Annotated in this window: 55 protein-coding genes (1 of these 55 only partly in view); 33 read left to right on the top strand and 22 right to left on the bottom strand. The window is 63.1% G+C overall.

From position 1 onward, the window contains the following. Positions 1-449: 449 nt before the first annotated feature. Entirely contained in the window at positions 450-1,205 is a 756-nt protein-coding gene (locus tag L981_RS01815) for a hypothetical protein (protein WP_156133943.1), read from the top strand. Between the two features lie 313 nt (positions 1,206-1,518). Here the strand turns inward: L981_RS01815 and L981_RS01820 are convergent, their stop codons facing one another. After that, positions 1,519-2,112 carry a TetR/AcrR family transcriptional regulator gene (locus L981_RS01820; RefSeq protein WP_052201535.1) on the bottom strand — a complete coding sequence of 198 codons (594 nt, stop codon included), beginning with the start codon at positions 2,110-2,112 and terminating at the stop codon, positions 1,519-1,521. A 97-nt stretch (positions 2,113-2,209) separates the two neighbouring features. On the opposite strand from L981_RS01820, the gene L981_RS01825 reads away from it, so the two are divergent. Together L981_RS01825 and L981_RS01830 are read left to right on the top strand one after the other, a co-directional pair. After that, positions 2,210-2,998, top strand: a complete 789-nt coding sequence (locus L981_RS01825; protein WP_043611212.1) for an SDR family oxidoreductase — start codon at positions 2,210-2,212, stop codon at positions 2,996-2,998. A gap of 242 nt (positions 2,999-3,240) precedes the next feature. Next, on the top strand, positions 3,241-4,170 hold the full coding sequence (locus L981_RS01830) for an aldo/keto reductase family oxidoreductase (RefSeq protein ID WP_043611214.1): 930 nt from the start codon (positions 3,241-3,243) through the stop codon (positions 4,168-4,170). A 78-nt stretch (positions 4,171-4,248) separates the two neighbouring features. On the opposite strand, the gene L981_RS01835 is transcribed toward L981_RS01830, so the two are convergent. Further along, positions 4,249-6,810 (bottom strand): FAD-dependent oxidoreductase, encoded by a 2,562-nt coding sequence (locus tag L981_RS01835; protein WP_043611215.1) that lies wholly within the window; start codon positions 6,808-6,810, stop codon positions 4,249-4,251. A gap of 357 nt (positions 6,811-7,167) precedes the next feature. Between L981_RS01835 and L981_RS01840 the strand changes: the two genes are divergently transcribed. The 7 genes from L981_RS01840 (at position 7,168) to L981_RS01870 (ending at position 14,978) form a co-directional block, all read left to right on the top strand. Next, entirely contained in the window at positions 7,168-8,379 is a 1,212-nt protein-coding gene (locus L981_RS01840) for an ROK family transcriptional regulator (protein WP_043611217.1), read from the top strand. Then, a complete protein-coding gene (locus L981_RS01845) occupies positions 8,379-9,638 on the top strand; it encodes a M20 family metallopeptidase (RefSeq protein ID WP_043611219.1) in 1,260 nt (419 codons plus the stop codon). The genes L981_RS01840 and L981_RS01845 overlap by 1 nt, the downstream gene beginning before the upstream one ends. Positions 9,639-9,664: 26 nt before the next feature. Then, positions 9,665-10,726 (top strand): substrate-binding domain-containing protein, encoded by a 1,062-nt coding sequence (locus L981_RS01850; RefSeq protein ID WP_043611221.1) that lies wholly within the window; start codon positions 9,665-9,667, stop codon positions 10,724-10,726. Between the two features lie 75 nt (positions 10,727-10,801). Beyond that, positions 10,802-11,866, top strand: coding sequence for a substrate-binding domain-containing protein (locus tag L981_RS01855; protein WP_043611223.1), 1,065 nt, complete (start codon positions 10,802-10,804; stop codon positions 11,864-11,866). Between the two features lie 153 nt (positions 11,867-12,019). Continuing rightward, entirely contained in the window at positions 12,020-12,997 is a 978-nt protein-coding gene (locus L981_RS01860) for an ABC transporter permease (protein ID WP_043611225.1), read from the top strand. Between the two features lie 11 nt (positions 12,998-13,008). Then, positions 13,009-14,208, top strand: coding sequence for an alanine racemase (locus L981_RS01865; protein WP_043611227.1), 1,200 nt, complete (start codon positions 13,009-13,011; stop codon positions 14,206-14,208). 11 nt (positions 14,209-14,219) lie between these two features. Continuing rightward, entirely contained in the window at positions 14,220-14,978 is a 759-nt protein-coding gene (locus tag L981_RS01870; protein WP_104668541.1) for an ATP-binding cassette domain-containing protein, read from the top strand. A 40-nt stretch (positions 14,979-15,018) separates the two neighbouring features. Here L981_RS01870 and L981_RS01875 read toward each other — a convergent pair whose 3' ends face one another. From L981_RS01875 to L981_RS01930, 12 genes are all read right to left on the bottom strand, one after another. Next, positions 15,019-15,393 carry a cytochrome C oxidase subunit IV family protein gene (locus L981_RS01875; protein WP_043611230.1) on the bottom strand — a complete coding sequence of 125 codons (375 nt, stop codon included), beginning with the start codon at positions 15,391-15,393 and terminating at the stop codon, positions 15,019-15,021. A gap of 9 nt (positions 15,394-15,402) precedes the next feature. Beyond that, the gene (locus L981_RS01880) at positions 15,403-16,125 is read right to left on the bottom strand and encodes a heme-copper oxidase subunit III family protein (RefSeq protein ID WP_043611232.1); all 723 of its coding nucleotides are present in this window, start codon (positions 16,123-16,125) and stop codon (positions 15,403-15,405) included. Between the two features lie 12 nt (positions 16,126-16,137). Next, complete coding sequence (locus L981_RS01885) at positions 16,138-16,842, bottom strand: cytochrome c oxidase subunit 3 (protein ID WP_043611234.1); 705 nt, start codon at positions 16,840-16,842, stop codon at positions 16,138-16,140. After that, positions 16,839-18,617: a cytochrome c oxidase subunit I gene (gene ctaD / locus L981_RS01890; RefSeq protein ID WP_043611236.1), complete on the bottom strand. Its 1,779-nt coding sequence runs from the start codon at positions 18,615-18,617 to the stop codon at positions 16,839-16,841. The genes L981_RS01885 and ctaD overlap by 4 nt, the downstream gene beginning before the upstream one ends. Positions 18,618-18,770: 153 nt before the next feature. Continuing rightward, a complete protein-coding gene (locus L981_RS01895; protein WP_043611239.1) occupies positions 18,771-19,619 on the bottom strand; it encodes a cytochrome c oxidase subunit II in 849 nt (282 codons plus the stop codon). A gap of 243 nt (positions 19,620-19,862) precedes the next feature. Beyond that, positions 19,863-20,249: a cytochrome c family protein gene (locus tag L981_RS01900; protein ID WP_043611241.1), complete on the bottom strand. Its 387-nt coding sequence runs from the start codon at positions 20,247-20,249 to the stop codon at positions 19,863-19,865. A gap of 205 nt (positions 20,250-20,454) precedes the next feature. After that, positions 20,455-21,522 (bottom strand): ABC transporter ATP-binding protein, encoded by a 1,068-nt coding sequence (locus L981_RS01905; protein ID WP_043611242.1) that lies wholly within the window; start codon positions 21,520-21,522, stop codon positions 20,455-20,457. An 11-nt stretch (positions 21,523-21,533) separates the two neighbouring features. Further along, on the bottom strand, positions 21,534-22,367 hold the full coding sequence (locus L981_RS01910) for a carbohydrate ABC transporter permease (RefSeq protein ID WP_043611243.1): 834 nt from the start codon (positions 22,365-22,367) through the stop codon (positions 21,534-21,536). A 4-nt stretch (positions 22,368-22,371) separates the two neighbouring features. Further along, positions 22,372-23,307 (bottom strand): carbohydrate ABC transporter permease, encoded by a 936-nt coding sequence (locus tag L981_RS01915; RefSeq protein ID WP_052201536.1) that lies wholly within the window; start codon positions 23,305-23,307, stop codon positions 22,372-22,374. 143 nt (positions 23,308-23,450) lie between these two features. Further along, entirely contained in the window at positions 23,451-24,713 is a 1,263-nt protein-coding gene (locus L981_RS01920) for a sugar ABC transporter substrate-binding protein (RefSeq protein ID WP_043611245.1), read from the bottom strand. Positions 24,714-24,781: 68 nt separating this feature from the next. Next, on the bottom strand, positions 24,782-25,954 hold the full coding sequence (locus L981_RS01925; RefSeq protein ID WP_043611247.1) for a PLP-dependent transferase: 1,173 nt from the start codon (positions 25,952-25,954) through the stop codon (positions 24,782-24,784). Then, on the bottom strand, positions 25,951-26,667 hold the full coding sequence (locus L981_RS01930; protein ID WP_043611249.1) for a FadR/GntR family transcriptional regulator: 717 nt from the start codon (positions 26,665-26,667) through the stop codon (positions 25,951-25,953). The genes L981_RS01925 and L981_RS01930 overlap by 4 nt, the downstream gene beginning before the upstream one ends. Before the next feature lie 146 nt (positions 26,668-26,813). On the opposite strand from L981_RS01930, the gene L981_RS01935 reads away from it, so the two are divergent. Then, a complete protein-coding gene (locus tag L981_RS01935) occupies positions 26,814-27,065 on the top strand; it encodes a hypothetical protein (RefSeq protein ID WP_043611251.1) in 252 nt (83 codons plus the stop codon). A 57-nt stretch (positions 27,066-27,122) separates the two neighbouring features. On the opposite strand, the gene L981_RS01940 is transcribed toward L981_RS01935, so the two are convergent. Both L981_RS01940 and L981_RS01945 read right to left on the bottom strand, forming a co-directional pair. Then, positions 27,123-28,226, bottom strand: coding sequence for a Xaa-Pro peptidase family protein (locus L981_RS01940; RefSeq protein WP_043611254.1), 1,104 nt, complete (start codon positions 28,224-28,226; stop codon positions 27,123-27,125). Between the two features lie 320 nt (positions 28,227-28,546). Then, positions 28,547-29,239: a GntR family transcriptional regulator gene (locus tag L981_RS01945; RefSeq protein WP_043611256.1), complete on the bottom strand. Its 693-nt coding sequence runs from the start codon at positions 29,237-29,239 to the stop codon at positions 28,547-28,549. Positions 29,240-29,428: 189 nt separating this feature from the next. Between L981_RS01945 and L981_RS01950 the strand changes: the two genes are divergently transcribed. From L981_RS01950 to L981_RS34950, 4 genes are all read left to right on the top strand, one after another. Then, positions 29,429-30,796: a glutamine synthetase family protein gene (locus L981_RS01950; RefSeq protein ID WP_043611257.1), complete on the top strand. Its 1,368-nt coding sequence runs from the start codon at positions 29,429-29,431 to the stop codon at positions 30,794-30,796. After that, positions 30,793-32,106: an FAD-binding oxidoreductase gene (locus L981_RS01955; protein WP_043611305.1), complete on the top strand. Its 1,314-nt coding sequence runs from the start codon at positions 30,793-30,795 to the stop codon at positions 32,104-32,106. Before L981_RS01950 ends, L981_RS01955 begins: the two co-directional genes overlap by 4 nt. 254 nt (positions 32,107-32,360) lie before the next feature. Beyond that, positions 32,361-33,275 carry a transglutaminase family protein gene (locus L981_RS01960; RefSeq protein ID WP_043611258.1) on the top strand — a complete coding sequence of 305 codons (915 nt, stop codon included), beginning with the start codon at positions 32,361-32,363 and terminating at the stop codon, positions 33,273-33,275. 134 nt (positions 33,276-33,409) lie between these two features. Further along, the gene (locus L981_RS34950) at positions 33,410-33,559 is read left to right on the top strand and encodes a hypothetical protein (protein WP_043611259.1); all 150 of its coding nucleotides are present in this window, start codon (positions 33,410-33,412) and stop codon (positions 33,557-33,559) included. 8 nt (positions 33,560-33,567) lie between these two features. Here L981_RS34950 and L981_RS01970 read toward each other — a convergent pair whose 3' ends face one another. Both L981_RS01970 and L981_RS01975 read right to left on the bottom strand, forming a co-directional pair. Further along, complete coding sequence (locus L981_RS01970; protein WP_043611260.1) at positions 33,568-33,960, bottom strand: nuclear transport factor 2 family protein; 393 nt, start codon at positions 33,958-33,960, stop codon at positions 33,568-33,570. Positions 33,961-34,011: 51 nt separating this feature from the next. Continuing rightward, positions 34,012-34,629 (bottom strand): TetR/AcrR family transcriptional regulator, encoded by a 618-nt coding sequence (locus L981_RS01975; protein ID WP_043611261.1) that lies wholly within the window; start codon positions 34,627-34,629, stop codon positions 34,012-34,014. A gap of 115 nt (positions 34,630-34,744) precedes the next feature. On the opposite strand from L981_RS01975, the gene L981_RS01980 reads away from it, so the two are divergent. The 6 genes from L981_RS01980 (at position 34,745) to L981_RS02005 (ending at position 40,879) form a co-directional block, all read left to right on the top strand. Then, positions 34,745-35,842, top strand: coding sequence for a PotD/PotF family extracellular solute-binding protein (locus L981_RS01980; RefSeq protein ID WP_197067088.1), 1,098 nt, complete (start codon positions 34,745-34,747; stop codon positions 35,840-35,842). Between the two features lie 75 nt (positions 35,843-35,917). After that, positions 35,918-36,799, top strand: a complete 882-nt coding sequence (locus tag L981_RS01985; protein ID WP_043611262.1) for an ABC transporter permease — start codon at positions 35,918-35,920, stop codon at positions 36,797-36,799. A gap of 2 nt (positions 36,800-36,801) precedes the next feature. Continuing rightward, entirely contained in the window at positions 36,802-37,593 is a 792-nt protein-coding gene (locus L981_RS01990) for an ABC transporter permease (RefSeq protein WP_043611263.1), read from the top strand. Continuing rightward, complete coding sequence (locus tag L981_RS01995; RefSeq protein WP_043611264.1) at positions 37,590-38,690, top strand: ABC transporter ATP-binding protein; 1,101 nt, start codon at positions 37,590-37,592, stop codon at positions 38,688-38,690. Before L981_RS01990 ends, L981_RS01995 begins: the two co-directional genes overlap by 4 nt. 4 nt (positions 38,691-38,694) lie before the next feature. Beyond that, positions 38,695-39,429 carry an MBL fold metallo-hydrolase gene (locus L981_RS02000; RefSeq protein WP_043611308.1) on the top strand — a complete coding sequence of 245 codons (735 nt, stop codon included), beginning with the start codon at positions 38,695-38,697 and terminating at the stop codon, positions 39,427-39,429. A gap of 16 nt (positions 39,430-39,445) precedes the next feature. After that, complete coding sequence (locus tag L981_RS02005; RefSeq protein WP_043611265.1) at positions 39,446-40,879, top strand: aldehyde dehydrogenase family protein; 1,434 nt, start codon at positions 39,446-39,448, stop codon at positions 40,877-40,879. Positions 40,880-40,937: 58 nt separating this feature from the next. Here L981_RS02005 and L981_RS35740 read toward each other — a convergent pair whose 3' ends face one another. Further along, positions 40,938-41,072 carry a hypothetical protein gene (locus tag L981_RS35740; protein WP_256364269.1) on the bottom strand — a complete coding sequence of 45 codons (135 nt, stop codon included), beginning with the start codon at positions 41,070-41,072 and terminating at the stop codon, positions 40,938-40,940. On the opposite strand from L981_RS35740, the gene L981_RS02010 reads away from it, so the two are divergent. Further along, entirely contained in the window at positions 41,026-41,916 is an 891-nt protein-coding gene (locus tag L981_RS02010; RefSeq protein WP_371258813.1) for a DMT family transporter, read from the top strand. The genes L981_RS35740 and L981_RS02010 overlap by 47 nt on opposite strands. A gap of 95 nt (positions 41,917-42,011) precedes the next feature. Here L981_RS02010 and L981_RS02015 read toward each other — a convergent pair whose 3' ends face one another. Continuing rightward, positions 42,012-43,190, bottom strand: a complete 1,179-nt coding sequence (locus tag L981_RS02015; RefSeq protein ID WP_043611268.1) for an aminotransferase — start codon at positions 43,188-43,190, stop codon at positions 42,012-42,014. A gap of 17 nt (positions 43,191-43,207) precedes the next feature. Continuing rightward, positions 43,208-44,254, bottom strand: a complete 1,047-nt coding sequence (locus tag L981_RS02020) for a LysR substrate-binding domain-containing protein (RefSeq protein ID WP_043611270.1) — start codon at positions 44,252-44,254, stop codon at positions 43,208-43,210. Between the two features lie 223 nt (positions 44,255-44,477). Here L981_RS02020 and speB point away from each other — a divergent pair, with 223 nt between their 5' ends. The 11 genes from speB to L981_RS02075 all read left to right on the top strand — a co-directional run bounded on the left by speB (position 44,478) and on the right by L981_RS02075 (position 54,395). After that, entirely contained in the window at positions 44,478-45,539 is a 1,062-nt protein-coding gene (speB, locus tag L981_RS02025; protein ID WP_043611271.1) for an agmatinase, read from the top strand. Positions 45,540-45,631: 92 nt separating this feature from the next. Then, entirely contained in the window at positions 45,632-46,426 is a 795-nt protein-coding gene (locus L981_RS02030; RefSeq protein ID WP_043611273.1) for a transporter substrate-binding domain-containing protein, read from the top strand. A 60-nt stretch (positions 46,427-46,486) separates the two neighbouring features. Further along, positions 46,487-47,155 carry an amino acid ABC transporter permease gene (locus L981_RS02035; RefSeq protein ID WP_043611274.1) on the top strand — a complete coding sequence of 223 codons (669 nt, stop codon included), beginning with the start codon at positions 46,487-46,489 and terminating at the stop codon, positions 47,153-47,155. Then, positions 47,152-47,799, top strand: coding sequence for an amino acid ABC transporter permease (locus tag L981_RS02040; RefSeq protein WP_043611275.1), 648 nt, complete (start codon positions 47,152-47,154; stop codon positions 47,797-47,799). Before L981_RS02035 ends, L981_RS02040 begins: the two co-directional genes overlap by 4 nt. 73 nt (positions 47,800-47,872) lie before the next feature. After that, positions 47,873-48,952: a PotD/PotF family extracellular solute-binding protein gene (locus L981_RS02045; RefSeq protein ID WP_043611276.1), complete on the top strand. Its 1,080-nt coding sequence runs from the start codon at positions 47,873-47,875 to the stop codon at positions 48,950-48,952. Positions 48,953-49,070: 118 nt separating this feature from the next. After that, positions 49,071-50,108, top strand: coding sequence for an ABC transporter ATP-binding protein (locus L981_RS02050; protein ID WP_043611277.1), 1,038 nt, complete (start codon positions 49,071-49,073; stop codon positions 50,106-50,108). Continuing rightward, the gene (locus tag L981_RS02055) at positions 50,105-50,959 is read left to right on the top strand and encodes an ABC transporter permease (protein WP_043611278.1); all 855 of its coding nucleotides are present in this window, start codon (positions 50,105-50,107) and stop codon (positions 50,957-50,959) included. Before L981_RS02050 ends, L981_RS02055 begins: the two co-directional genes overlap by 4 nt. Then, positions 50,956-51,756, top strand: coding sequence for an ABC transporter permease (locus L981_RS02060; protein WP_043611279.1), 801 nt, complete (start codon positions 50,956-50,958; stop codon positions 51,754-51,756). Before L981_RS02055 ends, L981_RS02060 begins: the two co-directional genes overlap by 4 nt. Continuing rightward, complete coding sequence (locus tag L981_RS02065; protein WP_043611281.1) at positions 51,753-52,532, top strand: carbon-nitrogen hydrolase family protein; 780 nt, start codon at positions 51,753-51,755, stop codon at positions 52,530-52,532. The genes L981_RS02060 and L981_RS02065 overlap by 4 nt, the downstream gene beginning before the upstream one ends. A gap of 159 nt (positions 52,533-52,691) precedes the next feature. Continuing rightward, complete coding sequence (locus L981_RS02070; RefSeq protein WP_043611309.1) at positions 52,692-53,645, top strand: ring-cleaving dioxygenase; 954 nt, start codon at positions 52,692-52,694, stop codon at positions 53,643-53,645. 186 nt (positions 53,646-53,831) lie between these two features. Continuing rightward, the gene (locus L981_RS02075; RefSeq protein ID WP_043611283.1) at positions 53,832-54,395 is read left to right on the top strand and encodes an NADPH-dependent FMN reductase; all 564 of its coding nucleotides are present in this window, start codon (positions 53,832-53,834) and stop codon (positions 54,393-54,395) included. Between the two features lie 141 nt (positions 54,396-54,536). Here L981_RS02075 and L981_RS02080 read toward each other — a convergent pair whose 3' ends face one another. Then, positions 54,537-55,812, bottom strand: the 3' portion of a protein-coding gene (locus L981_RS02080) for a VOC family protein (RefSeq protein WP_043611285.1). Its footprint extends 281 nt past the window's final position; the window shows 1,276 of its 1,557 coding nt (coding positions 282-1,557); the start codon falls outside the window, past its right edge; the stop codon is at positions 54,537-54,539.

The raw sequence follows: 55,812 nt of genomic DNA on the forward strand, positions 1-55,812 counted from the left end.
ATGACATCGCGCAGGATGGCATTCAGCGCAAACGGTCGCTCCAGCGGGACGTAGTGGCCGCAAGCCGGGAGGATGTGCACACGGCCGCTAGCGGCGCTTGCCGCTTCGCCGAGGATGACAGCGCGCAAGCAGAGAGAGCAGGCGCGAGGCCTGAACGCATTACGCCCCCGACACCGACACATAACGACCCGACGCGTAACGCATAGGCTTGGCTCGCTCATCGGAGGAAGAGCAGGGCCTTTGTCGCAGTGTTCGGCAAGGAGAAGCGTCGTGCGAGGCGCTCAAATCGGAGCGCATCGTCGGGTTTCGCTTCGGAGAATGGGCGAGGCAGCTGCATGGTCTGCTTCGATGATTGGCGTTACCCGTTTATTAAGATATGCAATCGATAGTTGCTTTCATCCTTGATTCCCGCGATAGCATGAGGCTGTGCGCACCCATTCGGCAGGCAGGTGCAGGAGCACCGCCTTCGCCGCGGAGATCCACCCGTGACCACCATATCGCCAACGAGCAATGTTGCCTTGGAAATCCTCAGGCGGACAGCCACCGAGGCCGAGGAGAAAACTGGTTCTGCCGACAGCGCGAACAGCATCCTCAAGGCCGCGAACGGCGTTTCAGCGGAGCCTGGCCGAGCAACGACGCAGGCGCAGGGTGCGGTCAACAACAGCATGCTGGAGTTGAAGGCGAGGGCTGACGCTTTTGTCGGAACCGCGCTGGAATTGCTGAACTCCGACCGCTTCAAATCCAGCGACCCCAATGTGAAGGCAGTGCTGAAGGAGATCCTCAACGAGCAGGGTGAGATTTTCGCGGGCCGGGTCGAAGCGGAACTGGTCAACAATCCCGGTCTCAGACATGAAGAGGCGATCGCCAATGCGCTAACCGCGACGGTGCGCGGCAATCGCAGCCGTTTTGCCGAGACCGAGATCGTGCTCGGTTATAATCTGAAAACCGCCGGCAGGCAGTTGCACCATGTTACCGATGCCGAAGGCCATAGCTCAGGCCAGTTCCTGGCGGATGCGCAGGCAGAAGCGCGGATCGGTCTCGATATCGCGCAAAAGGCGCGCGCCAATGCGAAGGGTGATGCGGCGCTCGCGGAGGCCTTGAAAGCGGAGGAGGAGGCCGAGCGGATTTACCGGCGAACGCAACAGTCGGCGAATGAATGGAACGGCTACTGGACGAAGAAATTCGGCTGGCCTGAGCCCCGGTGACGGCGCGATAAAGCATCGCCTCTGCATCGGATGAGGCGCGATTGGCGGGCCTTGGGGCGAACCTCCCTATGCCCAACCCGGGGAAAGCGCCTTGGCGGTTTGTCTTCGGGCGCCTCACGCCCCCTCATCAACGATGCCTTTGTCTCCCCGGGTTATCGTTTCCGGCGGAGTGACCAGCGATCGAATTCCACACGTTAGAGGATCTGCCAAGCACTTGGTCGCCGCCTCGCTCTGCCGCCTGCGCTCTAATACCTAAACTAGCCGCGTAGCGTGACCACAAACCGCGGCGCATTTTCTGCGGCATGGTTCAGATCTAAGCGCCGGTCTCTCCTTCGAAGAGATCCTGGCTTGCCAGCTTTCCGTGATCGTGGCCGGAAAGCCACGCCCGCGTCTCATCGAGAATTTCTGTCGACAGGTCGGGGTCGTCGGTCATGCGCGCCAGGATAAGTGCGCCGATCATGGCTGCAGAACTGCCGATTGCCGCGCGGCGCTTCTCATGCTCATCCGTCCCCAGCGCGACCTTGCCGAACCGGGCGAACTGGCGCTTCAAGGCGCCTGTCATCTCCGACCGTGCAGCCCCCGGTTGGCGGCTCACCTCCGATGCGAGGGCTGCAAGCGGGCAGCCGTGGCCAACATCGTCCCGATGCGCTGGCGTGAGGTAACGTCGTGCGACGGATGTGAGGTCCACCGTCAGCGGCTCGGTTTCTCCCTGCAGCCCGGCCAATGTCTGCGCGATCAGATCCTCCTTCGACTTGAAGTAGCCGTAGAAGCCGCCGTGGGTAAGGCCCGCCGCCTTCATGACATCGGTAACGGTGACGGCCTCAAAGCCGCGCTCCCGAAACAGCTGTCCGGCCGCCTCCAGGATCGTCTTCTTGTTCTCTTCGACCTGCTTCCGGCTCACGCGCATCATCGTCTCCTGAAATTTCGATTGACATTATACATGATGGTTATCATATATCCAAATACATGATGGCTGTCATGAATAAACCCAAGGAGCACAATCGATGAGCAGCAAGCCAGCAGTCCTCGTAACCGGTGCCTCCACCGGTATTGGTGCCGTCTATGCGGAGCGCTTTGCCCGCCGCGGTCATGATCTCGTGCTGGTCGCGCGCAATGCAGCGCGCCTTGACGCTCTCGCTGAGCGCCTTAGGAACGAAACCGGTGTGGCGGTGGATGTGGTGCCGGCGGACCTGACCGACGAGCAGGATCTCGCCAGGATCGAACAAAGGTTACGCGTCGACCGCAGCATCGGCGTGCTGGTCAACAATGCGGGAACGTCCATTCCGCGCGGCTTTCTGCAACAGCAGAACGAAGACATCGCAAAGCTGATCGCGCTCAACGTCACGGCCGTCACCCGGCTGGCGCATGCGGCAGCACCGGGTTTTGCGGTGAGGGGCGAGGGGGCGATCATCAACATCGCGTCGGTCGTCGGGCTTGCGCCGGAAATGGGCGCAACCGTCTACGGCGCGACCAAGGCGTTTGTGCTGTTCCTCTCTCAAGGCTTGAATGTCGAACTCGCCACCAAAGGGGTCTACGTTCAGGCGGTGCTGCCCGCTGCGACGCGCACCGAGATCTGGGATCATGCCGGCGTCGATGTCGACACGCTTTCAGGCGTGATGGAGGTCGGCGATCTCGTCGATGCGGCGCTGGTCGGCTACGACCGGCGCGAACTGGTGACCATCCCGCCGCTTCCCGATGCCGATCAGTGGAGCACACTCGATACGGCGCGGCAGGCAATGCTGCCCAACTTTGCACAGTCGTTGCCGGCCGAGCGCTATCGGTCCGCGGCCTGACCGGTCCAGGCAGGGGCGGGCGTTCGACGTCTGCCCGGACCGCCCGCGCCTGTTGGGACGTCCGATGCCCTGACCTTTTCCGCTTGGGTGCAGCGGTCGCATCGTCTCTATGGTTTGTCCCAAAGGCGTTTGCCAAGCGCCCTTGGGCTGCTTAGAGATTGAGGATCAAAGATTTCGCAAGGTTGGCCACGCCGCACCTTTGCGAAGATCTTCCCTCGAAACGATGTTGATGGTGCGAGCCGATGAAAAGATTCAATCTGGGACCAACCGACCTTTCCGTTTCCTCTGCCGTTCTCGGCCTGATGCGGATTGTCGATCTCAGCGATGACGCCATAAGCCGGCTCTATGGCAAGGCAAGGGACGTCGGCATCAACGTCTTTGACCATGCTGATATCTATGGTGGCGAGCTGCATGCTTGCGAGCGCCGTTTCGGCGATGCGTTGCGGCTGAAGCCGGCAGAGCGCGAACAGATCGTCATCCAGAGCAAGTGCGGGATCCGCCGCGGTTATTTCGATTTCTCCAAAGAGCATATTCTGCAGTCGGTCGATCGATCGCTGGCGGCGCTGAAGACCGACTATCTCGACCTTCTCTTGCTGCACCGCCCGGACGCGCTGGTGGAACCGGAGGAGGTGGCGGAGGCCTTCGACGCATTGCACGCGGCCGGCAAAGTCCGGCATTTCGGCGTCTCCAACCACACGCCTCGACAGATCGATCTCTTGAAAACGGCAGTCCGCCAGCCGCTCGTCGCCAACCAGATCCAGCTCAGCATTGCCCATGCGCCTTCGGTCGCCTTCGGGATCGCCGCCAATATGGCAGGTCTCGAGCAATCGATCGATCGCGATGGCGAAGTGGTCGTCTATTCGCGCATCAACCGCATGACGCTGCAGGCCTGGTCGCCGTTCCAGCAGGGGTTCTTCGGCGGTGTCTTCGTCGGCGACGAAAAGAACTTTCCCGAACTCAATCGGGTGCTGGACGAACTCGCAGGCAAGTACGGTGTTTCGCCATCGGCCATCGCCTATGCCTGGATCGCCCGCCATCCGGGCAACATTCAGGTGGTGCTTGGAACGACGAGCCCCGAGCGGCTGGCCGATATCGCCCCCGGCGCTGACATCACGCTATCGCGAGAGGACTGGTATCGTCTCTTTACCGCGGCAGGACACGTGCTGCCCTGACGCAATCTTGGTCGCCACGCAAAAGGCCCGCTCGGATCCGAGCGGGCCTTTTGCGTTTTTGTGACTGATGCCGCTCGATCAGCTGCGCGGCTTCAGGTTTTCCGGGTCGTAGAGCGGCTTGTAGCCGATGCCGACAACTTCGACCGGATAGGTCTCGGCGAAATATTCGACATTGAGCTTGCGGCCGACCTGGCAATGGGACCAGGGCAGGTAGGCAAGGGCGATGTTCTTGCCGATCGTCGGGCCGAAGGCGATCGAGGTGGTGTAGGAACGGCGGCCGAGTTCGTCGATGAGAACCTTGCCCGTTTCTGGATCGATGACCGGCAGCGTGCCGACCGGATAGCGCTTGACGCCGTTCCTGTCGGTGTTTTCCGTCATGACCAGCGTGCAAAGCATGGCCGGCTGATGCTCGCGCGCCTTGTACTCGAGGTGCTTTGCCTTACCGCGGAAGTCGACGTCCTTGACCTTCGGGCGGGCAAGGTCGGCTTCGATCAGGTTGTACTGGGTAAGAAGGTCGGCGTTCTGCAGGCGCAGGCTCTTTTCCATGCGGCGCGAGTTCGCATAGGTTTCGACGCCGAAGGCCATGACGCCGGTCGAGCGCAGCGCGTCCCAGACGGCGAGACCGTCCTCGTACTTCATGTGCAGTTCCCAGCCCTGCTCGCCGACGTAGGAGATGCGGAAGGCGGTCACATGTTTGCCGGCGATCTCGATCGGCTTGATGGCGGCGAAAGCGAAGTTCTCGATGTCGAGGCCTGCCGGATCGGCAACCACCTTCTTCAGGTTCTCACGGGCATTCGGCCCCCAGATGCCGATGGTGATGAACTTCTCCGACACATCGGTGATGGTGACGTTGAGGCCACGGTCTTCGGCGACACGGCGCATGTACTGGAAGTCGCGCGGGCCGGCGTCGGCGCCGTTCACGAGACGGCAGCGGTCTGCCATGCGGAAGACGGTGAAGTCGGCCCGCACCATGCCCTCGTCGTCGAGGAAGTGGGTGTAGATGCCCTTGCCGATATTGGCGTCGCCGCCGACCTTGGCGGCGCAAAGCCACTCCAGAAGCTCGACATGGTCAGGGCCTTCGATGTCGACCATGTGGAAGTGAGAGAGGTTGACGATGCCGCAATCCTCGCTCATCGCCAGATGTTCGGCGTTGGAAACACGCCAGAAATGGCGGCTGTCCCATTCGTTTTCACGTACCGGTACGCGGTCGCCGTACTTCTCCAGAAGGTGCTCGTTTGCGGCGTAGCCATGGGCGCGCTCCCAGCCGCCGAGTTCCATGAAGTAGCCGCCGAGCTCTTTTTCGCGCTCGTAGAAGGGCGAGCGCTTGACATTGCGGCCGGTGGCATAGGGCTCGCGCGTGTGCACGGCCGGATAGTAGATCTTCTGCGCCGCCTCGAAGCAGCGGCCCTCGATGAATTTTTCCTCGAGTTGATGCGGATAGAAACGGGAATAGTCGATCGAGGCGTGGTCGATCTCGGTGCGGCCGTCGGTCATCCAGTCGGCGATCAGCTTGCCGTAGCCGGGGCCGTCCTTCACCCAGATGGCGACGCAATACCACAGGCCGCGCACCTTCTGGCTCTCGCCGCAGGAGGGGCCGCCGGCGGCCGAAACCTGCAGCAGACCGTTGAAGGAATGGCTCTCGTTATAGCCGAGTTCGCCGAGGATTGGCGTCAGCTCCATGGCGCGCTCGAGCGGCTCGATGATCTGTTCCATCTCGAGGTCACGCTGCGAGGGCGACAGGCGCGCCTCGTGCTTTTCAAGGATGTTACGCGGATGGCAGAGGCGCGGATTGGTGGTCTCGTAATAGCCCCACTCGATCTGGCCGCCCTCGGTGGTCTTCGGGTCGCCGGTGTCGCGCATATAGGCGGAGTTGCCCTGGTCGCGCAGAAGCGGAAAGCCGATTTCCTTACCGGTGCCCTCGAACTCGTTGTACGGGCCGAAGAAGGTGAGCGGGTGGTCGACGGGCATGACCGGCAGATCCTCGCCGACCATTTCGGCGATCAGGCGGCCCCAGATGCCGGCGCAGACGATGACGTGGTCGGCCATGATCGTGCCGCGATGGGTGACGACGCCCTTGATACGGCCGTTTTCGACGATCAGCGATTTTGCCGGCGTGTTGCCGAAGACCTGCAGCTTGCCCGACTTTTCCGCCGCATCGACCAGCTTGCCGGCAACCGTCTGCGAGCGCGGGATGACGAGGCCGGCGTCCGGATCGAACATGCCGCCCATCACCTGATCTTCTTCGATCAGCGGGAACATCGCCTTGATTTCAGCCGGCGAAACATAGTGGGCGCGGGTGCCGAAGGCCTTGGCGGAGGAAAGCTTGCGCTTGATCTCTTCCATCCAGACATCGTCACCAGTGCGGGCCACTTCCAGGCCGCCGATGCGGGCGTAGTGGCCCATCTTCTCGAAGAAATCGATCGAATACTGCGTCGTCCAGACCGAGAGATAATCGTGGCTGGTGGTGTAGCAGAAGTCCGAGGCGTGTGCGGTCGAGCCGATATCGGTCGGCACGCCCGACTTGTCGATGCCGACGATGTCATCCCAGCCGCGCTCGATCAGGTGATGCGCGATCGAGGCGCCGACGATGCCCCCCAGCCCGATGATTACAACTTTCGCCTTTTGCGGAAACTCTGCCATTGATTGCGACCCTGGTTGGATTGGATGCCGGATTTTAGGGCGTGACGGATCACGACCAGAGCCTGTCTACGACATAATCATCAAACTGCACGACCAGAGCCGAGCATTTTGCGGATCGCGGAACGAGAGCTGTCGAGACGGTCATGCCACTGATTTCTTGAGAAAAAGCGCCCTCCGCGCCAATCTGATTTCATCTAGCATATCGCAAATGGCGACGCATCCGAATGCGTCATCGCCGTTGCCCTGTTTCTCCGCAGACCGCGCCGTTCGCCATGAAAGATAATCCTATCGGGCAAGATTGACAGCGATGCCTGATCTTAATAAGTTCGGTAACAGAACGAATTAAAAGAGGTCCCCGTGAACGACAGCTTGCGCATCTCCCGGAAGTTCTCCCAGCGCTCCGTCATGGAGGCGATCGTCCAGGGCGGGCCAATTTCGCGTGCGTCGATCTCGAAGCAGACCGGCCTTTCCAAGCAGACCATTTCCGAGATCGTTCGCGGCCTCGAGGAAGAGGGCTGGGTGCAGGAGACGGGGCGCACCAGCGGCCATGTCGGGCGCACGGCCGTCACCTACGAACTGGTGTGCGATGCCGCCTTCATCATCGCCGTCGACCTCGGCGGCACGAAAGTGCGCGTGGCGATCACCGATCTCGCCTGCCAGATCTTTGCCGAAGACACGGCGCCGACCGATCCGCGTGGCGGCCGCTTCGTCGTGGAGCAAATTGCCGCCATGGCCTTTGATGCGGCAGACCGGCAGCAGATTGCCCGCGAGAAGATCCGGCTAGCGGTCGTCGGCGTTCCCGGCGCGCCCTGCAGCGAGACCGGCCGTGTGCTGCTTGCGCCGAATATCGCCGGCTTCGACACGATGGATGTCGTCGGTGCCTTCGAAGAGGTGCTCGGTTTCGGCGCGATGCTCGAGAACGATGTCAATCTCGCCGTCCTCGGCGAAAACTGGCTGGGGCAGGGGCAGGGCATCGACAACCTCGCCTATGTGGCGCTCGGCACCGGTGTCGGTAGCGGCCTGATGGTCGGCGGCCATCTGGTGCGCGGCGTCAGCAATGCCGCCGGCGAAATGGGTTTCCTGCCGCTCGGCGCTGATCCGTTCGAGGCGGAATCGCTGCGCACCGGCGCCTTCGAGCGGGCAGTTGCCTCGCATGGCATGGCGGAGCGCTACGCGGCACTTTCGGGCAACACGGTCACCGTGCCCACCATCTTTGCCAAGGCGGAAGCCGGCGATGTGGCAGCGCTGACGGTGCTGGACGACACGGCGCGGTATCTGGCCGCCGGTGTTGCGGCGATCGCTGCCATCGCCAACCCGCAGAAGGTTATCCTCGGCGGCTCGATCGGGCTTCGTCCGGAAATGCTCGAGCGGGTGAAATCCTTCCTGCCGCAGTGCTTCCCTTATCCGGTCAATGTCGAGACCGGTGAACTCGGCGCGCGCGCCGCAATCATCGGGGCGGCGGCGATCGGGCTCGGTCAGTTGCACAATACTCTCTTCGGGGTCGATGCACCCGACGGTCGGATTTCGCTGCCGCGGGCAAACGTCAACGCGCTTCGGGAGGCGATGTGATGACGATGAATGACGGTCTGGTCGAACGTTTGCGGGCGGTGCTTGACCGCGACGCGGCGGTCGATCTTTTTCGTGGCGCGATCGGGCGTGAGAGCATTACCGGCAACGAGGCGAATTTCGTCGCCTTTCTGGCCGAAACGATGCAGCGCCTTGGCCTTGAAGGCTTGCAAACGGCGGAATTCCTGCCGGGTCGGCCGAACGTCTGGGCGGAGCGCAAGGGCCGTGGCAAGGGGCCACGCCTTTTGTTCATCGGCCATACGGATACGGTGCATGTCGACGGCTGGCGCGAACATTGGGCCGGTACCGAGCGCGAGGATCCCTTCGCCGCACCGATCATCGACGGCGCTGTCTGGGGCCGTGGCTCGGGCGATCTGAAGGCCGGCATCTGCGCGTCGCTGGCGGCGCTGTCGCTGCTCGACAAGGCCGGCGTCGATCTCGTCGGCGATGTGGCCTTTGCCTTCATCGGTGACGAGGAAAGCGGCCAGCCGGGCACCGGCGTGTCGGCCGGCATCAAGGATCTGGTCGGCCGGATCGAGGCGGGTGAGATCGCGCGGCCGGATTTCGTCGTCTATGTCGAGCCGACCCGGCTGTCCGTCTATCCGGCGCAGATCGGCTTTTTCATCACCGACATCACGATAACAGGCAAGTCCGCCTATTTCGGCGTACCGGAACTTGGCAAGGATGCGCTGCGCGCCAGCCATGCGGCGATGTCGGCGCTCTGGAAACACTCCGACGAAATCGCTGCACGAGCCGAGCACAAGCTGATCGGCCGCAGTTTCCTGCTGATCACGGGCCTTGCCGGCGGCGGCTACATCGCCGTGCCCGAGCGCTGCACCCTGTCGCTGATCCGCAAGCTCCTGCCGGGGGAATCGCTGGACACGGCGGCAGCCGAGATCGAGGCTGCGGTGCACTCGGCGATCACCGATCCGGAAATCACGGTCGAGTTTTCCTATCCGGCCGGTCGCGACCACGCGCTTGGCGGCACGGCGGCTGAAATCGACGAAACGGCCGGCGAAGTCGGTGCGCTGTCGACCGCCATGGCGGAAGCCATGACCGGGCGCGGGGTGATCGAGGGTGCCCCCTTCTGGTCGGAATCGCCGTTCTTCGTCAATCGCTTGGGCGTGCCTGCCGTCTACTGCGCCCCCGGCGATATCCGCAATTGCCATACCTACGAGGAACGGGTCGAGGTGGAGGAATACCTCGCCGGGATCGTCGGATTTGCCGCCTTCATGGCGCGCTACTGCGGCGTCATGGACTGAACTGCCAAACAAGAGGGAGAACGAAAATGATCTTGAAGAAATTGATGGCTGCTGCGCTCGTCAGCGGTTTCGTGCTTGCCGCCAATGCCGCATCCGCCCAGACGGTCGGTCCGTCCGGGGAGACCGCGACGCCGAGCGCCGATGTCGCCTTGACCGATGCCGATATCGGCGCGCTCAAGGGCAAGGGCTACAAGGCAGCGCTGCTGTGGCACACTTCGTCCGACTTCACCAATGCCGTTTCGGCCGGTGCCAAGGATGAGTTTGCCCGCGCCGGCGTCGAGATTGCGGTGACGACGGATGCAGGCTTCGACGCCGCCCGCCAGCGTAGCGACATCGAGACCGCGCTTGCCGCCAAGCCGAACGTCATCCTGGCGCTGCCGCTCGATCCGGTCACCTCGGCCGAAGCCTTCCGCCAAGCGGTGACCGATGGCAGCAAGCTCGTTTTCCTCTCCAACCTGCCGAGCGGTTACAAGCAGGGCACGGACTATGCCTCGATCGTCACCGACGATCTTTTCCAGATGGGCAAGCAGGCGGCCGATGCGCTGGCCAAGGCGATCGGCGGCAAGGGCAAGGTCGGCTACATCTTCCATGACGCCAGCTACTATGTGACGAACCAGCGCGACCAGGCGTTCAAGTCGACGATCGAGAAGGACTATCCGGATATCAAGATCGTTGCCGAGCAGGGCATCTCCGACCCGGCACGTGCCGAGGAACTGGCAAGCGCGATGCTGCTGCAGAATCCTGATCTCGACGGCATCTACGTGACCTGGGCCGAGCCTGCCGACGGCGTGCTCTCCGCCCTGCGCTCGAGCGGCAATACCAAAACCAAGATCGTCACGCTCGATCTTGCCGAACCGGTGGCACTCGACATGGTCAAGGGTGGCAACGTGACGGCGCTTGTTGCCGACAAGGCCTATGAGCTTGGACGCGCCATGGCTGCGACCGGCCTGAAGTCGCTGCTCGGGCAGCAGACGCCGGCCTTCGTCGTTGCCCCGGCTTTGACCGTCACCAAGGAAAACGTCGCGGACGGCTGGAAGCAGTCGCTCAACCGCGATGCACCGCAGTCGGTGCTCGACGCGGCCAAGTAATCCGGCAGCGAAGTAATCCGATGGCCGCCGGGAGAGAGGACGTTTCCGGCGGCACCATCCCAAAGGGAGGCAGAGATGCACAGGGCAGTGAGACATTTCGCGTTGCTGGCGACGGTATTTGCCGCAACATCCGGCTTTGCCGCAGACGGCAAGACCACAGGGCCGCATGGTGAGGCGCCGACGCCCGCGAGCAGCCTGATGCTGACGGCGGAGCAGGAACAACAGATCAAGGACGGCAAATTTACCGCAGCGCTCGTCTGGCACGAGATGAGCGAGTACACCAATGCCGTCAACAGCGGCGCCCAGGACGAATTCAAGCGCCTCGGCGTCGAGGTGGTCGCACAGACCGATGCCGGCTTCGATGCCGCCCGCCAGAAGGCGGATGTTGAGACCGTGCTTGCCAAGAAGCCCTCGATCATCCTGTCGCTGCCGGTCGATCCGGCGAGCGCCGCCGTGGTCTACGATCCGGCGCGCACCGCCGGCGTGAAGCTCGCCTTCGTCGACAATTCGCCGGCCGGCTACGAGCATGGCAAGGACTATGTGACGATCGTCTCGGACGACCTGTTCCAGATGGGCAACAAGGCGGCCGTTGCCATGGCGGATGCGCTCGGCGGCAAGGGCAAGCTCGGCTACATCTATCACGACGCCGATTTCTATGTGACCAACCAGCGCGATGGCGCCTTCAAGTCGACGATCGAGCAGGACTATCCTGACATGAAGATCGTTGCCGAGGCCGGCATGGCGGATCCCGCCCGCAGCGAAGAGATCGCGCAAGGCATGATCACCCAGAACCCGGATCTCGACGGCATCTATGTCACCTGGGCCGAACCGGCACTGAGCGTGCTGTCGGCTCTGCGCGGCGCCGGCAACAGCCACACCAAGATCGTGACGCTCGACCTCAACGAACCGGCAGCGCTCGATATGGTCAAGGGCGGCAACATCGCAGCGCTCGTCGCCGACGAAGCCTACAATATCGGCGTCACCGCAGCGCGTGCCGCGGCCGGCTCTCTGGTCGGCCAAAAGGCCGAGCCCTTCCTGGTGGTCGACTCGCTCGCCGTCACCAAGGCGACGGTCGCCGATGGCTGGAAAAAGTCTCTGAACAAGGATGTGCCCGCGACGATCGCGGATGCGATGAAGTGATGAAATGATGCCCGCTGCATGCGTCCCAAATCGTCGTCGATTTGGGACAGAACATGCAGCTTCTCATAGTGCTGCGGCGACCTTTGCGCGTCTGACCGGACGTGCGGCGCCGTAGTGCAGGGGGAGCATCCCCCTGCCTTCGGAGGAAGAATAATGTCCAGTGCCCATTCCAGCGCGAGCGGCCAGCCGGCAAGCCTCGTCAGCCGCCTCAACCTGCAGCAATACGTCGTCTATCTCGGCTTCCTGGCGATCTTTCTGTTCTTCGCCATCGTCTTGAAGGACAGCGGCTTTCTGACGGTTCGCAACCTGTCGAACATCATGCTGCAGACAGCGCCGGTGACGATCATGGCGATCGGCCTCGTCTTCGTCATGTCGGCCGGCGAGATCGATCTGTCGATCGGCTCGACCGTTGCCGTTTCGGCGCTGGCGGCGGCGGTGACAATCAACGAATACGGCCTGGTGGCCGGCGTCGTCGCCGGGATCGGCGCGGGCGTGCTGGTCGGGCTCCTGAACGGCGCGCTGGTCGCCTATGTCAAACTGCCGTCGTTCCTGGTGACGCTGGCGACGCTCGGGCTTTTCGCAGGCGTCTCCCGCTCGATGACGAACCTGCGCTCGATCCCGGTAACCGACAGCACCTTTACGGGCTTCTTCGGCTCGGGCTCGTTCCTCGGTGTTCCCTCGTTGATCTGGTGGACGATCGTCGCGGTCGTCTGCGGCCACATCATCTACCGCGAAACCCGCTTCGGTGCCCATGTGCTGGCGACCGGCGACAACAGCCGTGCGGCGAGCGTCTCGGGTATCAGCGTGCCGCGCATCCGGCTCGCCGTGCTTGTCATCAGCGGCGGTCTCGCGGGGCTTGCCGGCCTGCTCTACGCCGGCCGGCTGCAGGCGGCCAAGTATACCCTTGGCGAGACCGACCTGATGACGGTGATTGCCGCCGTCATCGTCGGCGGCACGCTGCTCAACGGCGGCAAGGGTACGATCATTGGTGCGCTCGTCGGCTCGCTGATGATGGGTATGCTCAACAATGGCCTGATCCTGATGGGCCTTTCCGTTTCCGACCAGATGATCGTTCGCGGTCTCATCATCCTCGCTGCGGTCGCCGTGTCGCTGCGCGAAAAGTCCCGCTGAAGGAGGATTTCATGTTTCTCGACGTTCTGCGCCGCCGCAACCCGGCATTCATCGAAGCGGCGATGGCCCTGCACCAGCAGGGCAAGATCCCGGCCAACGCCTACGTGCTCGACCTCGATACGGTCGAAGGCAATGCGGCGATCATGAGCAACGAGGCCCGTCGCCTCGGCCTGAAGACCTTTGCCATGACCAAGCAGGTTGGCCGCTCCAGCTCGTTCTGTGATGCCGTCCAGCGCGGCGGCATCGATCGTTCGGTTGCCGTCGACATGGCCTGTGCCCGCGCCACCCACAAGGCAGGCTTGAAGGTCGGCCATCTCGGCCACCTGCAGCAGGTCGCACGCCATGAGGCGGCTGCCGCAGCGAAGACCTTCCGGCCGGACTACTGGACGGTCTTCAACGCCGAGAAGGCAGCAGAAGCGGCAGCCGGCGCGCATGCCGCCGGCTATCGGCAGGATCTGCTCGCCCGCATCAGGGCGGAAGGCGACACCTTCTACCGCGGTCATGAAGGCGGGTTCGATGCCAGCGACGTTGCCGCGGTGGCGGATCGTCTCGATGGCCTCGCCGGTGGCCGTTTTGCCGGCATCACCACTTTTCCTGCGCTGCTCTTCGATCATGAAAGCCGCAAGGTAAAGCCGACGCACAATCTTTCGACGCTCTCGAAGGCTGCCGAGGCGCTGGCCAAGGCCGGCCGCAATGGGATCGAGGTGAATGCGCCGGGCACGACCTCCAGCGTCATGCTGCCGGCCCTTGCCGAAGCGGGCGCGACGCAGTGCGAGCCGGGCAACGGTCTGCACGGCACCACCGCACTGCACGTGATGGAAGATCTGCCGGAACTGCCGGCGGTACTCTACCTCACCGAGGTCTCCCATCTCTCGGGCGGCAAGGCCTATTGCTTCGGTGGCGGCTTCTACATCGATCCGATCTTCCCGGACTACGACGTCAAGGCGATCGTATCGACTGAGCCGACCACGGCCGCATCGGCGCTTCGAAGCGTCGAAGTGCCGCCACCCTCGGCGATCGACTATTACGCGATGATCGACGCCAGTGGACCGGCTGCGCCGAAGCCCGGCGATACGGCGGTGTTCGGCTTCCGCGGCCAGGCCTTCGTCACCCGCGCTTATGTCGTCGGCGTGTCGGGCATCTCCAAGGGCGCGCCGAAGGTGGAAACGATCGAAAACGGTTTCGGCGAAACCGCAGCCTGGCCGGTATGAGGGGCGACATCATGAACGCGAACGTTAGTGCTGCAGCAGAGCCGGTCCTGAAGCTGAAAGACATCCGCAAGACCTTCGGCGGCGTCACCGCGATCGAGAATTTCTCGCTGGAGGTCCGTCCGGGCGAGATCGTGGCGCTCGTCGGCGACAACGGCGCCGGCAAGTCGACGCTGATCAAGATCATCTCCGGCGTCTACACGCCGACCTCGGGTACGATCACCATCGAGAACCAGACCGTGGCGATGTCGAACGCCACCATGGCGCGCGCCCATGGCATCGAGGTCGTCTATCAAGACCTGGCGCTTGCCGACCAGCAGACGGTCTACATGAACATGTTTCTCGGCCGCGAGCCGGTAAACCGTTTCGGCCTGCTCGACCGTCGCCGGATGATTTCCGAGACGGAGACGCTGGTGAAGGAACTGGATGTCCGCATCCCCTCGGCCCATGCGACGATCCGCGACCTCTCGGGCGGGCAACGCCAGGGCGTCGCCATTGCCCGCGCCACCCATTGGGCGAGCAAGCTGATCCTGCTCGACGAACCGACGGCAGCGCTCGGTGTCGCGGAAACAGCAAAGGTTGAGGAGATCGTGGAATCGCTGAAAAGCCGCAACATCGGCGTGCTGATCATCAGCCACAGCCTCGATCAGGTGTTCAAGCTGTCGGATCGCATCTGCGTCCTGCGTCGCGGCAAGCAGATCGGCATTCGCGAGACGGCGAAGACCGACAAGAACGAGATCATCGCGATGATCACCGGGTTGCAGCAACACTAAGGCCCCGAATGGCGCCGTCAGTCGGCGGCGCCGTTCGCAATCAGGGTGCCGCGCCGAAGAAGGTGAGGCGGGTGAAGAGCACGTAGTGCGATTCCGAGACCATCAGCGCCACGAAGACCAGCACCAAAAGCGGTGGCAGCAGGATGGCGTAGATCAGCGCCAGCCGCTCCCAGGCCATGTGCATGAAGATCGCCACGATCAGCCCCGCCTTCAGCACCATGAAGATCAGGATCAGGGACCACCTGAGGTAGCCTTGTAGCCCGACATAGTCGACGAGGTAGGAAAAGGTGCTGAGCACGAAGAGTAGCAACCAGACGACCAGATAGAGGCCGATCGGGTGCTGCTGGTGCGTTTGGGCGTGGCTTTCCGCCTTTGTTGCCGGTGCCGCGTGGGTGTGAACAGTCGTTTCTGCCATGGCCATGCCTCACCACAGATAGAAGAACGCGAAGATGAAGACCCAGACGAGGTCGACGAAGTGCCAGTAGAGGCCGGTGATCTCGACGATCTCGTAGTGTCCCTTGCGGCTCGTGAAGAAGCCGCGCCGTTCGGTTTCGAAATCGCCACGCCAGACCTTGCGGGCGATGATCAAGAGGAAAATGACGCCGATCGTGACGTGGGTGCCGTGGAACCCGGTGATCATGAAAAAGGTCGAGCCGAATTGGGCAGCACCCCAAGGGTTGCCCCAGGGGCGCACGCCCTCGGTGATCAGCTTCGTCCATTCGAAGGCCTGCATGCCGACGAAGGTGGCGCCGAAAAGGGCGGTCAGAAGCATGAGAAGTGCGGTCTTCTTGCGATCGCGCCGGTAGCCGAAATTGACGGCCATGGCCATCGTGCCGCTCGAGGTGATCAGCACGAAGGTCATGATGGCGATCAGGATCAGCGGCACGTCCGAGCCGCCGATGTGCAGCGCGAAGACCTCGCTCGGATTGGGCCAGGGAACGGCCGTCGACATGCGCGCCGACATGTAGGCGATGAGGAAACAGCCGAAGACGAAGGTGTCGCTCAAGAGGAAGATCCACATCATCGCCTTGCCCCAGGAGACGTTCTTGAACGTCCGCTGGTCCGACGCCCAGTCTGCGGCAAAGCCCGCAAGTCCCGCCGGGCGGTGGAGCGGCTCTCGGACAGGCGAATGTGTCTCGGCGGACATGCCTTGGCTCCTTCAGGTCAAGAGGGATCGGCAGAGCTCGACGAAGTCGTTGGCCCAGCCGGAAAAGAGCGCGTAGAGCACCAGCCATACGGCCAGCATGAAATGCCAGTAGGTGGCGCAGAGCGTGATCGACAGCACGGCCTTTTCGCCTATCGGGCCGGCGCGCGTCTTGACGATGACCCGCGTCAGGGCGAACAGGCCACCGAGAATGTGCAGGCCATGCATGCCCGAGATCATGTAGAAGAAGCTGTTGGCCGGATTGTCGGCGAGCAGGAAGCCGGCGTCAGTGAGTTCGCGCCAGGCAAAGACCTGGCCCGCGAGGAAGGCGAGACCGGCGGCAAGCGCTGCGATCATCGCGGAGCGGCTCGCCTCTTCACGATGCTGTTCGGCAGTGACGCGCGCCGCATGCAGGAGCAGGCTGCCAAGTGCGAGGATCGCGGTGTTCAGCCACAGGATCTTCGGCATCGGCGTCGACCACCAGTCGGTGGAGGCCATGCGCATGAAGTAGGCGCTGATGAAGAGGGAGAAGAGCGCTGCGACGACGGCGAGGAAGACGCCGAGACCGATTTTTGCTGGCGGGATCGAAGGCCTGCCGAGTGGGTGCGGGTCGTGGGCGTGGCCGACCTCCAACCAGGGTTTCGAGAACAGCCGCTGCCGGCTGAGCCACCAGGCGGCGATCGCGAAGACCACTGCCAGGAAGACGAGGGTGACGTTCATGAGGCACCCTCCGGAGCGTGGCCTACCGGACCCGGCTCGGTTTGCGGAATGAAATCTTCCGCGGCTCCCGGCACGCTGTAGTCATAGGGCCAACGGTAGACGACCGGCAGCTCCTTGCCCCAGTTGCCGTGGCGCGGCGGCGTTTCCGGCGTCTGCCATTCGAGCGTCGTTGCCCGCCAGGGATTGCCGCCGGCCTCGCGGCCATGGCGGATGCTCCAGATGAGGTTGAAGAGGAAGACGATCTGGGCGGCACCGACGATCAGCGCCATGATGGTGATGAACTCGTTGAGCGTATGGGCGGACGCCGGCACGAAGGCCGTCTCGCCCATCTCGTAATAGCGGCGCGGAACACCGATCAGCCCGAGATAGTGCATCGGGAAGAAGATCAGATAGGCGCCGACGAAGGTGACCCAGAAATGGATCTGCCCCATGGCCTGATTGAGCATGCGGCCGGTGATCTTCGGATACCAGTGATAGATCGCCCCGAAGATCACCATGATCGGCGCGACACCCATGACCATGTGGAAGTGGGCGACGACGAACATCGTGTCGGAGAGCGGCACGTCGACGACGACGTTGCCGAGGAAGAGGCCGGTCAGCCCGCCATTGACGAAGGTCACGATGAAGGCGAGCGCAAAAAGCATCGGCAGCGTCAGGTGTATGTCGCCACGCCATAGCGTCAGGACCCAATTGTAGACCTTGATCGCCGTCGGCACGGCAATGATCAGCGTGGTCGTTGCGAAGAAGAAGCCGAAATAGGGGTTCATGCCGCTGACATACATGTGGTGCGCCCAGACGATGAAGGAGAGCGCGCCGATGATCACGATCGCCCAGACCATCATGCGGTAGCCGAAGATGTTCTTGCGGGCGTGGGTGCTGATGAGATCCGACACGATGCCGAAGGCGGGAAGCGCCACGATGTAGACCTCGGGATGGCCGAAGAACCAGAAGAGGTGCTGGAACATGATCGGACTTCCGCCGCCATGCTGCAGCTGTTCGCCCATCTCGACGATCGCCGGCATGAAGAAGCTGGTGCCGAGCACCCGGTCGAACAGCATCATGACGCAGGCGACGAAGAGGGCGGGGAAGGCGAGCAGCGCCATCACCGTCGCGGTGAAGATGCCCCAGACGGTGAGCGGCATGCGCATCAGCGTCATGCCGCGCGTGCGACCCTGGAGCACGGTGACCACGTAGTTAAGCCCGCCCATGGTGAAGCCGATGACGAAGAGGATGAGCGAGGACAGCATCAATATGATGCCCCAGTCCTTGCCGCCGGGCGTTCCGGACAGAACCGCCTGGGGCGGATAGAGCGTCCAGCCGGCGCCGGTCGGTCCGCCGGGGGCAAAGAAGCTGGCGACGAGCACGAGCACGGCGAGCAGATAGAGCCAGTAGCTCAGCATGTTGGCATAGGGAAAGACCATGTCGCGCGCGCCGAGCATCAGCGGGATCAGGTAGTTGCCGAAGCCGCCGAGAAACAGCGCGGTCAGCAGATAGATCACCATGATCATGCCGTGCATGGTGATGAACTGGTAGTAGCGCTCGGCATCGATGAAGGCGAAGGCGCCGGGAAAGCCGAGCTGCAGCCGCATCAGCCAGGAGAGCACCAGGGCGACCATGCCGATGGCGATGGCGGTCGAGGCATATTGCACGGCGATGATCTTGGCATCCTGGCTGAAGACATAACGCGTCCACCAGCTATGGGGATGATAGAGCTCCACGTCCTCCACTTCAGCGGGGCCAATCTGTTCGCCCGTGCCTGACCGGATATCGACCATCTGCGAGAACCTCCCAACACCGGATCATCTCGATCCAACGCCTTGAACCTGCAATTCCGCACGTCCAACAATGGAATTGCGTCTCCTCACGAGCGGGATGCGGGCGGATACCGCGAGCACTTTTCCTCATCCCGCTTGGCCGTCGGGGCGCCTCTATTGCGCCGGGGCGGCATTTAATGCCTGCGCCGTTTCCTTCGTCTGCACTCCTGCTTGTGCCTGCAGCTGCGAGAAGGTTTGCTGCTGCGAAAGCCAGGCCTGATAGTCCTCCGCACTGTCGACGACGACGGTGCCGCGCATCTGCGGGTGACCGACGCCGCAAAGCTCGGCGCACAGGACCTCGAACGTGCCCGTGCGGGTGGGCGTCAGCCAGAAATAGGTGACCATGCCGGGCACCATATCCATCTTGGCGCGGAACTCCGGCACGTAGAAATCATGCAGCACATCGACGGAGCGCAGCAGCATCTTGACCGGTTTACCGACTTCCAGATGCAATTCGCCGCCCTCGATGACCACGTCGTCAAGCGCTGCCGGATCGTTGCGGTTGAGGCCGAGCGAGTTCTCCGGCGTGATGTCGCGGGTCTCGGAGGTTCCGAGCTTGCCGTCGGCGCCGGGGAGCCGGAAGCTCCACAGCCACTGCTGGCCGACGACTTCAACCTGGGCCGCTCCATCGGGAACGGTCACGAACTGGTGCCAGACGAAAAGGCCGGGGGTGAGCATGGCGGCGACGCCGAGCGTCGTGCCGCCGGCAAGCCACCCTTCGAGCTTGCGGTTTTCCGGTTCATAGGCCGCCCGGTTTCCCGGACGATGGCGAAAGCGAAGCACGCAATAGGCCATGAAAAGAACCACGGCGACGAAGACGACGCCGGTAATCCAGAAGGTGATGATGAGCGTGTTGTCTATGTAATTCCAGTTGGACGCGATTGGCGTCCACCACCACGGGCTCAACAGATGAAACAATACCGATCCGACGGCCAGTAAAACCAGAATAACGACCACGGCCATTTCTATCCCTCCTCGCCGCTGGCGGCTGTGGGCATGAAGACGCAATCCGTAGATCTCTGCTGCACGTTTTCCTTGGTCGTCGCCGATCCAGGGATGAAAACATGCAGGAATTCAAAGTTCTACAGCGACCTCTCTGCGTCTGGTCAGGCGCGCGGCGCTGTAGATGCAATTTTTGCACGAACGTCCAATAGTCGCAATTCGCCGCCGACGCGGCGAGCGGCGGTTGCGTTTCGTCTTTTCAGCCTACTGCGAATACTGCTTGAGATAGGCGAGAAGATTGGAGATGTCCGTGTCGTCCTTCAGCCCGACGAAGGCCATTTTCGTGCCCTTCACCTTGGCCTTGGGATTGTGCAGATAGTCGCGCAGCGTCGTCTCGTCCCAGACCAGACCACCCTTGCCGGCATCGACCATAGCCGTGGAGTAGCTGAAGTTGGGATGGGTGCCGGCGGTTCGCCCAAGGACATGGTTGAGCGAGGGCCCGACCTTGTTGGTATCGCTGTCGACGATATGGCAGACGGCGCATTTCTTGAAGACCGTGGCACCGGCCGTGGCATCACCCTCTTGCGCGAGGGCGGCGAGCGGACAGAGCAAGGTTGTCGAAAAGGCAAGGGCAACAACAAGAATTCGCATGACACTTCCTCAAAATCGCCGGGCGCAGGCAAGGAAGGCTATCGTCAATCTGTCGTTTTGGCGGTGCTTGCTTCTCTTAAGTTGGCGCCACGGCGGTTGATACTTGCGACACCGAAACGGTACGCCTCGTCCTCAGGAAGTCAACCGGCGGCGTCGGCCAGTTCGCAGACGCCGCCTAATTTTTCACCATGGCCGGTGCCGGCAATCAGACGCGATTGCCGTCGGCATCGAAGAAGTGCAGCCGTTCGACGGGCAGGCGCACGGGCAGCGAGCCGGAAACGTTGAGGAACCGGCGGTCGTTGGTAAACGCCTTGAAGCCGGCACGGCCGAAGGAAAGATGCAGGATGATGCCGAAGCCGGTCGGCTCGACCAGGTCGACATTGGCCTTCAGCGCATCCGGGCCTTCGACGCCGATCTCCACATGTTCCGGCCGGATACCGAGCGTCGCCTTGCCGCCGTCGGCGAGGGCAGGATGCGGCTGAGCCGGGATGACGATGCCACCATCTGTTTCGAAGCGGGGAGCGGCGCCGTTGCGGTAGGTGCCCTCGAAGAAGTTCATGCCCGGCGAGCCGATGAAGCCGGCGACGAAGAGATTGGCCGGCCGGTCGTAGAGGTCGAGCGGGCTCCCGACCTGCTGCACGAAGCCGCCGTTCATGGCGACGATGCGGTCGGCGAGCGTCATGGCCTCGATCTGGTCGTGGGTGACGTAGATCGAGGTGGCACCGAGGTCCTTGTGCAGCTTCTTGATTTCGGCGCGCATCTGTTCGCGCAGGCGGGCGTCGAGGTTCGAGAGCGGCTCGTCGAAGAGAAACGCCTTGGGTTCGCGAACGATGGCACGGCCCATGGCGACGCGCTGGCGCTGGCCGCCCGAGAGCGCGCGCGGACGGCGCTCGAGCAGCGGATCGAGCCCGAGCTTGGCGGCTGCCCCTGAAACGACGCTTGCGATCTTCTCCTTGGCCGTCTTCCGAAGCCTCAGGCTGTAGCTCATGTTCTTGGCGACCGACATATGCGGATAGAGCGCATAGGACTGGAAGACCATCGCGATGTCGCGGTCCTTTGGCGCCAGCTCGTTGACGCGTTTGCCGGCGATGCGGATCTCGCCCGAGGTGACGCTTTCAAGGCCGGCGATCATGCGCAGAAGCGTGGACTTGCCACAACCGGACGGGCCGACGAGCACGACGAACTCGCCGTCGCCGATCTTGAGATCGACGTCGTGCAGGACCGGGTGGATGCCGTAGGATTTCTGGATATTGGCGATATCGATGGAAGCCATGAGAGCAATCCTCAGCCTTTGACCGCGCCGGCCGTGAGGCCCTGGACGAGATAGCGTTGAATGAGCAGGAAGAAGAGGCAGGCGGGGATGAGCGCGAGCACGCCGGCGGCCATCATCTGCCCGAAGTCGACGGAGAACTTCGACACGAAGGACAAAAGTCCAACCGGGAAGGTCGCCTGATCGTTGCCGGAGATCAGCATCAGCGAGAACAGCAGTTCGCTCCAGGCGGCGGTGAAGACGAAGCCGAGCGTGGCGGCGATGCCCGGCAGCGTCAGCGGCAGGATGATCTGGCGGAAGGCGACGAACTGTGTTGCGCCGTCGATCATCGCCGCTTCCTCCAGGTCCTTCGGGATGCCGTCGAAGAAGGACTGCATCAGGAAGGTGGCGAAGGGCACGTTGAAGGCGGTGTAGACGATAACGAGGCCGGTCAGGCTGTTGGTGAGGCCCATCGGCGAGAGGATCTTGAAGATCGGCGCCACCAGCATCACCAGCGGGAACATCTGCGTCAGAAGCATCAGCGCCACCAGCCAGTACTTGCCGCGGAAGTTGAAGCGCGACAGGGCATAGCCCGAGAGCGAGGCGAGAATGGTGACGATGACGGCAGTCGAGCCCGAGACGATCAGGCTGTTCTTGAAGAAGACAGGAAATGCGCTGTGGCGGAGCACGAAGTCGAAGTGCTCGAGGCTGGCGCGCGACGGCCACATCCGAATGCCTTCGGAATAGAGTAGGTCGTTCGGCGTGACCGCGACCTTCAACAGCCAATAGAGCGGGAAGAGCGCAAAGGCGATATAGGCAAGGATTGCCAGCCGGTGCGCGATGGTGAGGAAAAGCGGTTTGGCGCGCATCGGTTCAATCCTTGCTCAGCAGCCATTGGCGCAGGATGACGATCAGCATCGAATAGGCGAGCAGCAGCGCCAGAAGCACGAGCGCGATCGCCGAGGCGTAACCGAAATCCAGCCGCTTGAAGGCCTGGGTGAAGATGTAGCTGGCGACGATCTGGGTGCGGTCGGCCGGTCCGCCATTGGTCATGACGATGATCAGGTCGGCGAAGTTCGAGATCCAGACGGTGCGCAACAGGATGGTGATGGCGATCGTCGGCGCGAGGAATGGCAGCGTGATCGAGAGGAAGCGCTGGACCGGGCCGGCGCCGTCAATGCTTGCGGCCTCATAGAGGTCGCGCGGGATCGCCTGGAGGGCGGCTAGCAGCGTGATGGCGAAGAAGGGAATGCCCCACCAGACATTGGCGACGATTGGCCCCCACATGGCAAGCTGCGGGTCGGACAGGATGTTGTGCGGCTCGCTCATGAGGCCGAGCGCGTAGAACCAGTGCGGCAGGGGGCCGACGACCGGATTGAACAGCCAGGCCCAGTTGAGGCCTGCAAGGAAGCTAGGCACCGCCCAGGGTAAAAAGACGAGCGCCTGGGCGAGCCCGCGGCCATAGAAGGGTTTATCGAGCAGCAGGGCCAGGATCAGGCCGAAGACGAACTGGAAGAACACAGAGGCGCCGGTCCACCAGAGCGTATTACGCAGCGCCCGGTAGAAGGCCTGATCCTCGGACAGCGCCCGGAAGTGATCGAGGCCGATATAGGCGCCGGAGAACGGGTTCAGGAGTTGGATGTCGCGAAAGGCGTAGGAGACACCAAGCACCAGCGGCACCAGCATCACGGTGACGATTAGGATCAGCGCCGGCGCGCTATAGAGATAGGGTGCGGCGCCATCGGCGATGCGCTTCTTCAGCGGCGTCCTGCTTGCCGGCAGGCCGCTTTGGCGGGCGACATAGGCCATCGATCGAAATTTCCCCTGTGCGGCCGCCGGTTTTTCGGGCGTGCCTCGATTCTAGGTCGGAGCGGAAAGGGCGGAGACCGCGCCCATTTTGTTCCGCGCGAGATCAAACGGCCGGCGGCGGAAAGCCGCCGCCGGCTGAAGGCTTACTTCTTGCTGGCAAGGAACTTCTGCTGCGCCTTGGTCAGGTATTCCGCCCACTGGTTGGCGAGCTGTTCCGGCGTGATGTCGCCGAGCAGCGCTTCCTGGGTCGTCTTGATGGCGAGCGAATCCTTGAAGAAGGCGAATTCCTCGAGGTAGGTCGGCATGACCGTCAGGACGACGTCCTTGTCGGCGAGTTCGTCGAACCAGCCCTTGAACTGAGCGCTCGCGTAGAAGGGGTCCTTCTCGGCCGACTTGTGCACCGGCAGCGCACCGGTGCGCTTGTTCCACTCGATGTTGCCTTCCGGTCCTTCGAGCGTTTCGATCAGCTTCCAGGAGAGGTCCTTGTTCTGGCTTGCAGACAGCATCGACCAGCCGGCGAAGCCGATGGTGGTAAACGCCTTGCCGCTCGGGCCCTTCGGCATGGTGGTGACGCCAAAATCTTCCGATTTCATGCGCTCGGCAATGGCGATCAGCGCGTCCGGATCCTGGTCGAGGAAGGCGCAGGTGCCGCTGTAGAAGCCGGCGACGATTTCGTTGAAGCCCCAGTTGACGCTGTCCTTCGGCGCCAGCCCCTTCTTGTAGAGGTCGATCACCCAGGTCAGACCCTTGACCCAGCCTTCGCTGTTCATGGTCGAGGTGCCGTCCTCGTTGAAGAACGTGTTGCTGCCGGCCATCGTCGCGCCGAACATCACCCAGCCGTTGAGGCCGCCCGGGCCGCCGCGCAGGCAGTAGCCGGATTTGCCAGGAAGCTTGGAGACGGCTTCAGATGCCTTGACGAAATCGTCCATCGTCTTCGGCGGCTCGTTGACGCCGGCTTCCGAGAGCAGCTTCTTGTTGTAGAACATCGCGCGCAGATAGAAGCCGTAGGGCAGCATGTAGGCGGTATCGTTGATGTCGCGGCCGAGTTCGAGCGCGCGTTCCGTCAGCCCGCCCGTGTGCTCCCACTTGGCGAGGTAGGGCTCGAGGCTTTCGAGCATGCCGTTGTTGGCATAGAGCGACAGCCAGGTGTCGGGCATTTCCATCACATCAGGCAGTTCGCCGGCCGAGACCATGGTGGCGAATTTCTGGAAGGCTTCGCCCCAGGGAAGCGAGATGATCTCGACCGTCGTGCCAGGGTTGGCGGCCTCGAACTTGGCGACGATCGACTTCAGCGTCTCGGTGCGCTCCGGGCTGGTGATGACTTCGACCAGTTTCAGCTTGGTGTCGGCGAGCGCGCTTCCGGCCATGAGCGTGGCGAGAAGTGTGGCAGTGATCAGTTTCTTCATGTCTGTTCCCTCTTTTCTCGTTGGTTTTGGTTCAAAGTGGGCGGAACGGGCGTTGCATCCCGCTCCTGTCAGTCAGTCGAAGCGACGGCGAGCGCCGCCTCGAGATCGCTCCAGAGGGCCTCCGTTCCCTCCAGACCGACATGCAGCCGTACCGACCGCGGCGAGATGCCGAAGGCGGCCGCGGAATTCGGCTGGGCTTTCTGCGACAGCACGACTTCGCCCGGCACGATGAGGCTTTCATGTCCGCCCCAGGAAACGCCGAGCTTGAAGAGTTCGAGATGATCGGCGAAGCGCCGGACATCGACACCCTCGCGGAAGATGAAGGAGAAGAGGCCGGACGTGCCCGAGAGCCCGGGCGGCAGGGTGTTGCCGAGGCCGGGGTGGCAGACCTTTTCGACCAGCGGATGGGCCTGCAGCCGCCGCGCGACTTCAAGCGCCGAGCGTTCGTGCGACTTCATGCGGATCGGCAGGGTGCGCAGGCCACGGATCAGGAGCCAGGCGTCGAAGGGCGAGAGCTTGCCACCGAGATAGGGATAGGCTTCCGAGCGGATGCGGCCGATCAGTTCCTTCGATCCGGTGACGACGCCGGCGACGACATCAGAGTGACCGCCGAGATACTTGGAAGCCGAGTGGATGACGAGGTCGACGCCGAGCGAGATCGGCTGCTGGAAGATCGGGCTTGCCCAGCTGTTGTCGATCGCGGTGATGATACCCTGGTTCTTGGCAAGGCGGGCAAGGGAAGCGACATCGTGGGTGTCCATCACCCAGCTCGTCGGGCTTTCCATGTAGAAGAGCTTGGCGCCGGGTAGCGCCTTGGCGACCGCTTCCTCGTCGCGGCCGTCGACATAGGTTACCTCGATCTTCATGCGCTTCAGATGCGTGCCGAAGAGTCGGAAGGCATCAGGGTAGACGTGGTTGACGGCGACGATGCGATCGCCCGGCTCGACGAAGGAGAGCACCGTGGAGGAGATCGCCGACATGCCGCTCGCAAAGCCGATCGCGTCCTCGCCGCCTTCGAGTTTCGCCAGCATCTCCTCGAACATGCGCACGGTCGGGTTGAGGCCGCGGGTATAGATCGGCCGCACGCGCTCGCCCCGGTAGGAGGCGACCATGTCGTCGTAGTCCTTGAAGGTGAAAAGCGAAGTCTGCACGATCGGCGGCACGACGGCGTCGAAGGCGTGGCCTTCGTCATGCGCGACGATCAGCGAGGCATGGTCGAACGGATCGAGGCCGTTGGTCATTTGGACATTTCCTTGATGTCTTCCTCGACGATCGCGAGGATTTTCAGCGTTTCTTCGCGAGCAGTCTCAGGGTCCTGAGCGGCGATCGCGTTGAAGAGGGTGCGGTGGAACGGGAAGGAGCGACGGGCGAAGTCCGTTCGATCGAAAGGATGGTCCCAGAAGCGCTCGAAGGCCTCGCGCATCTGTTCGAGCAGCTGGCGAAACAGCGGATTGTGGGTGGCGTCGTAGATCGCCAGGTGAAAGGCGAGGTCTTCCGGCCCCGACGTGCCCTTGGCGATGTGCACGCGCTCCATCTCGTTGAGCTTGATTTCGATGATCTTCAGGTCGTCTTCGGTGCGCCGGCGCGCGGCGACCATGTTTGCCTCGACCTCGATGCCCCGGCGCACTTCGAGCGTCATCAACAGCACGTCACGCAGATGCGCGGCGTCGAGCGTGAGCGGCATATGGACGGTGGCGCCGGAGATCGTGCGCAAGAGATAGGTGCCGCTGCCCTTGCGTGCCTCGACGACGCCGAGCGCCTGAAAGTGGCGGATGACTTCGCGGATGGTCGAGCGGCCGACGGCCAGCGCCGTCATCAGTTCGCGCTCGGCCGGCAGGCGCTCGCCGGCTTTGAGCCCCGATTGTTCGATGTAGTCAGCCAATGCGGCAATCACCTGCTGGGCCCGGTCGGCCGGGGGCAGGGGCATCAGTGCCGCTCTTGCCGGTTCATTCATTCGGCTCCCTCCCCAGAGGCCAAATTGGTCTGACATCTCACCAATATGATCAAGCTGGTTGGGGTCGTCAAGCAAGAACTGATAGACGCACAGCGGTTGACCCCGCCCGCCTCAGGCGTAGACAAGGGAGGCAAGGAGCTCTGGTGATGATGAAATGGGAATATCAGTTCGTGGTCGCAGCCGTGCTCGGCGCATTCTTCGTCATGGCGACGGCTGCGGGGGATGCCGAGGCGCAGATGCGGACGCGGAAGGGCGAGTATTACGAGGGGATCCAGCGCAAGCCCTATGGTTATTACTGGATCTGGCCGCCGGTCGAGCAGCAGCAGCCCGTCTACAAGAAGCAACCTCGCAAGAAGGGGAGCGAGGTGGCAAAGCCGCGCAAGCGGCCGGTTCAATAGCCGCAAGGCTGGCAAAACCGCAAAGAGAAGCGGCGCCCTGGGGCGCCGCAACTTTGATCAGACCTTCGCGACGTGAACGTCGCGGGGAAGCGAGGAGAGAACCTCCGGCCCATCCTCGCGCAGGATGACGATATCCTCGAGGCGGATGCCGAAGCGACCGGGCAGATAGATGCCGGGCTCGATGGAGAAGACCATTCCTTCTTCCAGCACGGTTTCCGAGGTCGCGGTGATGTAGGGCGGTTCGTGACCGTCGATGCCCATGCCGTGGCCGGTGCGGTGGACGAAGTACTCGCCGTAGCCGGCGTCCGAGATCACTTTACGGGCGGCAGCATCGACCTCTTTGGCGAGAACGCCCGGGCGAGCCGCCTTCAGGGCCGCCTGGACGGCTCTTTCTACGATCGTGTGGATCTGCCCATAGCCTTCGGGCGCGCGGCCGACGATCGCCATGCGGGTAATGTCGCTCGGGAAGCCCTGTTTGCGGCCGCCGATGTCGATGACGACGGCATCGCCTTCCTCGATCACCCGCTCGCTGGCGGAGTGATGCGGGAAGGCGCCGTTGCCGCCAGCGCCGACGATCCAGAAGGCCGGTGCAGCACCTTCCGAGGCGAAGTGCGCGCGGATGTCGGCGGCCAGTTCCTTCTCGGTCATGCCCGGGCGGATTTTGGAGAATGCCGCCTGCATGGCGCGATCGGCGATGCCGGCGTTCATCTTCAGAAGCGCGTATTCGCTCTTGTCCTTGCGCATGCGCAGGCTCCCAAGCGTTGCCGGCGTGAACTCGCGGGCGGTATCCTGAGGCAGCGCATCGATGAGCAGCAGCGCGAAATCGGCGCGCATGGTTTCGTCGAGCACGACGCGGCCGGGCTTTGCGGCGCCGACATCGGCAAGCGCTGCGGTCAGGGCGTCGCTCGGGCCAATGTCGTCGGCCCAGTTGTGGAAGGCGATATCGGTGTGCTCGCGCGTGCCTTCGGCATTCAGCGCCGGCATCAGGAACGCTTCCTTTTCCGGGCCGATGAGAAGCAGGCACGGACGTTCGTCGGGATGCGGATGGTAGCCGATCAGCCAATCCATGTGCGATCCTGGGGCCAGCGCGATGAGGCCGACATTGCTTTCGGCCATCGTGCGGCGGAGCGCCGCAAAACGGCTCTTGGTGAGTTCTTTCATGGTGTTTCCAATTCTGGCTTGAGAAAATCAGATGTCGCCAACCGGTCAGGCGGCTGCGGTCGACAGTGATGGATGAAAGGAGCGCCGGAGATCGGCGCAAAGTCGGCTATGGGGAATGCTTGAGGCCCGCGCCTGTCTTGCGGCGGGACTTGGGTCTTTGGCTCTTCAAGCGGACTCCTCCCCCTCGAATGCACGGACATGAAGCCGGGAAGCTGCTCGCTTCCCGTCACTATGCGTCTGTATTTGCACGACTTTGGTGCCGTGATTGAACGTTGTCAATACGGAATTTTAGTCACACTAAAATTTTGACGGCAGTGATCTCAGGCGGCCAAGCGCAGCAACCGCGCGACCGCCTGCTGGTCGAAGCCGCCGATGCCCTCGCGGATGTCGGCAGCGATGGCGTCGGCGGCAGCGTTCTCGTCGCGGCGCCTCAGCGCCTCGATCGCCTCGCGGTGGCGATCGACGACGTAGAGTTCGGTCACGTGTTCCATGGCGATCCCGAGGATCGGGCCGAGCTGCAGCCAGACGCTCTCGATCAGCGGCATGGCGACCGCGTCGGGATTGGCCGTGTAGATCATCCGGTGAAACGCCTGGTTGGCGATCAGCGCCGCCACCTTGTCACCCCGACGGATCTCCGTCTCGATGCTGTCGTCGATGGCCATGATCTTCTCGATCTGGCGTTCGGAGAGATGGGCGACGGCCCGGCGTGCGGCATGGCTTTCGAGCGCGATGCGCAACGAGATCAGTTCCTCGAAGCGGGCAGGGGTGATGTGCGGGACGACGATGCGGCGGTTTTCGAGGAACTGCAGCGCGCCGATCGAGGTGAGTTGTCGCAAGGCCTCGCGCACCGGAGTGGGGCTGCTTTCAAGCGCCTCGGCCAGGCCGCGAATGGTGACGGAGGTGCCGGGTCGGAACGCGCCGACCATGATCGCCTGGCGCAGCCGGTGAAAGGCATAGTCGTGCGTCGTCATGCCATCGGGGCGCACCAGCGGCGGTAAGACAAGGGGTTTCAAGTGCGCATGTCCTTTTGCCCGAATTGCGATGGTTTTCTCATCAGCGAGAGCGGCGTTTGGCAAACGCCTGCATACACTTTTGCGCGCCCCGCTCTACGTCAAATGCCTGATAGCACTGCCGCTGCTTGACTCCAATTCCTGAATTATGTCAACTTTCTGAAAATGTGATCACAAAAAGAGATTTGCGATATGTCGCTCGACGCGGAAGATCCCAGCGCATTCAAGGCATGGCTCGAGCAGAACGGGCCGATCGAAAGCATCCAGGCGGTCGTCTGCGACCTCAACGGCATCATGCGGGGCAAACGCGTGCCGGTGGAACAGGCGGGGAAGGTTCTCGGCGGCGGCATCCGCATGCCGCTCTCGATCGTCGGCGTCGACGTGTGGGGCGAGGACATCATCAACAGCGAGCAGGTGTTTGCGAGCGGCGACCGGGACGGTATTTGCGGCGTCACCGGCCGCGGCGCGCTGCCGGTCAACTGGACCTCGCGGCCGAGCGCGCTTGTGCCACTCTGGCTGCAGCTCGAGGACGGCAAGCCGTTTCTTGCCGATCCGCGCCAGGCCCTGGCGGCGGTCGTGCGGGAATACAAGGAGCTCGGCCTTCGCCCCGTCGTCGCGACCGAACTGGAGTTTTACCTGATCGATCCTGAGCCCGACAGCGCGGTGCCGCCGATCTCGCCCTATACCGGCAAGCGTCTCGATTCCGATGCGATCCTGTCGATCGACGAGCTCGACGACTTCGGCGAGTTCTTCTCCGACGTCTACAAGGAATGCGCCCGGCAGAACGTGCCGGCGGATGCGGCGATCGCCGAAAATGGCATCGGCCAGTTCGAGATCAACCTGCTTCACACGGATGACCCGCTGAAGGCGGCCGACGACGCGATCTTCTTCAAGCGCATCGTCAAGGGTGTGGCGCGCAAGCATGGTCTTGCTGCGACCTTCATGGCCAAGCCCTATGGCACCCGCTCGGGCAACGGCATGCATGTCCATTTCAGCCTGCTCGACGAGGAGGGCAACAACGTCTTCAACGACGGCAGTGACGAGGGGTCTCCGATCCTCAAGAATGCCGTTGCCGGTCTCTTGCGCGGCATGGCCGAGACGACGCTGCTCTTTGCGCCGCACTTCAATTCCTACCGGCGGCTGCGGCCCGACACGCATGCGCCGACGGCCGTGTGCTGGGGGTATGAGAACCGCACCTCGGCGATCCGCATTCCCGGCGGCAATCCCAATGCGCGCCGCATCGAACATCGTGTCGCCGGCGCGGATGCCAATCCCTACCTCGTCATTGCGGCCATCCTCGGCGCCGCACTCGTCGGCATCCGCAACAAGTGGAAGCCGCCGGCGCCGGTGTCGGGCCGTGCCTATGCAGCGGAGAAATTGCCCAAAATTCCCTCCGATTGGGGGCAAGCGGTCGACACCTTCGAGGCAGGACCGATTGCCGCCGAAATCTTCGATCCCGTGCTGCGCTCGATGCTGATCGCCTGCAAACGCCAGGAGATCGCAGGCTTTGCCGAGCAGGTCACGGACTACGAATTCAGCGCCTATCTGGAAATCGTCTGATGCTTACCAAACAGAAATCCTATGCCGGCGACGGCAGCTATCCGACCAGCTACTACGCCGCCTCGCGCAACATCGTGCGTACGCCCGTGCGCCTTCAGGGCCGCGTCGCGACCGACATCTGCGTCGTCGGTGCCGGCTATTCCGGCCTGTCGACGGCGATCCATCTGGCGGAAAAGGGCTACAAGGTCGTGGTCGTCGAGGGCGCGCAGGTCGGCTGGGGCGCGTCGGGCCGCAATGGCGGCCAGGTCGTCAACGGTCTCAACGCCAGCCTGTCGACGATCCAGCGGCGCTACGGCGACGAGGCCGCCCGCTTCATCGGCGGGCTTGTGCAGGAAGGCGGCAAGATCATCCGCCGCCTCGTCAGCCAGTATCAGATCGACTGCGACCTGAAGCCGGGCAACATCTACGCCGCCTACACACCGGCGCACATGAAGGAGCTCGAAGCCAAGCAGGCGCTCTGGCGCAAATACGGCATGGATGATCACCAGCTTCTCGACCGTGAGGCGCTCAGCAAGCTCGTCACGTCGGACGCCTATTGCGGCGGCATGCTGGATACGACCGGCGGCCACATGCATCCGCTCAATCTCGTGCTCGGCGAGGCGCGCGCCTTCGAAAGCATCGGAGGCACGATCTATGAACAGTCGCCGGTGACCCGTGTCGATCACGAGGCGGCGCGGCCGACGGTCTATACCGAAGGCGGCGAAGTCTCGGCGCGTATCGTCGTGCTCTGCGGCAATGCCTATCTCGGCGATGCGGTGCCGAAGCTCGTCTCGCGCGTCATGCCGGTCTCGACGCAGATGATCACCACGGCGCCGCTTGGCGAAGAACTCGCCCATTCGCTCATCCCGAGCGACATGTGCGTCGAAGACGTGCGCTACATTCTCGATTATTTCCGGCTCTCGGCCGACAAGCGCATGATCTTCGGCGGCGGCACCGTCTATGGCGGAACCGACCCGGCCGACGTTGTCGCCAAGCTCAAGCCCAACCTCGAAAAGGTGTTTCCGCAGCTGAAGGGGGTGAAGATCGATTACGCCTGGAGCGGCAACTTCGCGCTCTCCTTCACCCGCGTGCCGCAGATGGGGCGGATCGGCAGCAACACCTATTTCGCCCATGGTTATAGCGGCCACGGCGTGACCGGTTCGCATCTGTTCGGCCGCACACTCGCCGAGGCGATCGACGGCGACACGACGCGCTATGATGTCTTCGAGAAACTGCCCTGGTACCCATTCCCCGGCGGGCGCATGTTCCGCGCGCAATATTCGACGGTCGGCTCCTGGTGGTACCAGTTCAAGGACGCCGTCGGTCTTTAGGCTGAAGGCTGGCGACTGTAGCCTAAGCGAATGCGCACGCGGGAAGGGGCGTTTTCGCGACGATCGCGATATCGCCTCGCTGCCGGATGCGCTACTATCGGCTCCGGGATCGGCCTGTCCGCGGGAGGGCATGGCAATTGCTGACATGGGGCCGACTGCGCGGCCCTGCCTACGGATACCAAGGGGGTGCCACGTCATCGGGCGGGGCAAGACAGACGGAAAGCATTGCTTTTCGTCGAACTTGGAGGTCTGAGATGTTCGTACGCTTCGGCTATGAGATCGGTATTCGCTGTCCGCAACCAACGCCGATGATGACCTATCTTTCCGTGGTGAAGGAGCGACGAGCGGGGCTTCGCCGCGAGCACGGACCATTGCCGTCTCCGCTGGTTCAGATGGAGGAAATTACCGACCCGCATGGCAATGGCTGCCTGCGGATGACGGCTCCGGAGGGGGATTTCAAGCTTTCCTATGACGCGGTCTTAGAAGACGACGGCAGGCTCGATGCGTCAGATCCCCTGGCCGAGGCGGTGCCGGTCGAGACCTTGCCGCCGGCAACGCTGCCCTATCTGGCGGCCAGCCGCTATTGCGAGACGGACCGGCTGGGGGCGCTCGCCTGGCGTCTGTTCGGCGACGTGCCGGCCGGCTGGGAGCGCGTCCAGGCGATTTGCGACTACGTGCATGAGCGGTTGGTGTTCAGCTATGGCTATGCCCAGGCGATGCGCACGGCCCTCGAGACCCATGAGGACCGCGTCGGTGTCAGCCGCGATTACGCCCATCTGGCGATCACCCTCTGCCGCTGCATGAACATGCCGGCGCGCTATGTTCACGGCTACATGGCAGACCTGCCGCAGAGCGACCATCCTGCACCGATGGATTTCAATGCCTGGTTCGAGGTCTATCTCGGTGATCGCTGGCATACCTTCGACGCCAAGAACAACCAGCGGCGGGCAGGGCGCATCGCGGTCGCCCGTGGCCGCGACGCCGCGGACATTCCGCTGATCCAGACCTTCGGCAAACACGAGCTGACCACTTTCACCGTCTGGACCTGCGTCGAGACCGACAGCGCGCTCAAGGGTTCGCACCGTGCCTCCGACGTTTCGCTGCTCACGCCATGGTTCAGCGAAACCTGGTCGAAACATCTTCAGGACCGCGACCGCAACCGCCATTGAGGAGCGCGATCGCGGCGAACCGATTTTTTACGATTTATGCGATTTGCGGAATTTAATATCTACAAACTCAATGGAGAATATAGGAGAACAAGACAGTCGATGGGCCGTGGCCCGCGCAGGAACGGAGAGACGCGATGAACGCAGCGAAACCGATGATCCAGTCCCGCTACGCTGTTTTCGGGGCGACACCGCAACGCCGCTCACATGTTCATCTGGTTCCGCACGCAATTGCCATCGTGGCCGCGTTTTCCTTCGTCAGCGCCGTCGTCGTCGGCGCCTTCTGACGCCAGTCTCAGTTTTGCCGTGACAGATGCTCGTGCACGGCGAGCCATTCTCCCGATGCCGCCCGCCCGAACACGATGGTTTCCCGCTCGTCGGCAGTCGCCGGCTCTCCATTGAATTCCAGTTCGGTCTCGACGCGGTGCGTAAAGACGGCGACATCACCCAGCGCCTGAACATGTCGTTCGCTCGACCGACAGGCGCGCACCCGAAACCCGTCCCGTTCCTCCCAAAGCGACCATTCTGCCTCGTATTCGGCACGGCTTTTCAGGGGCCGGTCGAGCGTGTGGAAGATGAAGGTCGCTTCCGGCGCAAAGGCCGAGAAATAGGCGGTCCTGTCGTGGCGGGCGAAGGCGGCAACCAGCCGGTCGGCGGCCTGAAGCACCGACTGCTCGAGATCGTTCATGGGGTTCCCTCTTTATCCGGAAGCAGATTGCTCCGGTGGTTTTTGTGATGGTCAGCGCACCGCGATCAGCGTCGCCAGCGGGCGGTTCTGGCGCGAGACGCGGGCCTTGAGGTCGTCGAGCGTCATCGGTTCGCGCTTGGCAAACTCGGTGAACATCATGTTGAGATTGTTGAAGAACATCTCCCCGACCGCCTCGGCGTCGATATCGATTGCGACGACGCCCTTGGCCTGCAGCTTGCGGATCAGCGTCGAAACCTGATCGCACAGCCGACGGTCAAGCTCGGTATAGCGCTTGCTGAACGGGCTTTCCGGCTGCTGGATGGCGATCGCCATGGCGGTGCGCCACATCTCCTTGCTGAGATAGTAGAGCGAGTGGTCGTAGTATTCGCCGATCAGCGCATCGAGTGCGCCCATGACGGAGGCGGGCGGGTTGTCGACGATCGATCCGCCGCCGGCGAGCACTTCCTCGACTTCCATCGACACGGTCGCAAGCAGGATGTCGCCCTTGTTTTCATAGTAGTTGTAGAAGGTTCCGACCGAGATTTCGGCGCGCTCGGCAATGTCCTCGATGCGCGCGCTGTCATAGCCGACTTCGCGAAAAAGCACGGCGGCGGCGTCGAGAATTCGCCTGTTTCGATCCGCCTTTTGCCGTGCGCGCAGCCCTGTCATTCCAGTGTTTCCCGAATTATGAATTGGTTCAAAATTGAGATTGACTTAAAAAATGAATTCATTCAATCTTTTTTTGAAGACGCCGAAACGAGCGTCAAAACAAGAGGGCAACAGCATGATGAAGTCCGTTCGTGACGGTGCGCGCCTGCGCCGTTTTTTCTCCTCCACGGCCGCAATCGCGATCGCCGCTCTGTCGACGGTCGCGGCCCCTGTGCCGGTCTTTGCCCAGGACGAGCTCAATGCGCTCGTCTGGTGCGACCACACCGATCCGGCGCTTCTGGAACCGTTCGAGAAGGCCAACGACGTGAAAGTCAACGTCAAGGTCTATGAGGGCACCGGGGCAGGGCTCTCGATCCTCGACCAGTCGCAGCCGGGCGACTGGGACGTGCTCGTGATCGACGGTGTCGATGTGCATCGCGCCATCGACCTCGACCTACTCGCCGAAATGCCGGCCGATGCGCTGCCGACCGCGGATATCTTCCCGGAAGTGCGCATGGAGGCGAACAACATGAAGGACGGCAAGACCTACGCCGTCACCGAGAAGTTCGGCTACAACACGATTTCCTACGACAAGACCAAGGTCGACCCGAAGGACATGCAGGACCTGTCGATTATCTGGTCGGACAAGTACAAGGGCCGCATCGCGCTCTACGACTACTACCTGCCGATGATCGGTCTCGTCGGGCTTGGCCTCGGCAAGAAGACTGCCGATCTGAGCGACGCGGACATGCCGGCGATCAAGGAAAAGCTCGCAGCGATGCGCGCGGTTTCCAAACAGGTGAGCGACGTCGTCTCCTCGCAGACGGCGCTGGCGACCGGCGAAGTCGACATCCTCGTCGGTGGCGGCGAATGGATCACCGCGGTTCTCTCGGCCGACAAGCCGAGCCTCGACTGGACCATCCCCGAGCAGGGTGCGGTGCGCTGGGCGCAATCGATCGGCGTGATGAAGGATTCGACCAAGCAGGATCTGTCGCTGAAGTTCGTTCAGTACATCGTCAGCCCCGAGGGCCAGGCGCGGCTTGCAACCTCCTCTTGCTACTGGGCGATGCCGGCCAATGCCAAGGCAGGCGAGCATCTGACCGACAAGCAGAAGGCAGCACTTCGCTTCGACCAGCAGGCCGAATACCTGAAGAAGACGCAGCTCTATCCGATCCCCTCGGCCGAACTCGACCAGAAGTTCCAGGATGCCTGGACGGAGATGCTGCAGCAGTAACGACAGCAGCGGGCGCGTCGCGTCGCGCTCGCCCTTTTTCTTTGCTCGCCCGAAATCCTTTGATCTGGGACGGTAATGGCAGACACCGCTTTGACATCAGCGACAGCGCTTGAAGACGCCGACCGCCGCAAGGCCTGGGGCTTCGTTGCTCCGGCGCTGCTCTGGACCATTGCCTTCTTCGTCGTGCCCTTCGCCTTCATGGCGGCGATGAGCCTCTGGAAGCGCGAAGGGCGGGACATCGTTCATGCCTGGAACTTCGACAACTACATCCGCTTCTTCTCCGAAAACGCGCTGTTCCAGGGGCTGGTCAATTCGCTCGAAATCACCGTCATCGTCACGGTGATCTCGGTGCTGCTTGCCTATCCGCTCGCCTGGATCATCGCCGAGCGGGTGCCGAAGCGGCTGCAGCGCATGGCGCTGATCCTGGCGATCCTGCCGTTCTGGACCTCCTACGTGGTGCGCTCCTATTCCTGGCTGCTGGTGCTGTCGAAGAACGGCGTGATCAACCAGCTGTTCCTGAACATTGGCCTGATTTCCGAGCCGCTGGAACTTGCCAGCACCCGCACGGCGACGGTCATCGGCTTCGTGCATTTCTTCGTTATGCTTCTGACGCTGACGATCTATTCCAACCTGATCCAGCTGTCGCCGAACTATCGGCGCGCGGCGGCCGACCTCGGCGCGAACGCCTTCCAGACCTTCTGGCATGTCGTCTTGCCGCTGACGCTGCCGGGCATCATGACAGGCGCCTTCCTCACCTTCGTTCTGTGCATCGGCGACTACGTGACGCCCCAGATCCTCGGCGGCAACAACGAGCTGGTGCTGCCGCAGATCATCATGCTGCAGCTCGGGCGCCGCGCGGATTTCCCGATGGCGGCGGCGCTGTCGATCGTCCTGATGCTCGCCGTCACCGTCGCCTATGTGGCCTGCGCCCGCTGGCTGAAGATCGAGAGGGCCTGACCATGCTGCGCCAGATCTTTGCAAGCGTGCTCTCCTGGACCTATCTCGTCCTCGTCTACGCCTTCATTTTCCTGCCGGTCGCCGTGCTGGTGCTGTTCTCGTTCCAGGACGGCCGTCTACCGGTGCCGCCGTTCAACGGCTTTTCGCTGCAATGGTACGAGGCGGTGTTCGCCGACCGGAAGCTGATGGCAGCGCTTGGCAACTCGATGGTCGTGGCGCTTATCTCCTCCACCATCTCCGTGCTGCTCGGCTTTCTCGCGGCTTACGCGCTCGCGCGATACAAGCTGCCGGGCTCTGCCCTGCAGCGCGGCCTGCTGATCGCGCCGATGACGGTCAGTTACCTGATCATCGCGCTCGGCCTTTTGTCGCTGATGAACGCACTGCACATTCCGTTGTCGCTGATGACCGTCGGTATTGGCCATGTGGTGATCAACCTGCCGCTCTGCTTTGCCATCATCTATGCCTCGATGGGCGATCATCACATCAACATCGAGCGGGCGGCGCGTGACCTCGGCGCCAACGATTTCAAGGTGATGGCGCTGGTAACGGCGCCAATGCTGATGCCGTCGATCCTCGCCGCCTTTTTCCTCTCGGTCACCTTCAGCTGGGACGAGTTCATCATCGCCTTTTTGCTGTCGCGCTTCGACGTGACGCTGCCGGTCGAGATCTGGAGCATGCTGCGCTCCGGCCTCAACCCCAAGACCAATGCCATCGGCTCGCTGGTGTTCCTCGCCTCGGTAGCCATTCTCCTCATCCTCGAGCTCTCTTTGTTCGGAAGGACGAAAAAACAATGACCGCTTCCGTCTCGATCGAAAACGTCAGCAAGATCTTCGGAGCCTTCACGGCGCTGGACAATGTCTCCCTCGACATCCGGGCCGGCGAGTTCATCGTGTTGCTCGGGCCGTCGGGCTGCGGCAAGACCACGCTTCTGTCGATCCTCGGCGGCTTTCAGTCGCCGAGCGCCGGCCGCGTGACGATCGCCGGGCAGGACATGACCTATGTGGCGCCGGCCAAGCGCCCGACGACGACGATGTTCCAGGACTATGCGCTGTTTCCGCACATGCGCCTCGTCGACAATGTCGGCTTTGGCCTCCGGATGCGCGGCCTTGCCAAGGCCGAGCGCGACGAAAAGGCGCTCGGCTTCCTCGATCTCGTGGGCTTGAAAGCGTCGGCCGGCAAGCGGCCGCATGAGCTCTCCGGCGGCCAGCGCCAGCGCGTGGCGCTCGCCCGGGCGCTGGCGGTCGATCCGGATGTGCTTCTGCTCGACGAACCGCTCGGCGCGCTCGACCTGAAGCTTCGCCGCCAGATGCAGGACGAGTTGAAGGCGATCCAGAAGCGCGTCGGCACGACCTTCGTGCATGTCACCCACGACCAGGAAGAGGCGATGGCGATCGCCGACCGCATCGTGGTGATGAACCAGGGGCGGATCGAGGATTTCGGCCCGCCGTCAGAAATCTACATGCGCCCGCGCTCGCTGTTTTCGGCGGGATTCATGGGCGAGGTCAATTTCGTTTCGGGCCGTGTGGCGGCGGCCGACGCAAGCTCCGCCCATGTCGAAACGCCACTCGGCAGCCTGGCGCTTCCGGCCGGCAATTTCACCGCATCGTCGCCGAAGGCCGGGGACCGCATTACGCTGACCATACGGCCGGAGCATTTCCGCGCCGACGACAAAGCAGAGGGGCCGACCGTGGCGCTTGGTGAGGCGCGCGTCGCCGGCAGTGCCTTCTTCGGCACGCATTACCGCTGCCACCTGCAGCCTTGCGCGGCCGATACGAGGGCGCTGGTGGCGCACCTGCCGCAATCGGCAAGCGTGCGCGAGGGCGAGATTGTGCCGCTTGCCGTGCGCGCCGCCGACGTCGTAGCCTTGCCCGCCACAGGTGGACACGCGTAGCATGATGCAGAGAATTTCCGCTGAGAACTGGTACCGGGTGAGACGGCTCGACGACGACGTCACCGCCATCGACGAGCCCTATATCCAGGAATTCTACCGCTGCAACATTTGGCATGTGCGCGGCCGTGACCGCGACATCCTCGTCGACAGCGGCATGGGCGTCGTGTCGCTCCGGCAATGGGTGCCGCTCGTCACCGAGCGCGCCTTGGATGCCGTCGCCAGCCACACCCATTTCGACCATATCGGCTGCCATCACGAGTTCGACTGCCGTTGTGTGCACTCCGCTGAAGCCGATCTTCTGGCGCATCCCACCCGCAAGAACACGCTCGCCGACCCCTATGTGGCCGACGAGATCTTCGATGCGCTGCCACCCGAGCCCTATCTCTCGACCACCTACGCGGTGAAGGCGGCGCCGGCGACGCGGCTGCTCGAAGACGGCGACCATATCGATCTCGGTAACCGGGTCTTCGAGGTGATCCACACGCCCGGCCATTCGCCCGGCGGCATCGCGCTCTATGAGGCGAAGACCGGTATCATGTTCTCGGGCGACATCCTCTACGACGGACCGCTGATCGAGGACACCTATCATTCCAATGCCGACGACTACCTGGCGTCGATGGAACGGCTGCTGAAGATACCCGCGCGTATCGTTCACGGCGGACATTTTCCGAGCTTTTCGGGCGAGCGTTATCGCGCTCTGATCCGGGACTGGCTAGCGGAGAAAGAAAAGACAAACTGACGGGAAGGAGGAGCGAATGCTCGACAAACGCAAGTTTTACATCAACGGCGCCTGGGTGGATCCCATCGTCGCCAACGATCTCGAGGTGCTGAACCCGGCAACGGAAAAGCCGGTTGCGGTGATCTCGATGGGCACAGCCGCGGACATCGACCGGGCCGTTGCCGCCGCCAAGAAGGCCTTTGCCACCTACAGCCGGACGAGCGTCGAAGAACGCCTGGCGCTGCTTGAAAAGCTGCTTGCTGTCTACAAGCGCCGCTATGACGAGATGGTCGACACCATCACCATGGAACTCGGCGCGCCGAAGACCATGACCCGCGAACAGCAGGCCGACGTCGGCGTCGGTCACCTGCAAGGCTTCATCGACGCTCTGAAGCGGCTGAAGAGCCGCGACCGGCTGCCGAACGGCGACGTGATCCTGCGCGAGCCGATCGGCGTCTGCGGCCTGATCACCCCCTGGAACTGGCCAATCAACCAGATCGCGCTGAAGGTGGTGCCGGCGCTCGCGACCGGCTCCACCTGCATCCTGAAACCGAGCGAGTTCACGCCGCTCAACGCCATGCTTTATGCCGAAATGGTGCATGAGGCGGGTTTCCCCGCTGGCGTCTTCAACCTCGTCAACGGCGACGGCATCAACGCCGGTGCAGCACTTTCGAAGCATCCCGACATCGATATGATGTCATTTACCGGCTCGACCCGCGCCGGCATCGCCGTCAGCAAGGATGCGGCCGAGACGGTCAAGCGCGTGACGCTGGAGCTCGGTGGCAAGTCGCCGAACATCGTCTTTGCCGACGCCGATCTAGAAGATCGCGTTACCGGCAGCGTGCTCGAATGCTTCAACAATTCCGGCCAGTCCTGCGACGCGCCGACCCGCATGCTGGTGGAGCGCAACGTCTACGACCAGGTGGTCGAGATCGCCAAGCGCGTCGGCCGCGAGGCGAAGGTGGGTGACCCGACGCAGGAAGGCAGCCATATCGGTCCGCTCGTCAGCCATGTCCAGTTCGGCCGGGTGCAGGCGCTGATCGAGGCCGGCATTGCCGAAGGCGCGCGGCTGCTTGTCGGTGGCGCCGGCAAGCCGGAGGGCTTCGAGACCGGCTACTTCGTCAAGCCGACGATCTTTGCCGACGTCAACAACGAGATGCGCATCGCCCGCGAGGAAGTCTTCGGTCCGGTGCTGGCGATCATTCCCTTCGACACCGAGGAGGAGGCGATCGCGATTGCCAACGACACCAATTACGGCCTTGCCGCCTATGTGCAGACGGGCAACCCGGAGCGGGCCGAGCGCGTCGCCGGACGCCTGCGCGCCGGCATGGTGCACATCAATGGCGGGCCGCACCGCTACGGCAGCCCGTTCGGCGGCTACAAGCAGTCCGGCAACGGTCGCGAAGGCGGTATGTTCGGCCTTGAGGACTTCCTCGAAGTGAAGACCGTTCACGTTCCCGACGCTGCCTGAATACAGCGCTACGTGCTTGAACGACGGCCGTCGCAATCTGCGGCGGCCGTTTTTTCTTTCAGGCTTCGGCGCTTGCAGGGCTGTCACCGGTCGTCCGCATCTGGTAGCTCGTCGGCTTACCGCCCCAGACGACCGTGCCCTTCCGGATGCCTCCCGTGACCCAAGCTTCCCATTCCCATAATCGCGTTGCCATGGCTGCCCTTCTCATTGGCGGCGCTGCGATCGGCGGCTCGCCGATCTTCGTGCGGCTGTCGGAAGTCGGGCCGATGGCGACCGCCTTCTGGCGCGTGGCGCTGGCCTTGATCCCGCTTCTCGCCTGGACCTGGTTTCGTCCCGAGGGCGCCGGGGGGCGGCGACCGGAAAAGCTCTCGGAATATGCGCTTCTGATCCTGCCGGGCGTGTTCCTGGCGATCGATCTCGGTGCCTGGCACTATGCGCTGACCAAGACATCGGTTGCCAATGCGACGTTGCTTGCCAATCTCGCTCCTGTCTTCGTGACGCTTGCCAGTTGGCTCTTGTTCCGGGCGCGGATCAGCGTTGTCTTTGCCGTCGGGCTGGTGACGGCTGTGATCGGTGTGATCACCCTCAAGGGCGGCCCGATGGCGCTGGGTGATGGCAATCTGCTCGGCGATGGCGTCGCCGTCGTTGCGGCAATGTTTTATGCCGGTTACATCCTGGCGATCGGACAGCTGCGCAGTCTCTTCAGCACCGTACGCATCATGATCTGGAGCACGGCTTCGGCTGCGATCTGCATGCTGCCGATGGCCGTCCTGTTCGAGCCGACGCTGTTGCCGCCGACGGCGTTCGGCTGGTCGATGCTGTTTGGCCTGGCCTTCGTCAGCCATGCCGGCGGGCAGGTGGCGATCACCTATGCGCTCGCCTATCTGCCGCCTGCGTTTTCGTCGCTCACACTGCTGTTGCAGCCGGTCGTGGCGGCGATCCTCGCCTGGATCCTGCTTGCCGAACCGGTTGGCATGATGCAGGCGATCGGCGGGGCGATCGTGCTTGTCGGTATCCTGATCGCGCGGCGCGGATAACGCCGCGCGCTTTCTTCAAAACAGGTCCAGGCCCGACAGCAATTCCAGGAAAAGTGTGAGGCGGTTTTCCGTCCGGAATTGCGTCGTTCAAAGTCTCAGAGACCCGGCGGCGTGAAGTTCGCCAGCCGCTCTTCGAGCTGGCGGATCGTGTCGGCATCTGCATTGGCGAAGGCGAAGCGCAGGTAGTTTTCCTGGCCCTCGCCGAAATAGTCGCCGGGCAGGCAGACTACGCCGGCGAGCTTGGCCAGCTTCTCGGCGATGAACTGCGAGTCGATATCCGGGTAGGGGTGGCGGACATAGGCGAAATAGGCGCCGACCGCCTGCAGCTTCCACTTCGGCAGGCGGCTCATCACGTCGCGAAGTGCATCGGCACGGGCCGCGATCTCGGCGCGGTTGCCCTGTCGCCAGTCGGCAAGTGCCGGGATCGCTTTGGCGACCGCGGCCTGGGCGGAGCGCGGCGCGCAGATCTGCAAGTTGTCCATGATCTTCGTCACCTGTTCGACAACGGCGGGGCCGGCGGTGATCGCGCCCAGGCGATGGCCCGGAATGCAGAAGGATTTGGAGAAGCTGTAGAGGCCGATGAAGCTCTCCTGCCAGCCTTCGGTTGTGAGCAGGCCGTGCGGAGCGACGGAGGCATCCGGCAGGAAGTCGCGATAGGTCTCGTCTAGGATCAGCCAGACGCCCTTGGCACGGCAGGCTTCATGGATACGGGCGAGCAGCTCCGGCGGATAGACAGCGCCGGTCGGGTTGTTGGGCGAAACGAGCGCGAGCGCGCGGATGCCGGGGTGAAGCGCTGCGGCGATCGCATCGACCTCCGGCAGGAAGCCGGCACCGGCATCGCAGGGCACGAGTTCGACATTGATGCCGAGCATCGACAGCGTCGTTTCCTGGTTGAAGTAATAGGGGTTGGTCATCAGGATCGTGTCGCCCGCGCCGGCAATCGCCATCGCCGTGCAGATGAAGGCCTGGTTACAGCCCGAGGTGATGTGGATGTTGTCGGCCGTGACCGAAGCACCATAGAGCTCGGCGACATGGGCCGCATAGGCGTCGCGCAGCACAGCTTCGCCCTCGATCGCGCCGTATCCGGTATAGGCGGTTGAGGCTGCGGCCTCACCGAGCCAGGCCAGCATGTCCGGATGGGCGGGATAGCCGGGCACGGCCTGCGACAGGTCGATCAGCGGGCCACGGGAGCCGTCGTAGGATTTCGCCCAGGCCAGCACCGAAGGCACGGGCGGCGGCGAGAGCTTTTCGACGAGCGGGTTGAAATGCGGCATGAGTGGTCTTCCTGTGGTTAGGCCTTGGCTTTGCGTTTCTGCGGACGATCGGTGCGGCGAGCATGGCTCGGCGCCGAAACCGGCTGAAAACCGTTCTTCTCCGATTTACGATCAGTCGGCTCGGATTTCGAGGTGCGGCTGCGAATAATCGTGCGCGCCGATGTCTGCAGTTCCGGCATCGGGTCGCTTTCGAGTGTTTCGAACATCCAGTCGATGAAAATGCGCACGATCGGTGCCGCCAGCACCTCGTTGCGGCAGGCGACGAAGAAGGCGTCGTTGGCCGGCACTGTCAGGTCGAAGGGGGCGATCAGTTCGCCGCGCGCGATCAGGCTGCCGGCGGTAATCGTATCGCCGAGTGCGACGCCCTGGTTGTGCAGTGCTGCTTCGGTCGAAAGCCGAGCGTCGCTCATGAAATGCTGCTGGCCGCGCTGCAGGTCGCTGGCATCAGCCGCCGCCAGCCAGGTGTTCCACTCACGGCCGTCGTCGCCATGCAGCATCACGTGGTCGCGCAGGTCCCGCACCGAGCGCAAGGGCCGCATGTTGAGCAGCGTTGGGCTGACGACAGGGAAAAGTTCCAGCCGGCTCCAGAGTTTTGCCCAGGCACCGGACCAATTGCCGTCACCGTAGATCAGGCAGACGTCGACATCGGGCGAGTGCAGATAGGCCTCGTCGTTGGAGGCGATCAGCGTCAGCCGCACGTCGGGATATTGTTCAGTGAAGAGATGCAGCCGCGGGATCAGCCAGAAGGAAAGCAGCGCCGGGACGCAGGTGATCCTGAGTTCGCCGCTCGTCGTCGGCCGCGTCATCGCTGCGGTCGCCGCCGCGATCTCGGCGAATGCATGGGTGACAGCCGGCAGCAGCAGCGCACCCTGCGGCGTCAGCTTCAGCCGCTTGCCGCCGCGCTCAAACAGCGCCGCCTTGACCGAGAGTTCGAGTGCCCGGATCTGATGGCTGATCGCGCCATGGGTGACGTTGAGTTCACGCGCCGCGGCCGAAACGGAGCCCCGCCGCGCCGTCGCTTCGAAGGCGCGCAAGGGGTTCAAGGGAGGCAGGCGGCTGGACAAATCGAGGCGTTCCGTCGGTTGCTGTCATGTGAATTTTTCTCACACGAAACGCTATAACAATGTCAATTGATTTTCTAGGGGAATTGCCGCCTAATATTCGTCAACAAAGGCGAAAACGCCTGGGGAACATGAACGCGCCGGACGAGCCGGCCCCTTCCGCAGACAGATATCTGTGGCGCCTTCGCGCGCATGCCTCAGGCTATGGAAGACGGAGGATTGACTGATGGCCTGGAACGACAACAAGCTTGCCGAACTGAAGGCAAAGTATGGCGAAAGCCATGGCGGCGAGCTGTTCGACCCGACCTTCCGCAAGGTCGCCGACAAGATCTTCAACAAGAGCGGCACGCGCCTTGCGCCCTATTCCGGCATCCCGACCTTCCTGACCGCGCCGCATATGCCCGTTGACGCCGAGAACCCGGATTTCGGTAATCTGCAGGTGGCGATCGTCGGCATTCCGATGGATCTCGGCGTCACCAACCGCCCGGGCTCGCGCTTCGGACCGCGGGCGCTGCGCACGATTGAGCGCATCGGCCCCTATAACCACGTGCTCGGCTGCACGCCGGTGCAGGAACTGCGGGTCGCAGACATCGGCGACGTGCCGTTCCAGAGCCGCTACCGGCTGGAACTCAGCCACGACGACATCGAAAAGCGCATCAACCAGATCGTCGATGCCGGCGTTCTGCCGCTGTCGGTCGGTGGCGACCATTCGATCACCCATCCGATCCTCAAGGCCGTCGGCAAGAAGCGCCCGGTCGGTATGATCCACATCGACGCCCATTGCGACACCGGCGGTGCCTACGACCTCACCAAGTTCCACCACGGCGGCCCGTTCCGCAACGCCGTGCTCGATGGTGTGCTCGACCCGACGCGCGTCGTGCAGATCGGCATCCGCGGCTCGGCCGAATATCTCTGGGAGTTCTCCTACGAGTCCGGCATGACCGTGATCCACGCCGAAGAGGTGACCGGCCTCGGCGTTCCCGCGATCATCGAGAAAGCGAAGGAGATCGTCGGCGACGGCCCGACCTATCTGTCCTTCGACATCGACAGTCTCGATCCGTCCTTCGCACCAGGCACCGGCACGCCGGAAGTGGGCGGTCTGACGACCCGCGAAGTGCTCGAACTGATCCGCGGCTTGAAGGGCATCAACCTCGTCGGCGGCGACGTCGTCGAAGTGGCGCCACAGTATGACTCGACCACCAACACGGCCCATGCGGGTGCGCAGGTGCTGTTCGAAATCCTGAGCCTCATGGTCTTCAGCCCGGCGATCACCGGCAAGGCGGCTTGAGGCCTGACTAAGGGTTCGTCGGCTGCCGGACCGGAAATGGCGGCCGACCACCAGACTGCACAATCACAAAGCTTCCGGGTAGGGGAATTACCATGACGATCCATACCAAACTGAAGACAGCCTTCGCCGCCGCCCTGATGCTTGGGGCCGCCGCCGGCATCGCCAAGGCCGACGCGCTCGCCGACATCAAGTCCGCCGGCCAGATCAATGTCGGCATCTTCTCGGACTTCCCGCCGTTCTCGTCTGCCAGCGCCGACATGAGCATCAAGGGCTACGACGTCGACGTCGCCCAGCAGATCGCCGACGATCTCGGCGTCAAGCTGAATCTTGTCAGCGTCACCGGCCAGAACCGCATTCCCTATCTCAACGACAAGCGCGTCGACATCCTGATGAGCGTCGGCTTCTCGAAGGAACGTGCGGAAGTCATCGACTTCGCCGCTGCCTATGCGCCTTACTACATTGCCGTCATCGGCCCGGCAGAGCTGAAGGTCGCCGGCAAGGAAGACCTTGCCGAGAAGACCATCGCCGTCAACCGAGGCACGCTCGAAGACACCTCGCTGACTGAGGCAGCGCCGGCCAGTGCCGACATCCAGCGCTTCGACAACTACAATGCTGTCATCCAGGCCTTCATCTCCGGCCAGACGCAACTGATGGTCGTCGGCAACGACGTCGGCGCCCAGGTGCTGGCCCGTCAGGAGGCGCTGAAGCCGGAACAGAAGTTCCAGCTTTTGACCTCGCCGTCGCATATCGGCCTCAACAAGAGCGAGGATGGTCTGAAGAAGGCGGTCAACGACTCCGTTGCCAAGATGCTCTCGGACGGCAAGTTGAACGCGAGCTCGGAGGCCTGGCTGAAGACGCCGCTCAACCCCGACAACCTCAAGGACTAACAAGCTCGGTGGCCGCGGGGGGCGATCCCCTCGCGGCCCGCTTGAGGAAAGGTTGCAACGATGGGCTACGGCCTCAGCTTCGGTTGGCTCAAGGACGCCGCGGGCGCGATCGCCCATGGCGCGGCCATGACCGTGTTTCTGATCGCCTGCACCACGGTGCTCGGCATCCTGATCAGCATTCTCTTCGCCGCCGTCCGCCGCAGCCGCTACGGCGTCTTGCGCAAGGCGGTGGCCGTTTATGTCGAAGTCGTCAGGAACACGCCGTTCCTGGTGCAGCTGTTCTTCATCTATTTTGGCCTGCCGAGCCTCGGCATAAGGCTCGACCCGATCGTCGCGGCCATCGTCGCCATGACGCTCAACATGGCGGCCTATACGACCGAGATCGTCGGCGCCGGGCTTGATGCGGTGCCGAAGGGGCAGAGCGAGGCGGCGTTTGCGCTCGGGCTGAAGCCGCGCCAGGTCTTCGTCAAGATCATCCTGCCGCAGGCGCTGAAGGTGATTTTCCCGGCGCTCACCAGCCAGGTCATCATCATGATGCTGGAATCGGCCGTCGTCTCGCAGATCGCGGTCAGGGAACTCGCACATGAGGCGGATCTCCTGCAGGCGCGCACCTTCCGCTCGTTCGAAACCTATTTCGTCGTCACGCTGATCTATCTCGCCCTGTCGATGGCCGTCCGGCGGCTCTTCGTCGCCGGCGGGCGCCGCGTGCTGGGAGCGGGTGTGTCATGATCGAGTTCACCTTCTGGGACATCCTGCGCAACCTGATCTTCGCCACGCGGTGGACGATACTGCTGTCGATCGTCGCTTTTGCCGGCGGCGCGGCAGTGGGGCTTGCTATACTCGCAGCGCGCATTTCGGAACGCCGCTGGGCGCGGCGCTTCGGTTCCGGCTATATCGCGCTCTTCCAGGGCACACCGCTCCTGATGCAGCTGTTTCTGATGTTCTTCGGCCTGCCGATGCTCGGTTTCCGCATCGAGCCGTGGACCGCGGCAGCCCTCGGATTGACCTTCTATGCCAGCGCCTATCTCGCCGAGATCTGGCGCGGCGGGGTGGAGGCGCTGCCGCGCGGGCAGTGGGATGCCGGCGCGAGCCTCGGGCTGCACCGGTTGCAGGAACTGCGCCTTGTCATCTTGCCGCAGGCCTTCGCGATCACCCGGCCGGCGGCCGTCGGCTTTCTCGTGCAGTTGATCAAGAGCACGGCGCTCACCTCGATCATCGGCTTCGAGGAGCTTCTCAGAACCGCGAATGCGATCAATAATGCAACCTTCGAACCTTTCACGGTCTATGGGCTGGTCGCGGTGATCTTCTTCGTGTTGTGTTATCCGCTGACACAATATTCGCGCATGCTGGAGCGCAAAACAGCCGCGCACTGAGACTGAAAATGTGCAAGAAATCAAACAGAACAGGGAACAAGGCGGATCACCGCCGGAACAAAGGAGAACGCGAATGATCACCACTTCCATCAAGCGCCGCACGCTGCTCGGCGCCGGCCTTGCCGGTGCCTCCATGCTGGCGATGCCGTCGGTCCTGCGCGCGCAGGACAAGTCGCTGAAGGTCGGCGTCTATGGCGGCTATTTCAAAACCTCGTTCGATAAGAACATCTTCCCGGAATTCACCAAGGCAACCGGTATTGCCGTCGAATCGATCGCCGAGCCGACCGGTGAAGCCTGGCTCGTCCAGCTCGAGCAGGCCGCCCGCGCCGGCCAGGCGCCGGCTGACGTCTCGATGATGTCGCAGGTGGCGATGCTGAAGGGACAGTCGACCGATCTCTGGACGCCGCTCGACACCGCCAAGATCAAGAACGCCTCGAACCTGCTCGATCGCTTCGTCAACAAGTATCCGGATGGCCGTATCGCGGGCATCGGCGCCGTTTCCTGGTACATCACGCTGGTGACCAACACCGACGTCTACAAGGAAGCGCCGACCTCCTGGTCCGCCTTCTGGGATCCGGCAAATGCCGACAAGCTCGGCCTGCTTGCGCTCGTTTCCAACTCGTTCCTGCTCGAAGTGACGGCCAAGACCTTCATGGGCGGCACCAACGCGCTCGACACGGAAGAGGGCCTCTTGAAGGCGTTCGACAAGCTGGCCGAAGTCAAGCCGAACGTGCGCCTCTGGTACCGCGACGAAGCGCAGTTCGAGCAGTCGCTGAAGTCGGGCGAAATCCCGATGGGCCAGTACTACCACGACGTGACCGGCCTTGCCGCTGCCGACGGCCATCCGGTTCGTTCCACCTTCCCGAAGGAAGGCGGCATCCAGGATTCCGGTTGCTGGGCGTTGTCGCGCGCCTCGCAGAAGTCCGAGGAAGCGCATATCTTCATCGACTACATGTGCCAGCCCTCGATCCAGGCGACTTTGTCACGGAAAGTCGGCACGTCGCCGACCGTCAAGCGCGAGGTCACGGACCTGACCGACAAGGAATTCGCAGCCGTCTCGTCGGATATCGAGCCGATCATTCCGCGCTACGACCTCTACCAGACCAAGTCGGATTGGCTGAACCAGAAGTGGACCGAGCTGATCGTCGGCTGATCCCGACTGCTCTCCGCTTGCCGGGGAGCGCCAAAGCGTAACGACGGGGAGGGGCCTTCAGCCGCTCCCCGCCTGAACCCCTCCCATGAGGCGGAGGGGCCTTTCCCGCGGAGAAACAATGTCCGGACTTGCCCTTCAAAACGTCGTCAAGGAATTCGGAGCCTTCAGGGCCGTCAACAATGTCGACCTGACCGTGCCGCATGGCACCTTCGTCTGCATGCTCGGGCCATCAGGCTGCGGCAAGACCACGCTGCTGCGTATGATCGCCGGCCTCGATCTGCCGACCGGCGGGGCGATCCGGCTCGACGGCGAGGACATCACCCGCGTGCCGACGCATAAGCGCAATCTCGGCATGGTGTTCCAGTCGCTGGCACTGTTTCCGCACCTGACCGTCGGCGAAAACATTGCCTATCCCTTGCGCATCCGCGGTGCGGCAAAAGAAGACCAGAAGAAGCGCGTCGACGAACTTCTCGCGATGATCCATCTCTCCGGCTATGCCGACCGGCCGGTTGCCAAACTTTCCGGCGGCCAGCGCCAGCGCGTGGCGATCGCCCGCGCTCTGTCGATCTCGCCGAAACTGTTCCTGCTCGACGAGCCGCTTTCGGCGCTCGACGCAAAGCTGCGCGAGGCGATGCAGGTAGAACTGCGCCAGCTGCAGCAGAAGCTCGGCATCACCACCATCGTCGTCACCCACGACCAGCGCGAGGCGATGACCATGGCCGACACCGTCGTCGTCATGAGCGGCGGCGAGATCCGCCAGGCCGCGTCGCCGATCGAAATCTATCGCCGCCCGGCCGACAGCTTCGTCGCCGACTTCATCGGCCAGACCAACCTGCTCGACGTTCAGGGCGACAGTTCCGGCCGTGCCGTGGTGCTCGGCCAGGCGATCCCCGGCCTCGCGCTCCCGGACGGTGCCGCCAAGGGCACGCTGTCGGTTCGCCCGGAAGACGTGCACCTGACCGCGCCCGGCGCCGGCGCACTCACCGGCAAGGTCACCTTCGTGCGTGACCTCGGTGGCACGATCGAAACCTTCGTCGATATCGCCGGCCACCAGATCGTCGCCGTCTCGACGCCGCGCGCCCGGCCCGACGTTTCGGTCGGCCAGGAGGTCGGCATCGCGCTCACCCCGGATGTCTGCGTGGTGCTGAAGAAATGAGACGCGAACCGCCCCAAACTCTTGGCGACTATCTGCCGCTTCTCTTTCCCGCAGCGATGCTGACGATCTTCTTCGTCGTGCCCTTCGGCACGATGATCGCCGTCAGCTTCTTCCAGCGCCAGCAGGGCGGCTTCTATACGCCGGCCTTCGTCTTCGACAATTACGCCCGCTTCCTGTCTGTCTTCTTCGGCGGCGTGCTCGGCTTTTCGCTGATGCTCGCCGTCATCGTCGCCATCTGCTGCGTCGTGCTCGCCTTGCCCTTTACCTACATGCTGACGCGCATGGCGCGCAAAGTGCAGGTCGTCTGGCTGGTGGCGCTTCTGTCGATCCTGTCGCTGTCTGAAGTCATCATCGGCTTTGCATGGTCGACGCTGTTTTCGCGCACGGCAGGGATCACCAACATCCTCGTCGCGCTCGGGATCATGGCGGAAGCCAAGGCGTTGACGCCGAGCTTCGGGGCGGTCCTGACCGGCATGGTCTACCAGGCCTTCCCCTATACGGTGCTCGTGCTCTTCCCGGCGCTCGTGCGTCTCGATCCGACGCTGACGGAGGCGGCCAGAACGCTTGGCGCGTCGCCGCTCAAAGCCTTCTTCACCGTGGTCGTGCCGGCGCTGCGCAACACCATTACGGCCACCTTGATCATGGTGTTCATCTTCGCGCTCGGCTCCTATCTCTTGCCGCAGCTTCTCGGCCGGCCGCAGCATTGGACGCTGTCGGTGCTGATCACCGACCAGGCGATCTACCAGTCCAACATGCCGTTCGCCGCTGCCATGGCCGTGTTCCTCGTGCTCGTCACGCTCGGCTTGGTGGCGCTTACCGTGATTGCCGGACGCAAGGGAGAAGCGGCATGACCTCGATCTTCCGCAAGGCCTATTTCTTCCTAATCGGCCTGTTCCTGTCGTTGCCGCTGATCGTCGTTGCCGGCGTTTCGGTCAACGAGAAGCAGACGCTCGCCTTTCCGCCACAGGGCTTTTCGCTCTCCTGGTACGGCGAGATCTTCCTCAATCCGGAATGGCGCAATGCGCTGTTCGCCTCGGTGACCCTTGCCGTGCTTTCGGCAGCGCTTGCGGTTGCGATCGCGCTGCCGCTCTCCTGGTTCCTGTGGCGGCGCATCGCGCCCTGGGCGAACATCTTCCAGCTTCTGGGTGTCGCACCTTTCACGCTGCCGCCGGTCATCACCGCGCTCGGCATGCTCACCTTCTGGGCGACGGTCGGCTTTTACGGCCAGCCCTGGACGGCGGTCGTCAGCCACGCGATCTTCTTCGTGACGCTGCCGCTGGTGACGCTGTCGCTCGGCTTCACCTCGATCGACCGGTCGCTCGTCGAGGCCGCCTCGACCATGGGCGCCGACGAGCGCACGATCTTCCGCACCGTCGTGCTGCCGCTGATCCTGCCCTATATCGTTTCTGGCTATGCGTTCGCCTTCGTGCTGTCGCTCAACGAATACATCGTCGCCTACATGACGGTGGGCTTCACGGTGGAAACGCTGCCGATCAAGATCTTCAATGCGCTGCGCTACGGCTATACGCCGACCATGGCCTCGGTGACGGTGCTCTTCGTCACGACCGCCGCGGTGATCTTCAGCCTTGTCGCCCGTTTCGGCGACCTGCCGAAGCTGCTCGGCGCTATGTCGTCGGATGGAAAATGATGAAGCTCGCAGCCCTCCAGATGCAATCGGCGGCGGGTGACGTCGCCGCCAATCTCGACCGCATTGCCCGCGCTGCGGCGGAAGCCGCGGCCCAAGGGGCGACGCTGCTTTTGACGCCCGAGCTCGGCGTCACCGGCTACGGCGCCGGAGAAGCGCTGACGGCACTCGCCGAAGCGCCTGACGGTGCGATCGTTCAGCGCCTCAAAGCGATCTCGGCGGAAACCGGCATTGCGCTCATCGCTGGCTTTGCCGAGCGCGACGGCAGCGACGTCTATAACAGCGCCGTCTATGTCGATGGCGATGCCGCACCGGTCGTCTACCGCAAGTCTCACCTCTACGGCGACTATGAGCGTTCGATCTTCCGCGCGCCGGAACCGTCGACCCGGCTTTTCGCGCACCGCGGCGTCACCTGCGGCATGCTGATCTGCTACGATGTCGAGTTTCCGGAAAACGTCCGGCGCCTGGCGCTCGCCGGGGCGCAAGCCGTGCTGGTGCCGACGGCGCTGCCGGCCGGCTGGTCCGGCGATTTCATCGCCGAGCACATGATCCAGACGCGCGCCTTCGAGAACCAGGTGTTCGTCGCCTATATCAACCATTGTGGTTCGGACCCGTTGTTCTCTTTCGCCGGGCTGTCGCGCATTGCAGCACCCGACGGGCAGCTGCTCGCCAAAGCGGGATCGGGGCAGGAAGCCGTGCTCCTTGTCGACATTGACCCCAAGACCTACGCAATCTCCCGCCTTGAAAACACCTATCTCGGCGATCTCAATCGCCGTTGAGCGCGCGCCGATTGCAGTTGTGTCTCTGCGACGACAGCGCTGACGGGCCGTTTGTTGTTCACCTGAGGAGAACGTTCTGTTCTCTATTGGTCCACTGTCGGAAACGATGGGACATCCCATATGGTGCTCAACAGCAATGCCAACGCATTGGAGGCAATCATGAGCTTGCAACTGACTGGGATCCATCACCTGACGGCGATCACCGCCAACGCACCGGAAAACCTGCGCTTCTACACCGAAGTGCTCGGGCTGCGGCTGGTCAAGAAGACCGTCAACCAGGACGACACCACCGCCTACCACCTCTTCTATGCCGACGGGCGCGCAACGCCCGGAACGGACCTGACCTTCTTCGACTGGCCGGTCGGGCCGGAAGGCCGCGGCACGCACAGCATTTCGCGCACGGGGCTGAGGGTCGGCAGCGCCGAAACCGTTCGCTGGTGGAAGGACCGCTTCAACGAACTCAAGGTCACGAGTGGAGAGGTCGCCGAGATCGATGGCCGCACCTCGCTTGATTTCGAGGATGGCGAAGGCCAGCGTTTCCGGCTGATCGACGATGGCGGTCTTGAACCGTCGCATCCCTGGGAAAAGAGCCCGGTTCCGGCCGAGCGCCAGATCAAGGGCCTCGGACCGATCACCATCAGCGTGCCGGACATTACCAACACCGAGCTCGTCCTCACGCATGTGATGAACATGAGCAAGGGCCGGACCTATGCGTCGCCGGATGGCGAAGGCGAGGTTCATGTCTTCACCATGGGTGAGGGCGGTCCTGCGGCCGAACTGCATGTCGCGGTTCAGCCGGGTCTGCCGATTGCCCGGCAGGGCGCCGGTGCCGTGCATCACGTTGCCTTCCGGGCGCCTCATAATGCGGCGCTGACGGAGTGGACGGAACGGCTCAACGGCTTCCGCCTGCCGTCGAGCGGCGAGGTCGAGCGCTACTACTTCCGTTCGCTCTACTTCCGCGAACCGAATGGCGTTCTCTTCGAGATCGCCACCGACGGTCCCGGTTTCGCCGTCGACGAACCGATGGAAACGCTTGGCGAAAGCCTGTCGCTGCCGCCGTTCCTGGAGCCGAAGCGCGCCCAGATCGAGGCACGGCTGAAGCCGCTGGTCTAACGGTCTGATCCGATCGAAAAGCCGGGGTTCGTCCCCGGCTTTTTTGTCTCTATCCCCCTGATCCCGTTGGACATCTGCTTCGCGCGGACCCATCATCACCGCTGTTGCGTTATCTCTATCGATCGCATGCCGCCTCGCTCTTCGAGGCGCGCCCGCACGGACTTGGAGTAGGAAGGACCAGATCCCATGACGAAAATCCTCGGAATTTCCGGGAGCCTGCGCAAGGCGTCGTTCAACACCGGCCTGATGCGGGCGGCTGCGGAAAATCTGCCTGACGGCGTCGCGTTCGACACCGCGACGCTGCATGGGATTCCGCTCTATGACGGTGACGTCGAAAAGGAAAGCGGCATTCCTGATGCCGTGACGGTGCTGAAGCAGAAGGTGATGGCCGCCGATGGCGTCATCCTGTTTACACCGGAATACAACAACTCCATCCCCGGCGTGTTCAAGAACGCTATCGACTGGATGAGCCGGCCTTCCGCTGATATCGCCAAGGTGTTTCGCGGCCGGCCCTTCGCGCTTGCCGGCAGCTCGCCCGGCAATTTCGGCACCATCCTCAGCCAGAACGCCTGGCTACCGATCATGCGCACGCTCGGCGCCGAACTCTGGTCCGGCAAGCGGCTGATGCTGCCCAAGGCGGATACGCTTTTTGATGAGACGGGGACGCTGACCGATGCAGACGCCCGCGACCGGCTCGCCGCCTTCGTGAAAGCGTTTGCGGATTTTACCGGCGCTGAGGGCGCTCGGTAGGCTGCCGACCCAGTGACCCGCTAAGGCCCCTCCGGACATCAGGGTCACGACTAGATATGAATGCTCGGGCAAAGCCCGAGCATGAGGGAGCGAGCGTTGTTCGCTTTCCTAAAGCGTTCGCCGAAACGGCCCGAAGGACCTTTAGAGCCCCTTGTCCTGGAGCCACTGCTGGATGGCCGCGATATCCGGCGCACCGACCTCGTGGCCCATATCGAGGTCGACCGCGGTCAGGTCCGTACCGGTGCGGGCAAGCTCTTCCCTGAGGCGTGGAGCGAAGTCGCCATAGCTGTCGTGCCTACCCGTCAGGAGCAGGACCTTGGAGCCCGAGAGATCCGGGGGCGGCACGTCGTCGAGCACCAGCATCGAGCGCATCAGCACGACATTACGGATGAGCCCCGGATGCAAGAGCATCAGCGCCACCAGCAGGTTGGCGCCGTTGGAGTAGCCGATGAAGACGGTCTTCTCGAGATCGATGCGGTAGCCGTCGCGCGCGCCTTCGACGAAGGCAGCGAAGGCTTCGGCTTCCGAGCGCACATCCTTTTGGTCGAAGGTGGTCGGCGAATAGCGGCGGAACCAGCGCGGCGTTCCCTCCTCGTTCGACCGGCCGCGAATGCCGACCAGTGTCGCTTCGCGGTCGACCTGGTGGGCGAGATGAAGAAGCTGGGTCTCGTTGGCGCCGCTGCCGTGCAACAGCATGAAGGTGCGGTCATCGAGCACGTCAGGGTGATAGAAGCGGTGCACGAAGGGCAGGTCGCGCTCGGTCAGCCGCGGTTCTCCCGGCAGCGCGAACTGCGGCATGGCCAGCAGCATTTCTTCGCGCGCGGCGCTGAAATGCGCGGGGACGAAGAGCTCGGTGCCCAGCGTTTCCTTGGGTTCGTCGACGGTGAAGCCGGGAACGTCGCTGGCCAGTTCATAGAGCGACCCACCGGGTTCGCGGACGTAGAGCGAATAGAAATATTTGCGGTCATGCGCGTTGATTGCGCCGGCACCGTCGCGCTTCAGGTCGTCGTGCACCCGCTCCACGGCCGCGCGATCCGGAGCGCGAAAAGCGATGTGATCGATCGTTCCGGTTCCAGGCGCCGACGTCCAGAAACCGGTCGCATTGCGCACGTCGATGGTATCGCCGGAGGCGGAGGTGAGCCGCCGGATCGCGTCGGTTGCGCCGGTTTCCGTGTAGCCGAAATGGGACGTCAGGAAGCGAACGGATTCCTCCGGCTTTTCGGTCAGGATCGTGGCGCCGCGCAGGCGGCGGATCGCGTCTTCAGCAGGGATATCGCGCGTGCTCCAGGGGGCTGCACCCGAAACCGCCTCGGTGCCGACGAGCTTGACGATGACACCGTCCGGATCCTTGAGCCGCAGCACCGGCTCGCCGAATTCCTGCGCCGGCCCTGATGTGGCGATGTTGAACTGCAGCGCG

This window comes from Ensifer sp. ZNC0028, assembly GCF_000799055.1.
Taxonomy (GTDB): domain Bacteria; phylum Pseudomonadota; class Alphaproteobacteria; order Rhizobiales; family Rhizobiaceae; genus Ensifer.

Excerpts from the sequence above, each read along its gene's own strand:
- L981_RS01820 (WP_052201535.1), bottom strand. The coding sequence starts at position 2,112 with ATGCGCGTGAGCCGGAAGCAGGTCGAAGAGAACAAGAAGACGATCCTG.
- L981_RS01825 (WP_043611212.1), top strand. The coding sequence starts at position 2,210 with ATGAGCAGCAAGCCAGCAGTCCTCGTAACCGGTGCCTCCACCGGTATT.
- L981_RS01830 (WP_043611214.1), top strand. The coding sequence starts at position 3,241 with ATGAAAAGATTCAATCTGGGACCAACCGACCTTTCCGTTTCCTCTGCC.
- L981_RS01835 (WP_043611215.1), bottom strand. The coding sequence starts at position 6,810 with ATGGCAGAGTTTCCGCAAAAGGCGAAAGTTGTAATCATCGGGCTGGGG.
- L981_RS01845 (WP_043611219.1), top strand. The coding sequence starts at position 8,379 with ATGACGATGAATGACGGTCTGGTCGAACGTTTGCGGGCGGTGCTTGAC.
- L981_RS01850 (WP_043611221.1), top strand. The coding sequence starts at position 9,665 with ATGATCTTGAAGAAATTGATGGCTGCTGCGCTCGTCAGCGGTTTCGTG.
- L981_RS01855 (WP_043611223.1), top strand. The coding sequence starts at position 10,802 with ATGCACAGGGCAGTGAGACATTTCGCGTTGCTGGCGACGGTATTTGCC.
- L981_RS01860 (WP_043611225.1), top strand. The coding sequence starts at position 12,020 with ATGTCCAGTGCCCATTCCAGCGCGAGCGGCCAGCCGGCAAGCCTCGTC.
- L981_RS01865 (WP_043611227.1), top strand. The coding sequence starts at position 13,009 with ATGTTTCTCGACGTTCTGCGCCGCCGCAACCCGGCATTCATCGAAGCG.
- L981_RS01870 (WP_104668541.1), top strand. The coding sequence starts at position 14,220 with ATGAACGCGAACGTTAGTGCTGCAGCAGAGCCGGTCCTGAAGCTGAAA.
- L981_RS01875 (WP_043611230.1), bottom strand. The coding sequence starts at position 15,393 with ATGGCAGAAACGACTGTTCACACCCACGCGGCACCGGCAACAAAGGCG.
- L981_RS01880 (WP_043611232.1), bottom strand. The coding sequence starts at position 16,125 with ATGTCCGCCGAGACACATTCGCCTGTCCGAGAGCCGCTCCACCGCCCG.
- L981_RS01885 (WP_043611234.1), bottom strand. The coding sequence starts at position 16,842 with ATGAACGTCACCCTCGTCTTCCTGGCAGTGGTCTTCGCGATCGCCGCC.
- ctaD (WP_043611236.1), bottom strand. The coding sequence starts at position 18,617 with ATGGTCGATATCCGGTCAGGCACGGGCGAACAGATTGGCCCCGCTGAA.
- L981_RS01895 (WP_043611239.1), bottom strand. The coding sequence starts at position 19,619 with ATGGCCGTGGTCGTTATTCTGGTTTTACTGGCCGTCGGATCGGTATTG.
- L981_RS01900 (WP_043611241.1), bottom strand. The coding sequence starts at position 20,249 with ATGCGAATTCTTGTTGTTGCCCTTGCCTTTTCGACAACCTTGCTCTGT.
- L981_RS01905 (WP_043611242.1), bottom strand. The coding sequence starts at position 21,522 with ATGGCTTCCATCGATATCGCCAATATCCAGAAATCCTACGGCATCCAC.
- L981_RS01910 (WP_043611243.1), bottom strand. The coding sequence starts at position 22,367 with ATGCGCGCCAAACCGCTTTTCCTCACCATCGCGCACCGGCTGGCAATC.
- L981_RS01915 (WP_052201536.1), bottom strand. The coding sequence starts at position 23,307 with ATGGCCTATGTCGCCCGCCAAAGCGGCCTGCCGGCAAGCAGGACGCCG.
- L981_RS01920 (WP_043611245.1), bottom strand. The coding sequence starts at position 24,713 with ATGAAGAAACTGATCACTGCCACACTTCTCGCCACGCTCATGGCCGGA.
- L981_RS01925 (WP_043611247.1), bottom strand. The coding sequence starts at position 25,954 with ATGACCAACGGCCTCGATCCGTTCGACCATGCCTCGCTGATCGTCGCG.
- L981_RS01930 (WP_043611249.1), bottom strand. The coding sequence starts at position 26,667 with ATGAATGAACCGGCAAGAGCGGCACTGATGCCCCTGCCCCCGGCCGAC.
- L981_RS01935 (WP_043611251.1), top strand. The coding sequence starts at position 26,814 with ATGATGAAATGGGAATATCAGTTCGTGGTCGCAGCCGTGCTCGGCGCA.
- L981_RS01940 (WP_043611254.1), bottom strand. The coding sequence starts at position 28,226 with ATGAAAGAACTCACCAAGAGCCGTTTTGCGGCGCTCCGCCGCACGATG.
- L981_RS01950 (WP_043611257.1), top strand. The coding sequence starts at position 29,429 with ATGTCGCTCGACGCGGAAGATCCCAGCGCATTCAAGGCATGGCTCGAG.
- L981_RS01960 (WP_043611258.1), top strand. The coding sequence starts at position 32,361 with ATGTTCGTACGCTTCGGCTATGAGATCGGTATTCGCTGTCCGCAACCA.
- L981_RS34950 (WP_043611259.1), top strand. The coding sequence starts at position 33,410 with ATGAACGCAGCGAAACCGATGATCCAGTCCCGCTACGCTGTTTTCGGG.
- L981_RS01970 (WP_043611260.1), bottom strand. The coding sequence starts at position 33,960 with ATGAACGATCTCGAGCAGTCGGTGCTTCAGGCCGCCGACCGGCTGGTT.
- L981_RS01975 (WP_043611261.1), bottom strand. The coding sequence starts at position 34,629 with ATGACAGGGCTGCGCGCACGGCAAAAGGCGGATCGAAACAGGCGAATT.
- L981_RS01980 (WP_197067088.1), top strand. The coding sequence starts at position 34,745 with ATGATGAAGTCCGTTCGTGACGGTGCGCGCCTGCGCCGTTTTTTCTCC.
- L981_RS01985 (WP_043611262.1), top strand. The coding sequence starts at position 35,918 with ATGGCAGACACCGCTTTGACATCAGCGACAGCGCTTGAAGACGCCGAC.
- L981_RS01990 (WP_043611263.1), top strand. The coding sequence starts at position 36,802 with ATGCTGCGCCAGATCTTTGCAAGCGTGCTCTCCTGGACCTATCTCGTC.
- L981_RS01995 (WP_043611264.1), top strand. The coding sequence starts at position 37,590 with ATGACCGCTTCCGTCTCGATCGAAAACGTCAGCAAGATCTTCGGAGCC.
- L981_RS02000 (WP_043611308.1), top strand. The coding sequence starts at position 38,695 with ATGCAGAGAATTTCCGCTGAGAACTGGTACCGGGTGAGACGGCTCGAC.
- L981_RS02005 (WP_043611265.1), top strand. The coding sequence starts at position 39,446 with ATGCTCGACAAACGCAAGTTTTACATCAACGGCGCCTGGGTGGATCCC.
- L981_RS02010 (WP_371258813.1), top strand. The coding sequence starts at position 41,026 with ATGCCTCCCGTGACCCAAGCTTCCCATTCCCATAATCGCGTTGCCATG.
- L981_RS35740 (WP_256364269.1), bottom strand. The coding sequence starts at position 41,072 with ATGGCAACGCGATTATGGGAATGGGAAGCTTGGGTCACGGGAGGCATC.
- L981_RS02015 (WP_043611268.1), bottom strand. The coding sequence starts at position 43,190 with ATGCCGCATTTCAACCCGCTCGTCGAAAAGCTCTCGCCGCCGCCCGTG.
- speB (WP_043611271.1), top strand. The coding sequence starts at position 44,478 with ATGGCCTGGAACGACAACAAGCTTGCCGAACTGAAGGCAAAGTATGGC.
- L981_RS02030 (WP_043611273.1), top strand. The coding sequence starts at position 45,632 with ATGACGATCCATACCAAACTGAAGACAGCCTTCGCCGCCGCCCTGATG.
- L981_RS02035 (WP_043611274.1), top strand. The coding sequence starts at position 46,487 with ATGGGCTACGGCCTCAGCTTCGGTTGGCTCAAGGACGCCGCGGGCGCG.
- L981_RS02040 (WP_043611275.1), top strand. The coding sequence starts at position 47,152 with ATGATCGAGTTCACCTTCTGGGACATCCTGCGCAACCTGATCTTCGCC.
- L981_RS02045 (WP_043611276.1), top strand. The coding sequence starts at position 47,873 with ATGATCACCACTTCCATCAAGCGCCGCACGCTGCTCGGCGCCGGCCTT.
- L981_RS02050 (WP_043611277.1), top strand. The coding sequence starts at position 49,071 with ATGTCCGGACTTGCCCTTCAAAACGTCGTCAAGGAATTCGGAGCCTTC.
- L981_RS02055 (WP_043611278.1), top strand. The coding sequence starts at position 50,105 with ATGAGACGCGAACCGCCCCAAACTCTTGGCGACTATCTGCCGCTTCTC.
- L981_RS02060 (WP_043611279.1), top strand. The coding sequence starts at position 50,956 with ATGACCTCGATCTTCCGCAAGGCCTATTTCTTCCTAATCGGCCTGTTC.
- L981_RS02065 (WP_043611281.1), top strand. The coding sequence starts at position 51,753 with ATGATGAAGCTCGCAGCCCTCCAGATGCAATCGGCGGCGGGTGACGTC.
- L981_RS02070 (WP_043611309.1), top strand. The coding sequence starts at position 52,692 with ATGAGCTTGCAACTGACTGGGATCCATCACCTGACGGCGATCACCGCC.
- L981_RS02075 (WP_043611283.1), top strand. The coding sequence starts at position 53,832 with ATGACGAAAATCCTCGGAATTTCCGGGAGCCTGCGCAAGGCGTCGTTC.